Annotated in this window: 54 protein-coding genes and 1 tRNA gene (1 of these 55 cut by a window edge); 42 read left to right on the top strand and 13 right to left on the bottom strand. The window is 63.0% G+C overall.

Annotation, left to right across the window (positions count from 1 at the left end; all coding sequences use genetic code 11):
- From L610_RS05485 to L610_RS05475, 4 genes are all read left to right on the top strand, one after another.
- Positions 1 to 1,192, top strand: the 3' portion of a protein-coding gene (locus tag L610_RS05485; protein ID WP_144703215.1) for an amidase. Its footprint begins 164 nt before the window's first position; 1,192 of the gene's 1,356 nt are visible here — the last part of the coding sequence; its start codon lies beyond the left edge, outside the window; its stop codon occupies positions 1,190 to 1,192.
- Positions 1,189 to 1,362, top strand: a complete 174-nt coding sequence (locus L610_RS20150; RefSeq protein ID WP_186441352.1) for a hypothetical protein — start codon at positions 1,189 to 1,191, stop codon at positions 1,360 to 1,362. Before L610_RS05485 ends, L610_RS20150 begins: the two co-directional genes overlap by 4 nt.
- A gap of 117 nt (positions 1,363 to 1,479) precedes the next feature.
- Positions 1,480 to 1,899, top strand: a complete 420-nt coding sequence (locus L610_RS05480; RefSeq protein WP_144703212.1) for a carboxymuconolactone decarboxylase family protein — start codon at positions 1,480 to 1,482, stop codon at positions 1,897 to 1,899.
- A gap of 26 nt (positions 1,900 to 1,925) precedes the next feature.
- Complete coding sequence (locus L610_RS05475; protein ID WP_144703209.1) at positions 1,926 to 2,537, top strand: glutathione S-transferase family protein; 612 nt, start codon at positions 1,926 to 1,928, stop codon at positions 2,535 to 2,537.
- A gap of 27 nt (positions 2,538 to 2,564) precedes the next feature.
- On the opposite strand, the gene L610_RS05470 is transcribed toward L610_RS05475, so the two are convergent.
- The 3 genes from L610_RS05470 to doeA are packed head-to-tail and all read right to left on the bottom strand — an operon-like array spanning position 2,565 to position 5,671.
- Positions 2,565 to 3,308, bottom strand: coding sequence for a GntR family transcriptional regulator (locus L610_RS05470; protein WP_246658925.1), 744 nt, complete (start codon positions 3,306 to 3,308; stop codon positions 2,565 to 2,567).
- Positions 3,305 to 4,480 carry an acetylornithine deacetylase gene (gene argE / locus L610_RS05465; RefSeq protein WP_144703206.1) on the bottom strand — a complete coding sequence of 392 codons (1,176 nt, stop codon included), beginning with the start codon at positions 4,478 to 4,480 and terminating at the stop codon, positions 3,305 to 3,307. Before argE ends, L610_RS05470 begins: the two co-directional genes overlap by 4 nt.
- Positions 4,481 to 4,486: 6 nt before the next feature.
- The gene (gene doeA, locus L610_RS05460) at positions 4,487 to 5,671 is read right to left on the bottom strand and encodes an ectoine hydrolase DoeA (protein WP_144703203.1); all 1,185 of its coding nucleotides are present in this window, start codon (positions 5,669 to 5,671) and stop codon (positions 4,487 to 4,489) included.
- Between the two features lie 182 nt (positions 5,672 to 5,853).
- Between doeA and ehuB the strand changes: the two genes are divergently transcribed.
- From ehuB to L610_RS05385, 15 genes are all read left to right on the top strand, one after another.
- A complete protein-coding gene (gene ehuB, locus L610_RS05455) occupies positions 5,854 to 6,708 on the top strand; it encodes an ectoine/hydroxyectoine ABC transporter substrate-binding protein EhuB (RefSeq protein WP_144703200.1) in 855 nt (284 codons plus the stop codon).
- A gap of 106 nt (positions 6,709 to 6,814) precedes the next feature.
- Positions 6,815 to 7,480 (top strand): ectoine/hydroxyectoine ABC transporter permease subunit EhuC, encoded by a 666-nt coding sequence (gene ehuC, locus L610_RS05450; RefSeq protein WP_144703197.1) that lies wholly within the window; start codon positions 6,815 to 6,817, stop codon positions 7,478 to 7,480.
- Between the two features lies 1 nt (position 7,481).
- Complete coding sequence (ehuD, locus tag L610_RS05445; RefSeq protein WP_144703194.1) at positions 7,482 to 8,150, top strand: ectoine/hydroxyectoine ABC transporter permease subunit EhuD; 669 nt, start codon at positions 7,482 to 7,484, stop codon at positions 8,148 to 8,150.
- Positions 8,150 to 8,971 (top strand): ectoine/hydroxyectoine ABC transporter ATP-binding protein EhuA, encoded by an 822-nt coding sequence (gene ehuA / locus L610_RS05440; protein WP_144703191.1) that lies wholly within the window; start codon positions 8,150 to 8,152, stop codon positions 8,969 to 8,971. The genes ehuD and ehuA overlap by 1 nt, the downstream gene beginning before the upstream one ends.
- On the top strand, positions 8,968 to 9,975 hold the full coding sequence (eutB, locus tag L610_RS05435) for a hydroxyectoine utilization dehydratase EutB (RefSeq protein WP_144703188.1): 1,008 nt from the start codon (positions 8,968 to 8,970) through the stop codon (positions 9,973 to 9,975). The genes ehuA and eutB overlap by 4 nt, the downstream gene beginning before the upstream one ends.
- Positions 9,965 to 10,957 (top strand): cyclodeaminase, encoded by a 993-nt coding sequence (locus L610_RS05430; RefSeq protein ID WP_144703184.1) that lies wholly within the window; start codon positions 9,965 to 9,967, stop codon positions 10,955 to 10,957. The genes eutB and L610_RS05430 overlap by 11 nt, the downstream gene beginning before the upstream one ends.
- A 7-nt stretch (positions 10,958 to 10,964) precedes the next feature.
- Positions 10,965 to 11,453, top strand: a complete 489-nt coding sequence (locus L610_RS05425; protein ID WP_144703181.1) for an Lrp/AsnC family transcriptional regulator — start codon at positions 10,965 to 10,967, stop codon at positions 11,451 to 11,453.
- Between the two features lie 113 nt (positions 11,454 to 11,566).
- On the top strand, positions 11,567 to 13,051 hold the full coding sequence (locus L610_RS05420) for an NAD-dependent succinate-semialdehyde dehydrogenase (protein WP_144703178.1): 1,485 nt from the start codon (positions 11,567 to 11,569) through the stop codon (positions 13,049 to 13,051).
- Positions 13,052 to 13,074: 23 nt separating this feature from the next.
- Positions 13,075 to 14,445, top strand: coding sequence for an aspartate aminotransferase family protein (locus L610_RS05415; protein ID WP_144703175.1), 1,371 nt, complete (start codon positions 13,075 to 13,077; stop codon positions 14,443 to 14,445).
- Between the two features lie 294 nt (positions 14,446 to 14,739).
- Positions 14,740 to 15,939 carry a Na+/H+ antiporter NhaA gene (gene nhaA / locus L610_RS05410; protein ID WP_144703172.1) on the top strand — a complete coding sequence of 400 codons (1,200 nt, stop codon included), beginning with the start codon at positions 14,740 to 14,742 and terminating at the stop codon, positions 15,937 to 15,939.
- A 122-nt stretch (positions 15,940 to 16,061) separates the two neighbouring features.
- Positions 16,062 to 16,961, top strand: coding sequence for a MurR/RpiR family transcriptional regulator (locus tag L610_RS05405; RefSeq protein WP_144703169.1), 900 nt, complete (start codon positions 16,062 to 16,064; stop codon positions 16,959 to 16,961).
- Positions 16,958 to 18,283, top strand: a complete 1,326-nt coding sequence (locus L610_RS05400) for an aspartate aminotransferase family protein (RefSeq protein WP_144703166.1) — start codon at positions 16,958 to 16,960, stop codon at positions 18,281 to 18,283. The genes L610_RS05405 and L610_RS05400 overlap by 4 nt, the downstream gene beginning before the upstream one ends.
- A 124-nt stretch (positions 18,284 to 18,407) precedes the next feature.
- On the top strand, positions 18,408 to 19,388 hold the full coding sequence (locus L610_RS05395; RefSeq protein ID WP_024846721.1) for a TAXI family TRAP transporter solute-binding subunit: 981 nt from the start codon (positions 18,408 to 18,410) through the stop codon (positions 19,386 to 19,388).
- Positions 19,389 to 19,543: 155 nt separating this feature from the next.
- Positions 19,544 to 22,201: a TRAP transporter permease gene (locus tag L610_RS05390; RefSeq protein WP_371712960.1), complete on the top strand. Its 2,658-nt coding sequence runs from the start codon at positions 19,544 to 19,546 to the stop codon at positions 22,199 to 22,201.
- A gap of 11 nt (positions 22,202 to 22,212) precedes the next feature.
- Positions 22,213 to 22,638 carry a universal stress protein gene (locus tag L610_RS05385; protein ID WP_144703160.1) on the top strand — a complete coding sequence of 142 codons (426 nt, stop codon included), beginning with the start codon at positions 22,213 to 22,215 and terminating at the stop codon, positions 22,636 to 22,638.
- A gap of 120 nt (positions 22,639 to 22,758) precedes the next feature.
- Here L610_RS05385 and L610_RS05380 read toward each other — a convergent pair whose 3' ends face one another.
- Positions 22,759 to 23,568, bottom strand: a complete 810-nt coding sequence (locus L610_RS05380) for an IclR family transcriptional regulator (protein ID WP_144703157.1) — start codon at positions 23,566 to 23,568, stop codon at positions 22,759 to 22,761.
- Between the two features lie 36 nt (positions 23,569 to 23,604).
- Positions 23,605 to 25,125, bottom strand: a complete 1,521-nt coding sequence (locus tag L610_RS05375) for an aldehyde dehydrogenase (NADP(+)) (RefSeq protein ID WP_144703154.1) — start codon at positions 25,123 to 25,125, stop codon at positions 23,605 to 23,607.
- A 392-nt stretch (positions 25,126 to 25,517) separates the two neighbouring features.
- Between L610_RS05375 and L610_RS05370 the strand changes: the two genes are divergently transcribed.
- The 6 genes from L610_RS05370 to L610_RS05350 all read left to right on the top strand — a co-directional run bounded on the left by L610_RS05370 (position 25,518) and on the right by L610_RS05350 (position 30,540).
- Entirely contained in the window at positions 25,518 to 26,645 is a 1,128-nt protein-coding gene (locus tag L610_RS05370; protein WP_144703151.1) for an iron-containing alcohol dehydrogenase, read from the top strand.
- Between the two features lie 37 nt (positions 26,646 to 26,682).
- Positions 26,683 to 26,835: an SDR family NAD(P)-dependent oxidoreductase gene (locus L610_RS20715; protein ID WP_256366539.1), complete on the top strand. Its 153-nt coding sequence runs from the start codon at positions 26,683 to 26,685 to the stop codon at positions 26,833 to 26,835.
- On the top strand, positions 26,832 to 27,425 hold the full coding sequence (locus tag L610_RS05365; protein ID WP_256366538.1) for an SDR family oxidoreductase: 594 nt from the start codon (positions 26,832 to 26,834) through the stop codon (positions 27,423 to 27,425). Before L610_RS20715 ends, L610_RS05365 begins: the two co-directional genes overlap by 4 nt.
- An 86-nt stretch (positions 27,426 to 27,511) precedes the next feature.
- Positions 27,512 to 28,477, top strand: coding sequence for a tripartite tricarboxylate transporter substrate binding protein (locus tag L610_RS05360; RefSeq protein WP_144703148.1), 966 nt, complete (start codon positions 27,512 to 27,514; stop codon positions 28,475 to 28,477).
- A gap of 77 nt (positions 28,478 to 28,554) precedes the next feature.
- On the top strand, positions 28,555 to 29,025 hold the full coding sequence (locus L610_RS05355; protein ID WP_144703145.1) for a tripartite tricarboxylate transporter TctB family protein: 471 nt from the start codon (positions 28,555 to 28,557) through the stop codon (positions 29,023 to 29,025).
- A 9-nt stretch (positions 29,026 to 29,034) separates the two neighbouring features.
- Positions 29,035 to 30,540 carry a tripartite tricarboxylate transporter permease gene (locus L610_RS05350; protein ID WP_144703142.1) on the top strand — a complete coding sequence of 502 codons (1,506 nt, stop codon included), beginning with the start codon at positions 29,035 to 29,037 and terminating at the stop codon, positions 30,538 to 30,540.
- A gap of 55 nt (positions 30,541 to 30,595) precedes the next feature.
- On the opposite strand, the gene L610_RS05345 is transcribed toward L610_RS05350, so the two are convergent.
- Genes L610_RS05345 through L610_RS05335 form a run of 3 tightly spaced genes read right to left on the bottom strand, consistent with a single transcriptional unit; the run spans position 30,596 to position 34,149 of the window.
- Positions 30,596 to 31,432 carry an alpha/beta hydrolase gene (locus L610_RS05345; RefSeq protein ID WP_144703139.1) on the bottom strand — a complete coding sequence of 279 codons (837 nt, stop codon included), beginning with the start codon at positions 31,430 to 31,432 and terminating at the stop codon, positions 30,596 to 30,598.
- A gap of 39 nt (positions 31,433 to 31,471) precedes the next feature.
- On the bottom strand, positions 31,472 to 32,935 hold the full coding sequence (locus L610_RS05340; protein ID WP_144703136.1) for an NAD-dependent succinate-semialdehyde dehydrogenase: 1,464 nt from the start codon (positions 32,933 to 32,935) through the stop codon (positions 31,472 to 31,474).
- A 17-nt stretch (positions 32,936 to 32,952) separates the two neighbouring features.
- Positions 32,953 to 34,149: an iron-containing alcohol dehydrogenase gene (locus tag L610_RS05335; RefSeq protein ID WP_024846709.1), complete on the bottom strand. Its 1,197-nt coding sequence runs from the start codon at positions 34,147 to 34,149 to the stop codon at positions 32,953 to 32,955.
- Between the two features lie 157 nt (positions 34,150 to 34,306).
- Between L610_RS05335 and L610_RS05330 the strand changes: the two genes are divergently transcribed.
- The 6 genes from L610_RS05330 (at position 34,307) to L610_RS05305 (ending at position 39,892) form a co-directional block, all read left to right on the top strand.
- Positions 34,307 to 35,011, top strand: coding sequence for a GntR family transcriptional regulator (locus L610_RS05330; RefSeq protein WP_034329141.1), 705 nt, complete (start codon positions 34,307 to 34,309; stop codon positions 35,009 to 35,011).
- Positions 35,008 to 36,591: a sugar ABC transporter ATP-binding protein gene (locus L610_RS05325; protein WP_144703133.1), complete on the top strand. Its 1,584-nt coding sequence runs from the start codon at positions 35,008 to 35,010 to the stop codon at positions 36,589 to 36,591. Before L610_RS05330 ends, L610_RS05325 begins: the two co-directional genes overlap by 4 nt.
- Positions 36,557 to 37,552 (top strand): ABC transporter permease, encoded by a 996-nt coding sequence (locus L610_RS05320; RefSeq protein ID WP_024846706.1) that lies wholly within the window; start codon positions 36,557 to 36,559, stop codon positions 37,550 to 37,552. The genes L610_RS05325 and L610_RS05320 overlap by 35 nt, the downstream gene beginning before the upstream one ends.
- A gap of 31 nt (positions 37,553 to 37,583) precedes the next feature.
- Positions 37,584 to 38,552 carry a substrate-binding domain-containing protein gene (locus tag L610_RS05315; protein ID WP_024846705.1) on the top strand — a complete coding sequence of 323 codons (969 nt, stop codon included), beginning with the start codon at positions 37,584 to 37,586 and terminating at the stop codon, positions 38,550 to 38,552.
- A 64-nt stretch (positions 38,553 to 38,616) separates the two neighbouring features.
- Positions 38,617 to 39,204: a DJ-1/PfpI family protein gene (locus L610_RS05310; RefSeq protein WP_024846704.1), complete on the top strand. Its 588-nt coding sequence runs from the start codon at positions 38,617 to 38,619 to the stop codon at positions 39,202 to 39,204.
- 403 nt (positions 39,205 to 39,607) lie between these two features.
- Positions 39,608 to 39,892: a hypothetical protein gene (locus tag L610_RS05305; protein WP_144703130.1), complete on the top strand. Its 285-nt coding sequence runs from the start codon at positions 39,608 to 39,610 to the stop codon at positions 39,890 to 39,892.
- A gap of 175 nt (positions 39,893 to 40,067) precedes the next feature.
- Here L610_RS05305 and L610_RS05300 read toward each other — a convergent pair whose 3' ends face one another.
- A complete protein-coding gene (locus L610_RS05300; protein ID WP_144703127.1) occupies positions 40,068 to 40,961 on the bottom strand; it encodes a LysR family transcriptional regulator in 894 nt (297 codons plus the stop codon).
- Between the two features lie 142 nt (positions 40,962 to 41,103).
- On the opposite strand from L610_RS05300, the gene L610_RS05295 reads away from it, so the two are divergent.
- Complete coding sequence (locus L610_RS05295; RefSeq protein ID WP_144703124.1) at positions 41,104 to 41,808, top strand: isochorismatase family protein; 705 nt, start codon at positions 41,104 to 41,106, stop codon at positions 41,806 to 41,808.
- 12 nt (positions 41,809 to 41,820) lie between these two features.
- On the opposite strand, the gene L610_RS05290 is transcribed toward L610_RS05295, so the two are convergent.
- Positions 41,821 to 42,723, bottom strand: a complete 903-nt coding sequence (locus L610_RS05290; protein WP_144703121.1) for a LysR substrate-binding domain-containing protein — start codon at positions 42,721 to 42,723, stop codon at positions 41,821 to 41,823.
- Between the two features lie 138 nt (positions 42,724 to 42,861).
- Between L610_RS05290 and L610_RS05285 the strand changes: the two genes are divergently transcribed.
- The 6 genes from L610_RS05285 to L610_RS05260 all read left to right on the top strand — a co-directional run bounded on the left by L610_RS05285 (position 42,862) and on the right by L610_RS05260 (position 48,841).
- A complete protein-coding gene (locus L610_RS05285; RefSeq protein ID WP_246658924.1) occupies positions 42,862 to 43,896 on the top strand; it encodes a PotD/PotF family extracellular solute-binding protein in 1,035 nt (344 codons plus the stop codon).
- A gap of 38 nt (positions 43,897 to 43,934) precedes the next feature.
- Positions 43,935 to 44,837: an ABC transporter permease gene (locus tag L610_RS05280; protein WP_144703115.1), complete on the top strand. Its 903-nt coding sequence runs from the start codon at positions 43,935 to 43,937 to the stop codon at positions 44,835 to 44,837.
- Positions 44,837 to 45,652, top strand: coding sequence for an ABC transporter permease (locus L610_RS05275; protein ID WP_144703112.1), 816 nt, complete (start codon positions 44,837 to 44,839; stop codon positions 45,650 to 45,652). The genes L610_RS05280 and L610_RS05275 overlap by 1 nt, the downstream gene beginning before the upstream one ends.
- Positions 45,653 to 45,662: 10 nt before the next feature.
- Complete coding sequence (locus L610_RS05270) at positions 45,663 to 46,724, top strand: ABC transporter ATP-binding protein (RefSeq protein WP_144703109.1); 1,062 nt, start codon at positions 45,663 to 45,665, stop codon at positions 46,722 to 46,724.
- 17 nt (positions 46,725 to 46,741) lie between these two features.
- A complete protein-coding gene (locus tag L610_RS05265) occupies positions 46,742 to 47,743 on the top strand; it encodes a dipeptidase (RefSeq protein WP_144703106.1) in 1,002 nt (333 codons plus the stop codon).
- 117 nt (positions 47,744 to 47,860) lie between these two features.
- Entirely contained in the window at positions 47,861 to 48,841 is a 981-nt protein-coding gene (locus tag L610_RS05260) for a GlxA family transcriptional regulator (RefSeq protein ID WP_024846694.1), read from the top strand.
- A 16-nt stretch (positions 48,842 to 48,857) separates the two neighbouring features.
- On the opposite strand, the gene L610_RS05255 is transcribed toward L610_RS05260, so the two are convergent.
- Positions 48,858 to 49,328, bottom strand: coding sequence for an Lrp/AsnC family transcriptional regulator (locus tag L610_RS05255; protein ID WP_144703103.1), 471 nt, complete (start codon positions 49,326 to 49,328; stop codon positions 48,858 to 48,860).
- A 127-nt stretch (positions 49,329 to 49,455) separates the two neighbouring features.
- On the opposite strand from L610_RS05255, the gene L610_RS05250 reads away from it, so the two are divergent.
- Positions 49,456 to 51,843, top strand: coding sequence for a transketolase (locus tag L610_RS05250; RefSeq protein ID WP_144703100.1), 2,388 nt, complete (start codon positions 49,456 to 49,458; stop codon positions 51,841 to 51,843).
- Positions 51,844 to 51,939: 96 nt separating this feature from the next.
- Here L610_RS05250 and L610_RS05245 read toward each other — a convergent pair whose 3' ends face one another.
- Positions 51,940 to 53,151, bottom strand: a complete 1,212-nt coding sequence (locus L610_RS05245; RefSeq protein WP_144703098.1) for an MFS transporter — start codon at positions 53,149 to 53,151, stop codon at positions 51,940 to 51,942.
- Between the two features lie 45 nt (positions 53,152 to 53,196).
- A complete protein-coding gene (locus L610_RS05240; protein ID WP_144703095.1) occupies positions 53,197 to 54,711 on the bottom strand; it encodes an FAD-dependent oxidoreductase in 1,515 nt (504 codons plus the stop codon).
- A gap of 44 nt (positions 54,712 to 54,755) precedes the next feature.
- Here L610_RS05240 and L610_RS05235 point away from each other — a divergent pair, with 44 nt between their 5' ends.
- The 3 genes from L610_RS05235 to L610_RS05225 all read left to right on the top strand — a co-directional run.
- On the top strand, positions 54,756 to 55,247 hold the full coding sequence (locus L610_RS05235) for a MarR family winged helix-turn-helix transcriptional regulator (RefSeq protein WP_144703092.1): 492 nt from the start codon (positions 54,756 to 54,758) through the stop codon (positions 55,245 to 55,247).
- A 455-nt stretch (positions 55,248 to 55,702) separates the two neighbouring features.
- Positions 55,703 to 55,776 (top strand) — tRNA-Gln (locus L610_RS05230).
- 223 nt (positions 55,777 to 55,999) lie between these two features.
- On the top strand, positions 56,000 to 56,584 hold a 585-nt coding region (locus L610_RS05225; RefSeq protein WP_186441350.1), incomplete at its 3' end, for a BCCT family transporter.

Below are 56,584 nucleotides of genomic sequence, written 5' to 3'. Positions count from 1 at the left end.
CCGCGACAAGGCGATGGCCGAAGCCGAGGAAAGAGACCGCCGCCGCAAGCTGGGCATGCCTTTGGGGCCGCTCCACGGCGTGCCGGTCGGCATCAAGGACATCATCGACGTGAAGGGCATGCCCACCGGTAACGGCTCGCCGATCGACGCGGGAAGGATGCCGCTGGAGGACGCAGCGCTGATCCGGCGCCTGCATGCGGCAGGTGCCATCATCCTTGGCAAGACAGTCACGACCGAATTCGCCTACTTCCATCCCGGCAAGACACGTAATCCGCACGATCCCTCCCGCACACCGGGCGGCTCTTCGAGCGGCTCGGCCGCGGCGGTGGCGTGCCGAATGGTGCCGCTCGCCTTCGGCAGCCAGACCAATGGATCGGTGATCAGGCCGGCTTCCTTCTGCGGCACGGTCGGCTTCAAGCCGTCCTTCGGAGCGATCCCGCGCACGGGCATGCTCACTGCCTCTCAAAGCCTCGACCATGTCGGCCTGTTCGCTCGGAACCTTGAGGACATGGCGCTGGCCGAAGCCCTCATGGGGCCGGACGGCCGCGACACCGGGGCAGGGGCGAGCCCGGGACCGCTGACGGCAACAGCTCTCTCAGAGCCGCCCGTGGCGCCGGCGCTCGCCTTTATCCGGACGCCGGCGTGGAGCCACGCCGAGGAGGGGACAGTGGCCGCCTTTGCCGAACTGGTCGCGGCGCTGGGAGACCGGCTTGATGACGTGGAGCTGCCGGAGCCCTTCGCCCGTGCCTATGGCTGGCATCGCGCGATCATGACGGCCGAGATGGCCCGCAATCTCGGGCACTATGTCGACCGCGCGCCCGAGCAATGCTCCGACAAGATCCGCGATCTGGTGGCCGAGGGCCGCGGCGTTTCCGCCCCCGACTATCTGGGGGCGCGTGATATGGCGCCTGTCCTGCGCTCATCGCTCGAAGCACTTTTCGACCGCTTTGATGCGATCGTCACACCGGCCGCGCCCGGTGAAGCGCCGGAAGGGCTGGAGTCGACCGGCGATCCGGTGTTCTGCACCCCCTGGACCTATCTCGGACTCCCGGCGCTCAGCCTGCCGCTGCTCGCCGGGCCGAGCGGCCTGCCGCTCGGAGTACAGCTCGTCGGCGCTGCCGGCCAGGATGCACGGCTGCTGCGCACAGCCCGCTGGCTGGTGCGCCTGCTGAACGAGGAGGTTCCCGCATGACCGACAGGCTTCTCGCACTGATTTCGCTGATTGGCCTCGCGCTGTTCCTCTGCGTGGTGCCGATCTGGGTGCCGAGCCTCGACCTGATTGTGCTCGCCGTCTTGTGCTTCCTGCTAGCCGCCTTCGACTTCTGGCGCGAGCTGTTCCGGGCGGGCGGTGGCGGGAGGTAGTCGGCGCACCCTCTCAAGACACGATTGCCTTTCGGGCGCCGGCAATGCCTTATTCGTTGCTGGCGGACGCGGCCGGCACCCTGCTGCTGTCCGCAGGGAGAGAGTTTAGGAGATCTGATGTCTACCGTCCGATTGATCAGCGACGAGGAAGCCGAGACCATTCCCGCGGTCAGGGAGGTCTTTGACGACATCCGAAAGACGCGGAAGTCCGATTTCGTCAACAATTTCTGGCGCGGGCTCGCAAATGACCCGGTCAGACTGAAGGCGATATGGCAACAGCTCAAAGAGGTGATGGTCGCGGAAGGTTCGCTCGACCCGCTGACGAAGGAGATGCTGTACATCGCCGTCTCGACCGCCAACGGCTGTTCCTATTGCGTCCATTCGCACGCAGCCGCGGCCCGGGCCAAGGGCATGACCGACCAGCAATATGGCGAGCTGCTGGCGGTAATCGGCCTCGCCGCCCAGACCAATCATCTGGCAAACGCCATGCAAATTCCGGTCGATCCCGAGTTTGATCTGGGTAGACAAGACCGGTAACCGCGCTACGGATCCGGGGAGGGCCGATGCTGACGCTTTATGGAATGAGTTCCAGTGGCAATTGCTACAAGCCGCGGCTGCTTCTGGCCAAGCTTGGGCGGCCGTTCCGCCACGTCGAGGTCAATGCGATGGACGGGTCGACGCACTCGCCCGAATTTCTCGCGCTCAACCCGAACGGCAAGGTGCCGCTGCTGCAACTCGAGGATGGACGGATCCTGGCGGAATCGAATGCCATGCTGCTCTATCTTGCGGAGGGCACATCCTATCTGCCGGACGCAGGGTTTGAGCGAGCCTTGGTCTACCAGTGGATGTTCTTCGAGCAGTACAGCCACGAACCTTACATCGCCGTGCTGCGGGCGCTGAAAAAGTATCCGGAACGCGCGCACCAGGCGACGCCGGAGCGCGTGGCGCAGTTGCTGGAAGGCGGACATAAGGCACTTGCTGTGATGGAGACGCGGTTGGAAAAGACGCGCTTCATGGCCGGCGACGACTACACCGTCGCCGACATCGCGCTTTATGCCTACACCCAGGACGCTGCCTTCGCGGGCTACGAAATGACCCGCTTCCCGCACATCACGGCTTGGCTTGAGCGTGTCGCCACCCACGAGGGCCACGTTCCGATGGAGTGGCTGCCCTGAGGGTTCAGCGGCGCTTTCGCCTGGGGACTAAGTCGGTTCCCCGCCCGAGTTTTCCCGAGCCGCTTTCTTGATGCGGGCGTAGGAGAGGGCGATGTGGACGCGGCGGACGTGGCCGGCGGCAGCGAGGTCGCCGTGTTCCACGGCCTCGGTAATGTCCGCCACCTCGCGCTGGAAGGTCAGGAACTCGTTTTCGAGCAGCTCCTTCGAACTGCGCAGTTGCAGCGCCGTCTTCATCCAGATGCGCGCGGTCTGGTAGTAGAGCCGCTCGCTGATCTCTCGCAGCGGCTCATTGCGGGTCAGGCTCGTGAAGAGATGGAAGAATTCCATGTTGAGCCGGGAGAACTCCCGGATGTCGCCGGCGCGCACCAGCCGGTCGCAGCGCTCCCGGATGTCGCGGAACCGTGTCACCAGTGCATCGTCAACCCTGACCGGAGACAGCTTGCCAATCAGCTCGGCAAGCTCGACCCGCATCTCGTAAACCTGCGCGAGCGCATCGACGTCGATGTCGGTGACGATGGTGCCGACGCCATGGACCGAGCGCAGCAGACCTTCGGCCTCGAGCTTGACGAGAACCCGGCGTACCGGGGTGCGCGAGACACCGAATTCCTCGGCAAGATCCTCCTCGCGTAGCCGGCTGCCTGGCCGATAGTCGAGCAGGCAGATGCGCGTTCGCAGCGTCTCATAGATGCGTGCGAACCGCGCCCTCGCGCCTTCCTCAGGTATTCCGTGATCGTCGGCTGGTGCTTCCAAAACGATCGTATCCTGGTTCAACCGTCCGCCCCCTGGTCCGACAGCTTTAGCGAAAGCTTGTCGAGCATTTCGAGGCAGGCGGCAAGCTGGTCGATTGATATGAACTCGTCAGGTTTATGAGCTTGTTCGATCGAGCCCGGCCCGCAAATGATCGAGGAGATACCAGCGGACTGGAACAGGCCAGCCTCGGTGCCGAAGGGGACCACCTCGGCGTGCTCCGCCCCGGTCAGTTCCATGACGATCCGGCGCGCTTCCGAATCCTCAACGACCTGCAGCCCCTCGACCTCGCCGATGGTGCGGGTGACGATGTCGCAATGGGGACAGACGGTACGCATCGACGGCAGGAGGACGCTGCCGACATAGTCGGAAAGCTGGCCTTTGACGTAGGTGGCGTCGGCACTGCTGATGGGACGCATCTCCCATTCGATCGCACAACTGCCGGCAATGACGTTGCGTGCCTTGCCGCCCTCAATGCGGCCGACCTGCAGTGTCGTCCAGGGTGGGTCGAAACGGCTGGCGGACGGCGCGCGCGCCTTCATCTCCTCACCAAGGTCGAGCATCCGCGAGATGTAGCGGGCCGCATATTCAACCGCGTTGACGCCCCTGTCCGGCTGGGAGCCATGGCCCTCGAGGCCGGTGAACTCGGTCGTGTATTCGTAGCAGCCCTTGTGGCCCTCGATGACACCCATCGACGTCGGCTCGCCGATGATGGCGACGGCCGGACGAATGCCGGCGCGTTCGAGTTCCTGCACCAACGCGCGGGCGCCGAAGCAGCCGACCTCCTCGTCATAGGTGAAGGCGAAATGCAGCGGCCGCCTGAGCGGGGCGGCGGCAAAGCGCGGCGCCATCGCGATTGCGGCGGCGATGAATCCCTTCATGTCGCAGGTGCCTCGGCCATAAAGACGGTCACCGCGCTCGGCGAGCTTGAACGGATCGCTTGTCCATTCTTCGGGATCGACCGGTACGACATCGGTATGACCAGACAGAACGATCCCACCGTCCCCCTCCGGCCCCAATGTCGCGAAGAGGTTTGCCTTGGTGCCCGTCTCATCGCGCGACAACGAGATCGACGCTCCTGTGTCCGACAGAAGCTCCGCCGCATAGGTGATCAGCTCTAGGTTGCTCTCCGACGAGACTGTCGGGAAGGCAACGAGATCGGCCAGCACTTCCCGGGTGCGCTGGAGCATGTCCATGCCGCGTCAGTCCTTGACGTAAAGCTTGCGCGGGCGGTCGCAGAGGCACTCGGCGGGGCCGCTCTCGCGGATCAAGATGCTTTCAGTGATTTCGAGACCCCAGTTCTCCATCCACAGGCCGGGCATGAAGTGGAAGGTCATGCCCGATTCCAGGATCGTCTCCTCCTCCTTGCGGAACGAGATCGTGCGCTCGCCCCAGTCGGGCGGATAGGAAATTCCGATCGGATAGCCGCAGCGACTGTCCTTCTTGATGCCGGCGCGTTCGAGCGCGCCAAACAGCGCTTTCGCGACCTCGCCCGCGGGCCGGCCCGGCCGCGCCGCCTCAAGGCCTGCCTCCAGACCCTCGACCAGCGCCTTCTCCGCATCGAGCATCTCCTGCGGCGGCTTGCCGAGATAGAGCGTGCGGCAGAAGGGGACGTGGTAGCGCCGGTAGCAGCCTGCGATTTCGAAAAAGGTTGCTTCACCCTTTTGGAACGGGCGTCCGTCCCAGGTCAGATGCGGCGCGGCAGCATCCGTGCCAGATGGAAGCAGCGGCACGATCGCCGCGTAATCCCCCCACGCGCCATCAACGCCCCGTATTGCATCTCCATAAATTTCCGCGACGACCTCGTTCTTCGGCCGGCCAGGCTCGACGCGCTCCATGACGCCGTCGATCATGTTCTCCACGATGCGCGCCGCCTTGCGCATGAAGGCGATTTCCTCGTCCGACTTCACGCCGCGCTGCCAGTTCACAAGCGCCGTGGCATCGATGAACTCAGCCTGGGGAAGCTCTTCCTTGAGGACGAGATAGGCTTTCGCGGAGAAGTAGTAGTTCTCAAGCTCCAGCCCGATGCGCTTGTTCGCATATCCCTTTTCGCGCAGGATCGAGGCGAGGTCCTGCATCGGGTGGCGCACCGTCGACTGCACGAAATTATCGGCATAGCCGATGACCCGGTCATCGCTCATCCAGACGGTGCGGATCGCGCCGTTCGCATCCTGGCCACGACCCCACCAGATAGGGTCTGCGTCGTGGAAGACGATCACACCCTGGTGCACGTAGAACGACCAGCCGTCGTAGCCTGTAAGCCACGCCATGTTTGACGGGTCCTCGACAAACAGCACGTCTACTCCACGTTCTTCCATAGAGCGGCGCACTTTCGTCAGGCGGCGGGAATATTCATTTCTTGAGAATGGCAGGTGTGCGGCGGGCATGGCCCCTCCCGTAGCTCTGGGTGCGTCGGCTGACTAATGTGTACATCTATGAAAATGGAAAGCAATAACCCCACGGTTGCCGCAGCGTTTGAACCAGAAAACCGTTGACACATCCCGCACCCTGCGAGATGTTGTGCACAACAATAGAAAATGAAGCCGGTGGAACACAGGAGAGACAACCAATGAAAGGCACGCTTCTCAGGCATATCGGCGCTCTGGGCATGGCTGCCCTTGCCGTCGGATCATTCGCCGGCTCGGCCATCGCACAGTCGCTGCTCGAACGCGCCGAAAGCGGCGAGCCGATCCGCATCGGCTTCGCCAACGAAATTCCCTTCGCCTATCCCGGCGACGACGGCAGCCCAAAGGGCTTCGTCAACGTGATGACGATCGCCGTGCTCAAGAACATGGGCTACGAGAAGATCGAGCCGGTGCAAACCGAATGGGGCGGGCTGATCCCCGGCCTCAACGCCAACCGGTTCGACATCGTAACCGGCGGCATGAACATCCTTGCCAGCCGCTGCGAAAACATCGCCTTTTCCGAGCCAATAGCCACCGTTGGCGACGGCTTCATCCTCGCGCCGGGCAACCCGAAGAACATCTCAAACTATGAGAGCCTGAAGAGCGCCGATGCCATCATGGTGACGGGCGCCGGTTACTCGAACATCGAGGCAGCCAAGGCCGCGGGCGTGCCGGAAGCGAATATCATGCAGGTGCCGGGCCCGACGGAGATTCTGGCTGCCGTGCGCGCTGGCCGTGCCGATGCAGGTGCAGGTACCTACTTCACGATGAAGCAGCTTGCTGACAGCTCGAACGGGGCAGTGGAAGCGAGCGATCCCACAGCAATGCCGGAAGAGTCGTTCAACTGGGCGGGCATCGGCTTTCGCAAGGCCGACGAGGACTTCCTCGACAAGTTCAACGCCGCGCTGAAGGAATACATTGGTTCGGAAGCGATGATGTCGGCCGTAGCCGAGTACGGCTACGGCGAGGCCTCGCTGCCGGGCGACCAGACCACGGAATGGGTGTGCGCAAACCGCTGATCTCGTAGCTGCGCGGGCCGGGATCACCGGCCCGCTGCTCCTCCGGCGCCCTGCCGGACGGTTACAGCCTCCCGCCTTCAAGGCGCTGACGGGAAAGGCCGAGCGGATGTCCTACCTCGAATTTCTCAGCCAGTACGGCGACCGCATCCTCAGCGGAACGCTTGTCACGATCGTCCTCACCATCCTCTCTGCTTTGCTCGCCATGGCGATCGCCCTGGCGGCTGGGTTGATGCGGATGTCGAGAATTTTTTTCGTCCGTGCGGGTGCTACCATCTACATCGAGATATTCCGGGGAACCTCGCTTCTCGTACAGCTCTACTGGATCTTCTTCGTCCTGCCGCTCTTCGGCATCACGCTCGAGAAGTTCACCGCTGGCTTCGTCGCTGTTGGCATGAACCTCGGCGCGTATGGCGCGGAGCTCGTGCGCGGCGCGATCCTGTCGGTGCCGAGAGGCCAGTGGGAGGCCGCACAGGCGATCAACATGACGCCCACGAAGCGCATGCTGCGGATCATCCTGCCGCAGGCGCTGCTGATCATGCTGCCATCGTGGGGCAACCTGCTGATCGAGTTGCTGAAGGGCACGGCGCTCGTTGCGCTCATCGCGGTTGCCGACCTGATGTTCCAGGTCAAGCAGATCAACGGCACGACCTTCATGTCGGCCGAGTCCTTCGGCACGGCGCTGGTGATTTACTACATCCTCGCGCGCTTCATGATTACGCCATTCATGCGTTGGCTTGAACGGTTCATGCAGCGCAAGCTCGGGAGGGCGTGAAATGCTCGACTGGCGCTGGGATTTTACCCTCGACATCCTGCCCCGTCTGTTCGTGGCGACTGGGAACACGTTGCTGGCCGCAGGCCTCGGCTATGCGATCGCGGTGGTACTCGGCCTCGTTCTGGCGCTGGCGCAACGTACTCCATCGCGCGCCTTCACCATGGTCGTGCGCGAAATCGTCGAGTTCATCCGATCGACGCCGCTGGTGCTGCAGATCTTCTTCGTCTTCTACGTCGCGCCGCAGTTCGGCATCCGGCTGTCGCCCTGGACCGCCGGCATGATCGCGATCGGTCTGCACTATGCGGCGTATCTCTCGGAGGTCTACCGCGGCGGGTTGGACAGCGTGCCGAAGGGGCAGTGGGAAGCTGCGACATCGCTCAACCTTTCGACGGCGCGCACCTATTTTCGCGTCATCATCCCACAGGCGATGCCGCCGTCGCTGGCCGGCATGGGAAACTACCTTGTCGGCATCCTCAAGGACACGCCCATGCTCTCGGTCATCGGCGTTGCCGAGCTGATGCACACCGCCAATGCGATTGGCTCCGAAACCTACCGATTCCTTGAACCCTATACGATGGTCGGGGTCATCTTCCTGGCCCTGTCGCTGCCAACCGCCGCCGCCATACGTCTCTTCGAGGCGTGGCTGCGCCGGAAACTGGGAATGATCTGATGCGCGAGAACGACCTGACCGGCTACCCACTCAAGCTCGAAGGCCCTGACCGCCCGATGGTGCGGTTCGCGAATGTCACCAAGAGCTATGGCAGCCTGACGGTGCTGGATGCGCTCGATCTCGATGTTGCAGAGGGGGAGATGGTTACCATCATCGGCCCGTCGGGCTCCGGCAAGACGACCGTGCTGCGCATGCTGATGACGCTTGAGACCATCAATGGCGGCGTCATCTACGTCGACGGCGATCCACTCACGCACATGCCACAGGGCGATCGGCTGGTGCCGGCCAACCGGCGGCATGTCCGGCAGATCCGCTCGAAAATCGGCATGTGCTTCCAGCAGTTCAACCTGTTCCCGCACATGACGGCGCTGGAGAACTGCATGGAAGGACCGGTGCACGTCCTCGGCATGCCGAAGAAGGATGCGCAGGAACGCGCCGAAGAGCTGCTTGCCATGGTCGGAATGGCCGACAAGCGCGACCAGCACCCCTCGCGCCTGTCGGGCGGACAGCAGCAGCGCGTAGCGATTGCTCGCGCGCTGGCGATGCGGCCCAAGGTGATGCTGTTCGACGAGGTCACGTCCGCGCTTGATCCGGAAGTCATCGGCGAGGTGACCAATGTCATTCGCAAGCTCGTTTCCGAACACAACCTCACCATGCTGATGGTGACCCACCAGATGGGCTTTGCCCGTGATATCTCCGACCGCATCTGTTTCTTCTACGGCGGCCGGATCGAGGAACAGGGCACTCCGGACGAACTGTTCAACCATCCGCAGAAGGAACGGACCCAGCAGTTCCTGCGAGCCGTGAAGGAGGCGGTGTGACTGTCGCCATTTCCGACATCTGGGCGGCTCGCTCCAACATCACCAAAGGCGCAGCCCGCACGCCACTGGTGCCTTCGCCCTACATGAGCCGCCTTGTCGGCCACGACTTCCTGCTGAAGCTGGAAATGACCCAGCCGACGGGCGCCTTCAAGATACGCGGCGCGACCAACGCGCTCATCAACCTTCCGGAGGGGACCACTGGCGTCACCTGCTGTTCCACCGGCAACCACGGCCGCGCCATTGCCTACGCAGCAAAAGCTCTCGGCCTCCGGGCAGTGATCTGCATGTCGTCACTGGTTCCGCAGGCGAAGGTGGATGGCATCAGGGCACTTGGCGCCGACGTGCGGATCGTCGGTTCGAGCCAAGACGATGCGCAAGCCGAGAGCAGCAGGCTCGCGCGTGAGGAAGGCCTCATTGAGGTTCCGCCCTTCGATCATCCCCTGGTCATAGCAGGGCAGGGCACAATCGGGCTTGAACTTCTCGAGGACTGCCCGGACCTTTCCACCATCCTCGTACCGCTTTCGGGCGGCGGGCTTGCCGCCGGCGTTGCCCGCGCGGCCAAGGAAATCAAGCCTTGGATCAGGGTGATCGGCGTGACGATGGACCGGGGCGCGGCGATGTACCAGTCCCTCAAGGCGCGCGAGCCCGTGGAGGTGGAGGAGGTGCCCAGCCTCGCGGACTCGCTCGGCGGAGGGATCGGCACGGAGAACCAGCTCACCTTCGCCATGTGTCGTGAACTTCTCGATGACTGCGTGCTCGTCAGCGAAGAAGATATCTACGACGCCCTGCAGACGCTCTACTATGAGGATCGCATGGTCGCGGAAGGTGCCAGCGTCGTCGGCATCGCTGCCGCCAAGGCAGGTAAGATCGGCCCGGTGCGAGGCCCGATCGCCACCATCCTGACCGGCCGCAACCTCGACATGTCCATGTTCACCGAAGTCGTTTCGGGTCGCAGCGTGACGCTCGGCGACAAGACAATCGAAGGACGCGCCTATGCCGCATGAGGTGAAGATCCTGACCGAGTCCGATCTGCGCGGCCTGGTAAAGCTCGACCGTGAAGCCGTCGACGTGGTCGAACGCGCCTTCCTCGCGCTTGGGACCGGCAAGGTGATCATGCCGCCGATCATGTCGATGGCGATTCCGCAGGCGAATGGGGAGGTGGACGTCAAGACTGCCTACATTCCCGGCTTCGACAGCTTCGCCATCAAGGTCAGCCCTGGCTTCTTTGACAATCCCAAGATAGGCCTGCCGAGCCTCAACGGGCTGATGATCCTGTTCTCGGCGAAAACCGGGCTGGTCGAAGCTCTGCTTCTCGACAATGGCTATCTCACCGATGTCCGCACCGCCGCTGCAGGGGCTGTCGCGGCGAAGCACCTCGCGCCGGGTAACGTCCAGACTGCGGGCGTGATCGGCACCGGCGGGCAGGCACGGCTGCAGCTCGAAGCGGCGCATCTCGTGCAGCCCTTCAGGAACGTGGTCGTATGGGGTCGCGACGTCGAGAAGGCTGAAAAATGCGCCGCCGATCTCGCCGAACGCCTCGGCATTCGCGCTGAGGCCGTTGCCGACCCGCGGGACGTGGTCGCGCAAAGCCAGCTGGTTGTGACCACGACCCCGTCGGAAGAACCGCTGATCCGATCCGACTGGCTCCATCCGGGGCTCCACATCACTGCCATGGGGTCGGACCAGGCCGGCAAGAACGAGATTGACCCGGCCGCGCTGGTAGCGGCGGACCTCTATGTCTGCGACCGCCTTAGCCAATGCGAGAAGCTCGGCGAACTGCGCAGCGCGGTTGAAGCGGGTGTGTGGAAGAAGGTGCCGCCGCCTGAACTCGGCGACCTTCTCTGCGGCCGGCATCCCGGACGCACGTCCGACGACCAGATCACGATCTGTGACCTGACCGGCACCGGCGCGCAGGACACGGCCATCGCCACCTTCGCCATGGAGCGGGCGCGGCAGCGCGGAGCCGGTGCCGCCTTCATGACCTGAGGCAGCAATGCTGAAGCTCGATGATCGAGACCTCAAGATACTGTCCATCCTCAGCAGCGAGGGCCGGATTTCGAAGGCGGAACTGGCCAAGCGAGTGAATCTCTCCGCGGCGCCCGCCTGGGAGCGTTTGAAGCGGTTGGAAGACGCCGGTATCATCGCCGGCTACCGCGCCGAAATCCAGCTGCGGACAATTTCCGCGCATGTGACAGTGTTCATGGCTGCCGAACTCGAGAGCCATCGCGTTCAGGACTTCCAGATGTTCGAGCGCGCCATCGCACCTCTGGATGAGGTCGTTGCCTGCTGGGCCGTCGGCGGCGGGTTTGACTACATCCTGCAGATCGTCACCCGCGACATCAATTCCTACCAGCGCCTTGTCGACCATCTCCTTGAAGCTCGTGTCGGCCTTGCGCGCTACTTCACCTATGTGGTGACCAAGCCGGTCAAGATGGCGCCGCTGCCGCTCGACAAGCTCCTGTCAGGCGCGGAGAAGAAATAGTGGCTGCAGGCGTGAATTTCGAAAGAAGCTTCGGCACAACAGGCAGCAAACAGGGCCATCTTCGGCGCTGGGCAGGCGAGGATGCAGGCAGAGCACTCCGGAGAGGACCTGCCATGACATCATTGGCCATTTTTCAGAAAGCTGATCTGACGACACTGCGCGATCCGCGCCTGTTCCGCGAGTTTGCCTATGTCGGCGGTGCATGGACGCGCGGAAGCGGCAACCTGTCCATCGATGTCACCGATCCGGCCGACGGCTCCCGCGTCGGCTGCGTGCCGGCGATGACCGTCTCGGACACCACCGAGGCCATCGAGATCGCCCATCGTGCTTTTGTTCGCTGGTCGCAGGAAAGTCCGGTGACGCGGGCACGCCTGCTGCGGCGCTGGTACGAGCTCATCATTGCGGCGCGCGACGATCTCGCCCGCCTCATGGTGCAGGAACAGGGAAAGCCGATTTCAGAAGCGCTCGGCGAGATCGACTACGCGGGCTCCTTTGTCGAGTTCTACTCGGAGGAAGCCAAACGCCTCAACGTCGAGAATATCACCTCGCATCTTCCGGACGCCGAGATGCAGCTGATCCGCGAGCCGGTCGGCGTTGCCGGGCTGGTGACGCCATGGAATTTCCCGTCGGCTATGCTAACCCGCAAGGCCGCGGCTGCGCTTGCCGCCGGCTGCACGGTCGTTGCTCACCCGTCATCTGAGACGCCGTTGTCGGCACTGGCACTCGCGGAACTTGCCGAACGGGCGGGCCTTCCGGCCGGCGTCTTCAATGTCGTGACGGGAAACGCTGCCGAGATCGTGGGTGCAATGACAGCGGCACCCGAAATACGGATCCTCTCCTTCACCGGCTCGACCGAAATTGGCCGCCTTCTCTATGGGCAGTCGGCACCGACCATAAAGCACCTCGTCATGGAGCTGGGCGGACACGCGCCGTTCATCGCGTTCGCCGACTGCGATTTCCAGCGCACCGTCGATCATGCCATTGCCGCGAAGTTCGCGACCTCTGGCCAGGACTGCCTCGCCGCCAACCGCATCTACATCGAGCGACCGATCTACCAACGCTTCGTCGAAGCATTTGCCGAGCGTGTCCGTGCACTGCGCGTCGGTCCCGGCCTCACCGACCCGGACATCGGCCCGCTGATCAACGCCCGCGCGGTCGAGAAGCAGAAGCAGCACGTGGACGACGCGCTTGGACGTGGTGCGCACCTCGTCTGCGGGGGCAACGTTAATCCTGCCGGCCCGCTCTTCTTCGAGCCGACCGTATTGGCGGACGTGCCCGAGGATGCGCTCATCTTCCGGGAAGAAACCTTTGGCCCGATTGCCGCTTTCGCACCCTTCGATGACGAAGAGGCAGTGCTCGCCAGCGCCAACCGCACCGAAACCGGCCTTGTCGCCTATCTGCACACCGCTGATGCTGCGCGGATTGCCCGCATGACACGCCGCCTCGAATTTGGAATGGTTGCGGTCAATCGCACGAAGATCACCGGCGCTCCGGTGCCATTCGGCGGCGTCAAACAGGCCGGGCTGGGCCGCGAGGGTTCGCGCCACGGCATCGAGGCCTATACCGATCTCAAATATGTCTGCCGCGAGAGCGCGTGAGACCAAATTCAGGAGGACTGCCAATGCTGACCAACGACGTTCTCGACCAGTGGGATCGCGAAAACTTCTTCCATCCTTCGACCCACCTTGCCCAGCATGCGCGGGGCGAAAGTCCCTCGCGCATCGTCAGCGGCGGCAAAGGCGTCTACATCGAGGACCGCGACGGCAACCGGCTGCTTGATGCCTTTGCCGGTCTCTACTGCGTCAACGTCGGCTATGGCCGCGAGGAGATCGCCGAGGCTATCGCCGCGCAGGCGAAGGAGCTTGCCTACTATCACGCCTATGTCGGCCACGGCACGGAAGCCTCGATCACGCTCGCGAAGATGGTTCTCGAGCGAGCGCCGAAGAACATGTCGAAGGTCTATTTCGGCCTCGGCGGCTCGGACGCCAATGAGACCAACATCAAGCTGGTCTGGTACTACAACAATATCCTGGGCCGGCCGCAGAAGAAAAAGATCATCTCCCGCTGGCGCGGCTATCACGGCTCGGGCCTGGTCACCGGCTCGCTGACGGGTCTGAAGCTGTTCCACGACAAGTTCGACTTGCCACTCGACCGGATCCTCCACACGGAAGCGCCTTACTACTTCCGCCGCCCCGACCCGGCGATGAGCGAGGCGGATTTCGTCGCCCATTGCGTCAGTGAACTCGAGAAGCTGATCGCACGCGAAGGCGCCGACACCATTGCCGCCTTCATCGGCGAACCGGTGCTCGGCACCGGCGGCATCGTCCCGCCGCCCGCCGGCTACTGGGCGGCGATTCAGGAGGTCCTGAAGAAGCACGACATCTTCCTGATCGCTGATGAGGTTGTGACGGGCTTCGGCCGGCTGGGTTCGATGTTCGGCTCCGACCACTACGGTATCGAGCCGGACATCATCACCATCGCCAAGGGCCTTACGTCCGCCTATGCGCCGCTGTCCGGCTCCATCATCTCGAAACGCGTGTGGAGCGTGCTCGAACGCGGCACCGACGAGAACGGCGCGATCGGTCACGGCTGGACCTATTCGGCGCACCCGATTGGTGCCGCCGCCGGCATCGCCAATCTGAAGCTGGTCGATTCACTCGGCCTCGTGAAAAACGCAGCCGAGACCGGCGCCTATTTCAATTCCGAAATAAAGAAGGCGCTGGCGGATCACCCGCATGTCGGCGACGTGCGCGGCGAAGGCATGCTCTGCGCCGTCGAGTTCGTTGAGGATCGCGACCAGCGCCGCTTCTTCGACCCGTCGCGCAAGGTCGGACCGTCCATCGTAGCCGCTCTTCTCAAGCGTGGCGTGATCGGCCGGGCGATGCCGCAGGGCGACATCCTCGGCTTCGCCCCGCCACTCTGCCTCACCCGCGCCGAGGTCGATGAGGTCGTGGGCAAGACGGCAGAAGCGGTACGAGAGGTGCTGGGGTAGGGCAGTATGGGCGTGGCCAATTGGCTCTTCTCGTGCTGATTGGCTGCGCCTTTTCACTTGGAAGTTGGAAGCGCAGAATTTGGTCGCGATACTCCCCCACTACCAGTGGTGTTCGTCACGCGTTGGCGAATCCGGAGTGAACCCATTGTCTCGAATTGGTGTTTAGGCCCGGTTGCGGGTTGATATCTCGCGATTAATTTTGCATTCAGCATGTCGGGTGTTCGTGCGAAGAGGCACGGGCAGGTTGTAGCGCTGGTCGGGCCGCCAGTGCGCGCGAACCTGTAAAGGCACCCGATGGCCCGAAATCTGCACGCACGTCCTTCCGCATTCCGCCGCTTCATCGACAGCGAATCCTCCGGTGGCATCGTCCTGATGGCCGCCGCGGCACTAGCGCTGATCGTCGCAAACTCGCCTCTGGCCGAGACCTATTTCGCCGCACTTCACAGCTATCTCGGTCCGCTCAGCCTCAGCCACTGGATCAACGACGCGCTGATGGCGGTGTTCTTTCTGCTGGTAGGGCTCGAGATCAAGCGCGAGTTCGTCGACGGCCAGCTGTCGACCTGGTCACGCCGGATATTGCCGGGTGTGTGCGCAGCCGGCGGGATGGCGGTTCCCGCGCTGATCTTTGCCTCGATCAACTGGAGCAATGGCGCCGTCATCCGCGGCTGGGCGATCCCGACCGCCACAGACATCGCATTTGCGCTCGGCGTCCTTTCGCTGTTCGGCAACCGCGTCCCTGCGTCGATGAAGGTGTTCCTGACGGCGCTCGCAATCATCGATGATCTCGGCGCCGTCCTCATCATCGCGATCTTCTATACCGGCGATCTGCAGGTCTGGGCGCTCGGCGGGGCGGCGGCGATCCTCGCTGTTCTCTTTGGCCTCAACCGGGCGGGTGTGCGGACGCTTCTGCCGTACCTCGCGCTGGGAGCGGGGCTGTGGGTGCTGGTGCTGCTTTCCGGCGTGCACGCGACTGTTGCGGGCGTCGCGCTTGCCATGACCATACCGATCGTGCGGCCGAAGGGCGGCGAGAGCGAACACACCGTCGAATCTCCGCTGCATCGTCTGGAGCATGCGCTGTCGAAGGTCGTTCCCTTCGTCATCATTCCGGTGTTCGGCTTTGCCAATGCCGGTGTCTCGCTTGCCGGCTTTGATGCATCCGCGCTCATCGAGCCGCTGACGCTCGGCGTTGCCGGGGGGCTGGTCGCAGGCAAGGTGATCGGCGTCTACGGCACCGCTCTGCTGGTGATCAAGCTCGGTTGGGCGGATGCTCCGAGAAACGCTGCGCCGCTGCACGTGCTGGGCGTCGCGGTGCTCTGCGGCATCGGCTTCACCATGAGCCTCTTTATCGGTCTCCTCGCGTTTCCGGAGAACCAGTCGCTGCAGGACGGCGTCAAGATCGGCATCCTGCTGGGTTCAGGCATCGCCGCGATCCTCGGTTCCATCATCTTGGTGCTCAGCCCTCGACCGGGCGGCGAGGAAGCCCGCGCCTTCTAGGTCGCGGGCTGTTCCCTCCGCACGGGACGCGTCGCCCGGCTTCGCGATGATCCAATTGGTGCATCCTGTGTACCAATGATTCATCTGTTGCAGTGACTGCAGAGCAACGCTAACCTCGGCATATGGAGCAGGGCATCCTCAGAGAAAGACTGGTCGCCGATTTCGAAGCGCTGCCGAAGCAGCTGCGGCAGGCTGCCCGTTACGTGCTCGATCACCCACGCGATGTTGCCCTGCTCTCCATGCGCAAGCAGGCGCGCGAGGCAGGCGTTCAGCCAGCTACGATGACCCGGCTGGCGAAGCGGATCGGCTTCGAAGGCTATGACGCCATCCGCGACCTCTATGCAACCGCGCTGCGCGAAGCCGAACCGCAGACATTTACGGACAAGGCCGGCGCGCAGGTGCGCCGCCAGAAGATGGACGGCGATCGAGCGCTGGCGCAAGCCATGCTGCAGCGACTGTCCCTGCAAATGGCGGAACTCAGCAGCCCGGAAGGGCTGGAGCGTCTCGAGAGGGCGGCGCTTACGCTGAGCTCCGCGCGGCGAATCTATTGCGTCGGCATGCGCTCGAGCCACGCGATTGCGTGGCAGTTTCACTATATCCTCACGATGCTGGGCGATCGCTCGGTGCTGGTGGATGGGCCCGGAGGAACCGGAACCGACGCGATGGGGCGGATCGCGGCGGGCGACGTTCTGCTTGCGGTGAGCGTTGCACCGTACACCAAGGCGACGGTCGAGCTCGCCCGTCTCGCGGCAGCTCGCGGAGCCGTCATCGTCGCGGTCACCGACAGCGAAGTGTCGCCGCTTGCCCGCATCGCCTGCGACGTTGTGCTGGTGCCGACCGATACCGCATCCTTCATGCACACGATGGCGCCCGCTTTTGCCGTCTCCGAGATCCTTGGAACACTCATCGCGGGCCATCTCGGAGAGGGCGCGCTTGCGTCCCTCCGGCGTTTCGACGCCCAGGCCGAAGAGCTGGGCATCCACCTTCAATCATCCCGCAAACGAAAGCCAGCAAAGTCATGACCCGCCTTATGCATCGCTCCCTCCTCGCCAAGCCGCCAATGGCCGTCGCCGCGCGCGGAATCGAGATTTTCGATGCCGACGGCAAGGCTTACATCGATGCGTCTGGCGGTGCCGCTGTCTCGTGCCTCGGACATGGCCATCCTGCCGTCCTGGAGGCGCTGCATGCACAGCTCGACCGGATCGCCTACGCCCATACCGGCTTCTTCACGACCGAGGCAGCCGAGCGCCTTGGCGAGCGGCTGATCGAGGACGCCCCGGAAGGGATCGATCACGTCTACCTCGTCTCCGGCGGATCAGAGGCAGTCGAGGCCGCGCTGAAGATGGCGCGCCAGTATTTCGTTGAAACCGGCCAACCGCAGCGCCGCCACATCATCGCCCGCCGCCAGAGCTATCACGGCAATACGCTGGGCGCACTGGCCACCGGCGGCAACGAATGGCGCCGCCGCCAGTTTCGTCCGCTGCTGATCGAAACCCACCACATCGATCCCTGCTTTGCCTACCGCTTCCAGCGCGAGGGCGAGAGCGATCAGGAGTACGCAGCGCGTGCGGCCGCAGCGCTTGAGGAAAAGCTGCTTGAGCTCGGCCCGGATACGGTGATCGCGTTCGTCGCCGAAATCGTTGTGGGCGCAACCGCCGGCGCCGTGCCGCCGGTGGCCGACTACTTCCGCCGCATTCGCGAGATCTGCGACCGCTACGGCGTGCTGCTGATCCTCGACGAGGTGATGTGCGGCATGGGGCGCACCGGTACGATGCATGCGTGCGAGCAGGAGGGGATTTCACCTGACCTGATGACGATCGCAAAGGGCCTTGGAGGCGGGTTCCAGCCGATTGGCGCGGTCCTCGTGTCCGGCAAGATCCACGACGCCATGCGCGATGGGTCCGGCTTCTTCCAGCACGGACACACTTACATGGGCCATCCGATGGCGGCGGCAGCGGGCCTCGCCGTGCAGGAGACTATCCGGCGCGAGGGGCTTCTCGAAAACGTGCGGGCAATGGGCAACGTGCTCGAGCAGCGGCTCAAGGCCCGCTTCGGCAACCACCACCGGGTTGGCGACATTCGCGGCCGCGGGCTATTCTATGCGATAGAACTGGTGGAGGACCGCGCAACCAGACGGCCGTTCGACGCGCAGCGCAAGGTGCATGCTGCCGTCAAACGGGAGGCGATGGCGCGCGGGCTTATGGTCTATCCAATGGGCGGGACGATCGACGGCGTCAATGGCGATCACGTGCTGCTGGCGCCGCCATTCATCGTCAAGGAAGCGGACATTGATCGTATAGTCGAGCGTCTTGGCGACGCGGTCGATGCCGCGGTCGGCGCCTGATGAAGGATCTTGGCGTGGCAGGGGCGGGAACCAGAATGCTCCTGCGGCGTCAATCAGAACCGGTTGACGAGGAGCCGCCTCGTCAACTGCCAGAGGGAAATGTGCTCAATAGGGAGGTGCACAGATGAAACGGCGTACACTACTCGGCTTCGGTCTTGTCTCGGCCATGTTCGCGTCACTGGCTGCAGGGACCGCTTCCGCCCAAGAGCAGCGGTTCATCTCGGTAGGTACCGGTGGCGTGACCGGCGTCTACTATCCCGTGGGCGGTGCCATCTGCCGCCTGATGAACCAGACGCGCCGCGAACACGGCATTCGCTGCTCGGTCGAGTCGACCGGTGGCTCGGTGTTCAACGCCAACGCCATCAAGGGCGGCGACCTCGAGTTCGGCATCGTCCAGTCGGACGTGCAGTACAATGCGTCGAAGGGCGAGGGAGCATTCGCGGACTCCGGACCGCACGACAAGCTGCGCTCGGTGTTCTCGCTTCATGCGGAACCGCTCACCGTCGTCGCGCGTGCTGATGCGGGCATCACCGACTTTGACAGCCTGAAGGGCAAGCGCGTCAACATCGGCAATCCGGGCTCTGGCCAGCGCGCGCTGATGGACCTGCTGATCGCCGAAAAGGGCTGGACGAATGCCGACTTCGCCCTCGCGGCCGAGCTCGCGCCTGCCGAGCAGAGCTCGCAGCTCTGCGACAACAACATCGACGCCTTCGCCTACACCGTCGGTCACCCGGCGGGTGCGATCCAAGAAGCCACCACGACCTGCGACTCGCGCATCATCCCCGTCGAAGGTGAGGTGGTCGACAAGCTCGTCGCTGAGCGTCCGTACTACTTCAAGGCGGTGATCCCCGGCGGGATGTACAACGGCAATCCGGACGACGTGAACACGTTCGGCGTGGGCGCGACGGTTGTTACCTCGGCGGACGTGCCGGATGAGGTCGTTCGTGCCTTCGTCGACGCCGTGTTCAAGGACTTCGACGCCTTCAAGAGCCTGCATCCGGCACTGGCGAACCTCAACCCTGAGGACATGGCGAACCAGGGTAACTCCGCCCCGATGCATCCGGCGGCGGAAGCCTACTTCAAGGAGAAGGGCTGGCTTAAGTAGCAGCCCCACCCGCGTCAGGGCGGTATAGGACTTTTCCGTCACCGCTATGCCGCGTACGCTGTAGCTTGCGCGGCTGACAAGATGAGGTGCCTCCGTCCGGGGGCGCCTCCTTCTCATGGCCAGGATCGTCAACCGGGAGGGGAACCGCCATGGCGATGGACGATAAATCGGGCGCCAATGCTCCGCTGAGCGAAGCCGAGCTACAGGATCTCGTTGCTGCGACCGATACGGGCGCAAGAAAGCCCGCAGGCTCTGCGGCCTGGGTCATCTCCGGCATCGCGCTGCTTTGGTCGCTGTTCCAGCTCTATATCGCGTCTCCGCTGCCGTTCACGCTGAGCAGCCTGACTGGCCTGCCACTGGTGCTGAACGACACGCAGACGCGCTCGGCGCACCTGGCGTTCGGCGTCTTCCTCGCCTTCATGGCCTATCCTGCATTCGCCCGCAGTCCGCGCGACCGTGTTCCCGTCATCGACTGGATCCTGGCAATCGCGGCGGCACTTGCCGCGCTCTACATCTTCATTTTTTACCGGGAACTGGCGCGCCGGCCCGGCCTGCCGATCACACAGGACCTGATCGTTGCCGGTATCGGGATCGTCCTTCTGCTTGAAGCGACGCGCCGCGCGCTCGGGCCGCCACTTGCGGTGGTCGCGCTCGTCTTCCTCGGTTACGTCTTCTTCGGCTCCTCGACACTGCTGCCAGACATCATCCGCTGGGGCGGCGCCTCGTTCGGGCGCGCGATGGACCAGATGTGGCTATCGACCGGCGGCGTCTTCGGCGTGCCGCTCGGTGTCTCGAGCGCATTCGTCTTCCTGTTCGTGCTGTTCGGCTCGATGCTCGACAGGGCAGGGGCCGGCAACTTCTTTATCAAGCTCGCCTTTGCGCTGCTTGGCCACATGCGCGGCGGGCCCGCCAAAGCGGCTGTGCTGTCCTCGATGATGACAGGCCTGATTTCGGGCTCGTCGATCGCGAACGTCGTCACCACCGGCACCTTCACCATTCCGCTGATGAAGCGCGTCGGCTTCACGCCGGAGAAGGCGGGTTCGGTCGAGGTGGCGAGTTCGGTCAATGGGCAGATCATGCCGCCGGTGATGGGCGCTGCCGCGTTCCTGATGGTCGAGTATATTGGCATCCCATACATCGAGGTGATCAAGCACGCCTTCCTGCCGGCAGTCGTCTCCTACATCGCACTGCTCTACCTGGTACACCTGGAAGCCGTGCGTGGCGACATGCCGGTCCTGCCGAAGCGGGTTCATTCGACGGGCGTCCAGGCACTGCTGCGCGCCGGCATTGTCATTGCCTCGATCGTCATTCTCGCCGGAGCCGTCTACTACCTCATCTCCTTCATCCGGATGCTGCTGCCCGGCATCTCCGGTCCGGTGCTGATCCTGCTTCTGCTGGCCGCCTATGTCGCGCTCATCTGGTACGCCGCGAAGACGCAGGACCTTGAACTGGACGATCCGACCGCCCCGGTCGTGGAGCTGCCGCTGGTTAAGGACGTCATCAAGACGGGCCTGCACTACCTGCTGCCGCTGTTCGTGCTCGTCTGGTTCCTGATGATCGAGCGGCGCTCGCCGGGCCTGTCGGCGTTCTACGCAGTGCTCCTGCTGGTGGTGGTGGTGGTGACGCAAAAGCCGCTGAAGGCGCTGTTCAGGGGCGTCCAGACCTCCGGGCAGATGGAAGCCTTCCGCGAAGGTTTCGACGATCTCATCGTCGGCCTGATCACGGGCGCGCGCAACATGATCGGCATCGCCTGCGCCACGGCCGCCGCCGGCATTATCGTCGGCACCGTGACGCTGACCGGCATCGGCCAGGTGATGGCGGAGTTCGTCGAGTTCCTCTCGGGTGGAAATATCTTCCTGATCCTGGTCTTTACGGCGCTAATCAGCCTGATCCTCGGCATGGGCCTGCCGACCACGGCCAACTACATCGTCGTCTCGTCGCTGATGGCGCCGGTGATTGTCGAAGTCGGTGCCGCCAATGGCGTGCTGATACCGCTGATCGCGGCGCATATGTTCGTCTTCTACTTCGGCATCATGGCGGACGTGACGCCGCCGGTGGGACTTGCATCCTTCGCGGCGGCGGCGGTTTCGGGTGGCGACCCGATCAGAACAGGCGTCGTCGCCTTCTTCTACTCGCTGCGCACGGTGCTGCTGCCCTTCATCTTCGTCTTCAACACCGACCTGCTGCTGATCGACGTGGGCTGGGTACAGGGCATCTGGGTATTCATGCTGGCTACGCTGGCGATGCTCATCTTCGCGGCCGCGACGCAAGGGTTCTTCATGGCCCGCAACCGGCTATGGGAGACGGTCGCGCTGCTGCTCGTCACCTTCCTGCTCCTGCGGCCGGGCTTCTTCCTCGATCTCGTCCAGCCGCCCTATGACCAGGTCGAGCCCCAGCGCATCGTGGAGGTGGTCGAGGCGCAGCCGGATGGAACGGCGGTACGTGTCCATATCGTCGGCCCGTCCTTCGACAATCCTGACCAGATGCGCGAGCGCGTCATGTCGTTCGACCTCGGGCCGGCTGGGGCACCCGGCCAGGAACGCTTTGAGGCCGCGACGGGTCTGCCGATGCGGCTCGAGGGCGATCAGGCGGTGCTTGACGAGCCGCTAGACCTCAACAGTCTCGCCGGACGTACGCTGTCGGACCTCGACTTCTATGGGGACGTGCCTGTCACCGTTCCGGTCGTTGAAGTTCCGGCAGAACGCATGCCGCGCGAGGTGTTCTACATCCCGACCCTGCTGCTGTTCCTGCTGGTGGTGTGGTCGCAGCGCCGGCGCGGCGGAACGCTTGCCGGCAATCCGAAGGCTGCCTGAGGAGCGATGCGATGTACAAGAACATTCTGGTTTCGATCGATCTTGGAGAGGCCGAGGCGGAGCAGAAGGCAATCCGGACGGCTGTCGAGCTCGCAAGATTCACGGGCGCCAACCTGCATATCCTGACCGTGGTGCCGGACTATGGCATGTCGATCGTCGGCGGCTTCTTCCCGAAGGGGCATGAAAAGCAAGCGATCGAGCAGGCCAACGCGGCGCTGCACGAGTTCACCAAGGTGCATGTGCCCAAGGAGGTCAAGCACCGCCACATCGTCGGCCACGGCTCGATCTACCGGGAGATCCTGCACTATGCGGGAGTCTGCAAGGCCGACCTGATCGTCATGCTGGCGTCGAAGCCGGGGCCCGAAAACTACCTTCTCGGCCCCAACGCGGCACGCGTCGCCCGCCATGCGAGCGTGTCCGTACACGTGGTGCGGTAGCTCGGATGCGGCATCGTCGCGGTCTGGTCATCGGGCGGGTGGCGGGCGGGTTTCAGCGGCGCGCTGGTCGATGGGCCTCTAACCCGTTCAGCCATGCGATCACAAGCTCAGGCGCCCGACTTAGGAAACGACATTCGCCAGTGCCTCGGAGATCGAGGCGGCGGTGTCGCGGATCAGGCGCGCGAAGTCGTCGTGGCGATCCTCCGAGTAGCGGTAGAGGGGAATGCTGATGCTCACGCACGCGACCGGCTGACCTGATCGGTCGCGGATCATGCTGCCGAAACAGCGAATGTCGGGTTCGTTCTCCTCGTGGTCATAGGAATAGCCGCGCTGGCGGGTCTTGCAGATCTCCCGGTAGAACGCCTCCGGATCTGTAAACGTATGCTGGGTAAAACGCGGCATCTCCAAGGCGGAGATGATCCGTCTCGCCTGCTCGTCCGGCAGGGCGGCGAGATATGCCTTGCCGACCGAGGTTGAGTGGAATTCGACCCGCGCGCCGATGCGGGTCATCATGCGCACGGCGTTCGGGCTCTCCAGCTTGTCAATATAAGCCATGCCGTCGCCGCTCGGGACCGCAAGGTGCACGGTCTCGTTCGTCGCGTTGCGCAGGGCTTCGATGAACGGCCGCGCGATTGTGCGAAGATCCGACTTTTCCCAGGACTTCGAGGCAAGGCGGATCAGCCGCATACCGAGGGCGAAGGAGCCAGTCTCTTCATCTTGCGTGACAAGCCCTTCGGCGATCAGCCCTGCGACGATGCGATAGGTGGTTGCCCGGGGAAACTGCACGAGCCTTGTCAGCTTGCCGATGTCGAGTTCGCCGGGGTTGTCGGCAATCGCCTGCAGCACCGTCATGAACTTCGTGAATGCCGCCGTCCCCTGAACCTGGGCGGCGGCAGACTTTTCCCCTTGCGCAGCCAAGCGCTTCGTCATTGCGGCGAACCTTTTACGAGAGCAGAAGTCTCCCCCTTAGGCTCGGGACACGATGAGGTCAACGAGCTCCGCCGGAAGGTTCTGGTAGCAGACCGGGCGCAGGAAGCGCCTGATCGACAGCGTGCCCACCGAGGTCGCGCCGAAATTCGTCGAAGCGGGGTAGGGACCGCCGTGGACCATGGCATCGCAGACTTCCACGCCGGTGGGGAACCCATTGGCGATCACGCGTCCCGCCTTCCGCTCGAGAACGGGAAGGAGGCGTCCCGCAAGGGCGACGTCACCCGCGTCCATGTGGAGCGTCGCGGTAAGCTGGCCTTCGAATGCGCTGGCGAGTTCCAGCATCTCGTCGGCGTCACGTACGGTCACGATGATGCCAAACGGCCCAAAAACCTCGTGGGCGAGGTCCGGATTTGCCCGCCACGTCTCGGCCGAAACCTTCAGCAGCACGGGGGCAGCGGAACGGCCGCTGCACTCTGCGCGGACAAGAATTTCCGCTCCGGGAGTCTCGGTCGCTGCCGCGGCACCCTTGGCAAATGCTGACGCGATGTCGTCGGTCAGCATCGTCTGCGACTGGGTCGCCTGCAGCTTGGCGACGGCGGCCTGGAGAAGCGCATCCAGCCCATCGCCGTCAATGGCGAATGCGACGCCCGGATTGGTACAGAACTGGCCGGCGCCGAGGACGAGCGACTCCGCCCAGCCGGTGCCGATTTCCGCGCCACGCGCAGCGACCGCCGTCGGGAGCATGAACATCGGATTGATCGAGCCGAGCTCTCCGAAGAAGGGGATTGGTTCGGGCCGGGCGGCGCAGAGATCGAACAGGGCGCGGCCGCCGCGAAGCGAGCCTGTAAAGCCGACAGCCTTGATCAACGGGTGCTGCACCAGCGCGCTACCCACCTCGCGATTGCCGCCCTGAACCAGGGAGAATACACCGGGATGAAGGCCCAGCCGCTGCCTAGCGGCATCGATCGCTTCGGCAACGATTTCGCCGGTTCCCGGATGCGCGGAGTGACCCTTGACGACGACCGGGCAGCCGGCAGCCAGCGCGGCCGCCGTATCGCCGCCAGCGGTCGAGAATGCGAGCGGAAAGTTGGACGCGCCGAAAACGGCCACCGGGCCGATCGGGCGCTGCATCATGCGCAGTTCTGGCCGCGGTGCGGGACGGCGGTCGGGAAGGGCGGGGTCAACGCGGCGGTCGAGGTACTGTCCCGCGAGGATATGCTGAGCGAACAGCCGGAGCTGACCGACTGTGCGACCGCGTTCGCCGACGAGGCGGCCTTCGGGAAGCCCGGTTTCCTGCGTGCCGATCTCGGTGATGGCGTCTGCGCGTGCCTCGATCTCGTCTGCGATCGCGTTGAGGAACTCTGCGCGAGCGCTGGCCGGAAGATAGCCGTAGCTCGCAAACGCCTCTTCGGCCGCGCGGCAGGCGTCATCGACATCGGCCACGGTGCCCACGCTGAACGGATGCGGGCTGCCGGTTGCCGGCGATGACTGGAAGGTGCGCGTTCCCTGTCGCCAGGAGCCCGCAATGAGGTGCTTTCCGTGCGGCGTGTAGGACATTCGAAACCTCCGTAAGCTGGCGCCGGTGTGACCCGAAGCACGGGGAGCGCCACGTCCATCATATGGTCAACTATTCCACATACTGATTGGCATTTCGCCGCCGGATGAGTCAACCTGAAGTAACTTCTGGCTGGCACGCATCTGAGGTTGACAAGACATCCAACCTCGGCAACGATCCTTGGGCAATTCGTCCATATTATGGACGTTCGTGACAGCAGAAGTTGAGTGACTCGAGGGAGGAGTTCGTGACGGGGGTGGAGCTACGGGAGTCTTGGGCTTAAGCGCCGGCTTCCTCATCGTGACTGTCAAAGAACCTCGACCCCGCGACAAGCGCCGCGGAGACCACGATTTCTGCATTCTGTAGCCCGGGAATTCGGCGTGACGGAGAGCAAATGCACCTCATCAACTACCTGACCAGCATCAACTTCGGCCCCGGCGCGCTCGCGTCTCTTGCGGCCTCCATGCAGGAACTCGGGATCACCCGTCCGCTGGTGGTCAGCGACAACGGCATCAAGGCGACCGGCATCCTTGACCATCCGTCCCTCGGTCCCGTTGCTACGGCGCCGCGCTTTCTGGACGTTCCTACCAATCCAACAGAGTCCGCAGTCAAAGCGGCCTTGTCCGTCTACCGCGACAACGGGTGCGACGGGATCGTCGCGATCGGCGGCGGATCGCCGATTGATCTTGCCAAGGGCGTTGCTCTGCTCGCCACCCATGAGGGTGACCTGGAGCAATATGCTGCCATCCTCGGCGGCATTCCGAAGATTACCAGCGCCGTTGCGCCGGTCATCGCCGTGCCGACGACGGCAGGAACCGGCTCGGAAGTCGGACGCGCGGCGCTGATCACGCTCGACGATGGACGCAAGCTCGGTTTCATCAGCGGGTATCTCATTCCCCGCCGCGCCATTTGCGACCCGGAACTAACTCTCGGGCTTCCGCCGTTCTTGACGGCCGCGACGGGCCTCGACGCGCTGTCGCATTGCATTGAGACTTATCTTTCGCCCCGCTTCAATCCTCCAGCCGATGCAATCGCGGTCGATGGATTCAGGCGCATCTGGCAAGCCTTGCCGAAGGCGTTCGCCGACGGGTCCGACATTGACGCACGCACGGAAATGATGATGGGCGCGCTACAGGGCGGCCTTACCTTCCAGAAGGGCCTCGGCGCGGTCCATGCGCTCAGCCATGCGCTCGGGGGCCTCAAGGAACTGAAGCTCCACCACGGGACCCTCAACGCGATCCTGATGCCGCCGGTCGTGCGGGTAAACCGGGACGATCCGGTTGCCGCGGACAAGATCGCGCGGCTCGAACGAGAGGTGGGGCTGGAAGCTGGCGGTCTTGCTGACGCGCTCGATGCCCTCAACGTGAACCTCGGGATACCGGCGAAGCTGTCCACGCTCGGGGTGACGCGTGAGGTGTTCGACTGGACCTGCGAGCGGGCGCTGGCGGATCACAGCCATCAGACCAATCCGAAGCAGCTGACTCACGGCGACTACGCATCGATCCTGGAAAGCGTGATGTGAGGAGGTGGCAAAAGGTGTTGACCTTGGAGCGACGTCGATGAAGCGGGGCGTGGCACTCGTAACCGGAGCCGGTCATGGGATTGGCGCTGCGACCGCAAGAATGCTCGCTGCCGAGGGCTACGACATCTGCGTCAACTACCGGGCAGATCATGATGCGGCGGCGTCGCTGACTGCGAGGCGGCAGGTGTGAGGGCCGTCGCTGTTGCCGCGGATGTCGGCGACCATGGCGAGGTGTCGAGACTGTTCGAGTATTGCGACGCTGCGCTGGGGCCTGTCACGTGCCTCGTTAACAACGCCGGCATCATCGGCCAAGCTTCGCGCCTTGAGGAGCTGACGCCGGAGCGGCTGATGGCGACCTTCGCTGTCAACACCTTCGGAGCATTCTACTGCACGCAGCAGGCGGCGGCGCGGATGTCGACCAGGAAGGGCGGCAGCGGTGGAGCGATCATCAACATCTCGTCCATCGCGGCGGCGCTCGGCAGCCCGAACGAGTACATCCACTACGCCGCCTCGAAGGGGGCGCTCGAGACGCTGACCGCCGGAAGCGGCAAGGAACTTGCCCCCGAAGGCATCAGGGTCAACGCTATACGTGTGGGCACGACGAACACGAGGATTCACCGGACCGAAGGAAACCCGGAGCGGCCTGGCAAGATCGCAGCTCTGACGCCGATGGGCCGCATTGCCGAGCCCGAGGATATTGCGCGCGCCGTGGTCTGGCTGGCTTCCCCGGGAGCCGCCTTCATCACGGGCACGACGATCACGGTTTCTGGAGGCTTCTGAGGAAGAGGAAGCGCGCGGCTCCGGACTGGGAGGGCGCCGGGGGGAACGCGGGAGCTGTTGAACACAGTCAATTGGGAGGAGAGCATATGAAGCTGATAAAGAGCATTCTTGTTTCGGTTGCCCTGGCGGGGACGGCTGTGCCGGCGCTAGCCGATTATCCGGAACGGCCGATCACTCTCTATGTGGCATGGGGTGCAGGCGGCGGCACGGACGCGGTTGCGCGCCTCATTGCGGTGGGCCTCGAGAAGGAACTAGGTCAGCCGGTCAATGTAGTCAACCGCACGGGTGGTTCGGGCGTGGTCGGTCACGCCGCCATGGCCGAGGCAGATCCCGACGGCTACACACTTGGCCTTGCGACCACCGAGGTCAACCTGATGCACTGGCTGGGGCTCACCGAGCTCGACTACAATGTCTACACGCCGCTTGCCCTGATGAACACGGATCCGGCGGGCGTCCAGGTGTCGGCGGATTCCGAATACAAGACGGTGGGCGACCTGCTCAATGCGATCAATGATTCCCCGGCCGGGACGTTCAAGGCGACCGGCAGCGGGCAGGGATCGAGCTGGCATGTCGCCATCGCCGGCATGCTGAACGCTGCGGGAACGGATGCCTCCAAGGTCACCTGGGTCCCCAGCGACGGTGCCGCGAGCGGTCTGCAGGAGTTGCTGGCCGGCGGCGTCGACATCGTGCCGTCATCGCTCGTCGAGGCGCGCGCGCTGATCGAGGCGGGGCGCGTCAAGTCGCTGGCGTACATGAGCAGTGAGCGCTCCAAGCTGTTTCCTGACGTTCCGACACTGAAAGAAGAGACCGGTTCTGACTGGGAGTTCGGCGCGTGGCGCGGGATAGTGGCTCCGAAGGGGCTGCCGGATGATGTGCGCGATCGCCTCGTCAGTGCTTTGGAGGCCGTCTACAACAGCGAAGACTTCCAGGGCTTCATGAGCAAGCAGGGCTTCGGAGCTCGCTTCCTTCCCGGCGAAGAGTTCGGGAAATTCATGGCGACCAACGACGTCAATTTCGGCGAGACGATGAAGGCCATTGGCCTCGCGAAGTGATTTGCCGCCTCAATGCAGGCCCGCTGCTGCAGCGGGCCTGCGCTCACCTTGCATGAACTCTTACCGAGGTGCTGCGGATGCGTTTTAGCGACAGCATGCTGGGAGCCATCTTCCTCGTGGCTGGCATTGCGCTAGGCTGGTATTCGTACGAGCTCCCGTCGATCCCGGGGCAGAACTATGGAGCCTCGACCTTTCCTTTCATGATCGCCCTTGGGATGATCGGGTGCTCCGCACGGCTCATCTACGTGGGATGGCGAAGCGGCAAGGAGCCGCCTGTCTTTCTTTCCGAGAACTTGCGAAACCCGCGCGCGCTTGCTGCAGCTCTCGCGACGATCCTCTTGATTGTCTTCTACATTCTGTTTTCGAAGCGTCTCGGCTTCATTCCAACAGCGTTCCTGATCACGTTGTGCATGTTCCTGATCCTCAGAGTCTCGCTCCTGAAGGCGGTCGTGCTCGCGATATTCGCCAGCCTTGCCTGCGACTTCATTTTCCGGACCCTGCTTCTGGTCCCTCTGCCATCGGGCATCATGCCCCGGTTGCCCTGGTAGGAGGCGGAAATGGATGCAATCGCTCAAGCTTTCGGACTCGTGACGACCTGGGATGTGATTTTTTCCATTTTGCTCGCCTCCATCTTCGGACTCTTCGTTGGTGCCATTCCCGGCCTGACCGCCACGATGGCTACTGCGATGCTTGTGCCGCTCACTTTCTTTATGGAACCGGTGGCAGCGGTCGGCGCAATGGTGGCGTGCTCTGCCATGGCAATCTTTGCCGGCGACATCCCCGGTGCGCTGCTGCGAATTCCGGGAACGCCCGCATCGGCCGCTTACGTGGAAGACACATACCGTCTGACCCAAAAGGGGAAGGCGGAGCTTGGGCTCGGGGCTTGCGTGCTTTTTTCCGCGCTTGGGGGGCTATTCGGTACCCTCGTGCTCATTTTTGCCGCGCCGAGCCTTGCCGAGTTCGCGATCAAGTTCTCGTCGCCAGAATATTTCTGGATCGCGCTGCTCGGCCTCACTTGTGCGGTGTTTATGGGCGCATCGAACCCAGCGCGGGGGCTGCTCAGCCTCTTCATTGGCCTAACTGTAGCTTCAGTAGGCCTCAACAATCCGGCCGGGATTCCGCGACTGACGTTTGGCTCCACCGAGATGCTGGCCGGCATCGACTTCATTCCGGTGATGATCGGCATCTTCGCGATCTCGGAAGTGCTGCGCACAGTCATGGCCGGTACGGGGGCAACAGAAGGCGCCCCGAGGGCCGTCGGCAACATCTTCCGCGATTGGGGATGGATGCTGAAGAACTACTGGGCGCAGTCGCTGCGCGGGAATGTCACCGGCACGGCGATTGGCATCCTGCCGGGAGCTGGCGCTGACGTTGCTGCCTATGTCAGCTACGCAGTCAGCAGGCGCTTCTCGAAATCGCCGGAAAAGTACGGAGAAGGGCACGTCGAAGGCGTAATTGAAGCTGCGGCGGCAAACAATGCGTCGCTTTCCAGTGCGTGGGTACCCGCACTGGTCTTTGGTATCCCCGGCGACACGATAACGGCGATCGTGATCGGTGTGCTTTATGTGAAGGGCATGAATCCGGGCCCGACCCTGTTCATGTTCAACCCGCAGACCATATACGCGGTCTTCCTGATCTTCATCCTGGCGAACCTGATCATGGTTCCGCTCGGCTGGGGGCTCATCAAGCTGTCGAAAAACATCCTGCGGGTGCCCAAGCAGGTGCTGATGCCGCTGATCCTGATCTTCTGCATCGTCGGCGCATTCGCCTCGAACAACGCGGTTTATGGCGTGACGATCATGCTGGTCTTCGGCATCGTCGGATACCTGATGGAGGAGAACGGAATTCCGATCGCCCCATGCGTGCTCGGCATCGTGATTGGACCAATCCTGGAAAAGAACCTCATCTCGACCCTGATCAAGTCGCAGGGCAACCTGCTGGACTTCGTCAATCGCCCGGTGGCGTTTGGGATCTTCGTGCTGTTCTGCCTGATCTGGGTCGCGATAATCTGGTCCTGGATCAGGCCAAGGGAGAGGGAAGAGGCGGCTCGGGTTCCGGAATGAACCCAAGCCGAGACGATGGACAGACTAGCGGCGGGGCGGGGGGCTTCACCCGCCGCTAGCTCCTGCGGATGCACTCGATCAGGGCTTTGCCCAGTCGGCTCGCAGGATCAGCCAGGTCGAGAACAACGTTCATGTGGTTCCTCGACGACACGTTGAGCAGTTCCGTGCTCTGGCCGGAGGCGCGCAGTTTTTCCTCAAGTGCCGCAGCCTGCTCGAGGAACGGCGGGGTCTCATCACCACCAAAGGCGATGATGCGATGCGGGCCTGGCAGTTGGGTCGAGGAAAGCGGCGACCACAACGCCGCCTCTTCATGCGTCATCGCGGCTTCGTTCCTGAGGAAACTGTCGGGAATGTCCTTGAGGTCATAGATGCCGCTCAGGAGCAGCATCGCCTTAATCTGCGGCAGCTTTGGCTGTGTTTCGCCGGTGCCAATGGCAGCGAGGTATGACGACAGGTGCGCTCCTGCCGAATGGCCGCTCACGCTAATGCGGTTGGGATCAGCGCCGAAGGAAGCTGCGTTCTCCTGCAGCCAGATCAGCGCGCGGCGGACTTGCGCGACGAGGGTGGCGAGACGCTGGCCCGGCATCAGATCGTACTCAACCATCGCCGTGACCGCGCCCGCCGAGAGCGGCGTTTCCGCGACGAGCCGGTACAGTTCCTTCTCGCCCGATCGCCAGTAGCCGCCGTGCACGAACACATGCAGCGGCGCGCCCTCGGCGACGTTGTCGGGAAACAGAAGGTCCAGCGTTTCGCGCGGCCGCTCGCCATAAGGCACGTCCGTCCGCATCCTCACCCGCTCGGAGAGCGCGCGGCTACGTCTCGCGAATTCCTCAGAAATCGAGTCAAAGTCCTCGACGAAGTCGCGGATAAGATATGGATCCTGGCCCTTCATGTGTCCCTCGCGTTGGTCCTTGGTCCGGCAATCTAGCCGCTAGAACTCCACGGCGTAATACTTTGCCTCCATGAATTCGAGGATGCCGGTGACGCCACCCTCGCGGCCCAGGCCGCTCTGCTTGACACCGCCGAAGGGGGCAGCAGGATCCGACATCAGGCCGCGATTGATCCCAAGCATGCCGGTCTCGATGCGCTTGCCGACCCGCATCGCGTGCTTGAGGTCCCGGGAGTAGATGTAGGCGGCCAGGCCGTACTCCGTGTCGTTGGCAAGGCGGACCGCTTCGTCCTCGGTTTCGAACCTGTAGACTGGTGCCACCGGACCAAAGATCTCCTCGCTTGCCATCGAAGCGTCCACCGGGACGTTGTCGAGCACAGTAGGCGGGTAGTAGAAGCCGCTGCCCGGGAGCGGCGCACCTCCTGTGTGCACACGCGCCCCGCGGCTGACAGCTTCCGAGACGAGGCGATCGATCTTCTCGACGGCCTTCTTCGTGATCATCGGGCCGCACTGGGTGCCGGGATCAGTTCCGGGTCCGACCTTGAGCGCCGCCATGCGTTCCGTCAGCCCGGCGACGAAGGCGTCATGGATGCCGGATTGCACATAAAAGCGATTGGCGGCGGTGCAGGCCTCGCCTGCATTGCGCATCTTTGCGACCATCGCGCCATCGAGCACTGCGTCGAGGTCGGCGTCATCGAAGACAATGAACGGCGCATTGCCGCCCAGTTCCATCGAGCAGCTGACGACCGACTTCGCGGCTTCCGCAAGCAGGATGCGGCCGACGCCAGTCGAGCCAGTGAAGGAGAGCTTGCGCACACGGTGATCCGCGAGCATCGCGCTTGTCACCGCGCCGGGATTGGTCGTGGTGATGACATTGACGACACCGGCAGGCACGCCTGCCTCTTCTCCGAGCCGGGCCATCGCATAGGCTGTCAGCGGTGTCTCGGAAGCCGGCTTCAGGATGACGGTGCAGCCGGCCGCGAGTGCGGGGCCGATCTTGCGTGTCGCCATCGCCGCAGGGAAATTCCAAGGCGTGATCAGCAGGGAAATACCAATCGGTTCGTGGTCGACGAGGATGTTGTGCGAGCCGGATGGCGTATGACGATGCTCGCCGGGGATGCGCGCGGCCTCCTCGCTGTACCAGCGGAAGAATTCTGCCGCATAGGCTACTTCACCACGTGCATCAGGCAGGGCCTTGCCGTTCTCGAGCGAGATCAAATGCGCCAGTTCCTCGGCGTGGCGGGTCATCAGTTCGAACCAGCGGCGCAGGATTTCCGCGCGCTGCCGGGCTGATGTCGCACGCCATCCCGCGGCCGCTTTCTCGGCTGCCTCGACGGCGCGCATAGCGTCCGAGACATTAGCGTCCGGTACCTCGGCAAGCGTCCTGCCCGTCGATGGATCGAAAACTGGAATGCCGCCACCGGCCTCCCATTGCCCGCCGATATAGAGACCGCGGGCGTGAAGCAAGGGATCGGCAAAGTTGGGAATGCTGCGTTCAATGTTCATCTGGCTTCCTTCCGGTGTCAGTCGATCAGGCTGGCGTCGCCGGTGTAGGCGGCTTCAAGCAGCCTGCGCATGTCGGGCAGGGGGAGGGGGCGGGGATTGTTCTGGATGAGGCGGGCGATGCCGCAGCTTTGTTCGGCGGTCCAGTCGAGACGATCCTCGGCGAGCCCGAGGTCACGGAGCGTCGGTGGAATGCCGATCCGGCCAAACAGGCCGGCGATCGCGGGGATCAGCTCATCGGTCGAAAGTCCGATCGCCTGTGCGATTTCGGTGAGTTCCGTCTCGATCGACGGCCGGTTCCAGCGCATCACGTAGGGCATCAGGCAAGCGACCCCCGAGCCGTGCGCGGTGTGGGTGAGGGCCCCGACGGGATACTGAATGGCATGGGCGGCTGCCGTTCCGGCAACGCCGAAGGCAAGGCCCGCAAGCGTTGCGCCCATCATCACCTTCTCGCGGGCGGCCGCGTTCGAGCCATCTTTGCAGGCTGATTCGAGGCCTTCCCACAGCAGGACGATTGCCCGCAAAGCAAGGTGATCAGAAAAGTCGTTCTTGCCGACAAAGACCCGGTCACGCGCAATGCCAGGTACGGCGTCGCGGCGGATTGCCGTGTAAGCCTCGATCGCGTGGGTCATCGCATCGGCGCCGGCGATGGCGGTCAGTCCGGGGGGGCAGGAGAGGGTAAGGTCCGGGTCGCAGATCGACACCGTAGGGATAATGTGGGGGCTGGAGACGCCGACCTTCAGCATGCGTTCGGCGTCGGACAGGACGGCCACCGGCGTTACCTCCGAGCCGGTCCCGGCTGTGGTCGGCAGGGCGATGATGGGCAGGACTGGGCCCGGCACATTGTGCTCGCCGTAGTAATCCTGCGGCTTACCCCCATGGGTCAGGAGAATGGCAACGCACTTCGCCATGTCGAGACACGATCCGCCACCGACCCCAATGACGATTTCGGGGGCAAAGTCGCGCGCGGCATCCGCGCTTTCGCTTGCGGAGTGGACCGGAACGTCGGGCAGGGTGGAGCTGTCAACACGTACCTCGACGCCAGACTTCCGCAGATCATCGACCATCGCCAGAAACTGTGCGTCGACGGCAAGGCGTGCGTCGGTCACGACCAGCGCGCGCTTTCCCATGGAGCTGGCGATGCGACCCAGAGCGTGCCGCTGGCCGCTGCCGAATACCAGTTCGCGTGGCGCCCTTATCGTGCCAAACAGATTCATTCCCTCTCTCCTCCCTGCACCGCCAAGCGCCATCCTGCGGAGCGCAAAGCGGACTTCTTGTTCTTACGGACCGCCAAGGCACGCCCGAAAATCGTATATGAAATCGTATACGATATTCTATTTGACATAGGATACCCCTGATGCAACATATTTCTGCATGGTGACTTCGGAGGCAGAAGTGGCAGTAGCGGAAAGGGACGCGCGACAGGGCATCAGCAGGCCCGGCAGTGTCGTTGATGGCGTCTATGACATTATCTACCACCGCCTCATGTCGCTGGAGATCGCGCCTGGAGCGCGTATCCCGATCGATGTGCTCGCACGTGATCTCGGCGTGTCGCAGACGCCCGTCCGCGAGGCCCTGAGCCGACTTGAGCGTGAGGGGCTCGTTCGCAAGGAGCACCTCATTGGTTACAGCGCCGCGCCGCAGTGGACGCGTAAGCAGTTCGAGGATCTCTACGCGTTCCGTCTTCTTCTCGAGCCCGAAGGGGCTCGGCTTGCGGCTATCAACATGACACCGGAGGCACTGCGCGAACTCGAAACGGGCGCGGCCGACATGGGCAGCGGCGAGCCGCCGGTTGATCGCAATACACGCTACTCCCGCTTTGCGCGGGCCGATGCCAAGTTCCACGACGACATCATGCGGATATCGGGCAACGAGATTATCCGCTCGACCCTGTTCAACCAGCATGTGCACCTGCACATCTTCCGGTTGATGTTTCATACGCGGGTGACTCAGGAAGCGCTCGAGGAGCACGACGCGCTGCTCGAAGCGTTCCGCAACCGCGACCCGCAAACGGCCTATCAGGCCATGTACGTCCACATCGAGCGGTCGCGCGACCGCCTGCTCTCGGCTTTCGAATGAGCGCGCTGGTCGACATAGAACGCAACCCGCCGCCGCAGCAGGTTGCCATGCGGGCCGAGGGGCTGGGCAAGGCCTATGGGCCGATTACCGTCTTGTCGGACGTCACCCTCGACATCATGGCCGGGGAGGTTCACGCGATCATCGGCGAGAACGGCGCCGGCAAGTCGACGCTGATGAAGCTCCTGTCGGGGCACGTGCAGCCAACGACCGGGCGTATGTTCATCGAAGGCAATCCGGTTCAGTTCACTGACGCCGTAGAGGCCGAGGCTGCCGGGATCGTCCTCGTGCACCAGGAGATCCTGCTCGCACCCGACCTTACTGTTGCGCAGAATCTTTATCTTGGTCGCGAATTGACGCGCGGCTGGATGGTGGATGACCGCGCCATGAACCGGCGTACCGCCGAGTTGCTGGCGCGCGTCGGCTCCGTAGCCCGTCCGAACGACCGGGTCGGCGACCTGCCGCTCGCGCAGCGCCAGCTCGTCCAGATCGCCCGCGCGCTCCTCAACGAGCACAAGGTTGTTATTCTTGACGAACCGACTGCAGTCCTCGCCAATGACGAGGTAGATGCGCTGCTCGATATCGTCCGCAGCCTGCGTGCGCATGGCGTCGCCGTCCTCTACATTTCCCATCGCCTCGAAGAGGTGGAAGCGCTGGCCGACCGAATTACTGTGCTCCGCGATGGGCGCATGATCGGCACCTGGCCGGCCGAAAACCTCAGCCAGCGCCAGATGGCGGAGCTGATGGTCGGCCGCGAGCTCGACATGCTCTATCCGCACAAGCGCGAAGCGACCACGGCCGCGCCCATTCTGGAAGTCTCCGACCTTGAAGTCGAGCATGGCGCCTGGAAAGCATCGTTCTCGGTTCGCCCCGGAGAGGTTCTCGGCATCGGCGGCATGATCGGCTCAGGCCGCACCGAACTTATTGAAGGCCTGATAGGGCTTCGGCCGTCGACCGCCGCAAGGGTGCGGGTCAACGGCAAGGACATTGCTGAGCGATCGGTTCGCTCGCTGATGGACGCGGGGCTCGTCTATCTGACCGAAGATCGCAAGGGCAAAGGGCTGCTGCTTGACGAGGAACTTGGCCCGAACCTGACGCTTCAGGCGCTCGACAGCGTCAACCCGAGCACGGTGCTCAATCGACGCGCTGAGATGTCCGCGCTCAAGCAGGCGGTGTCCGAATACGACATACGCGTGCGCTCGCTGACGCTGACCGCGGGCCAGCTGTCCGGCGGCAACCAGCAGAAGCTGTTGCTTGCCAAGGTGATGATGACCAATCCGTCGGTTGTGATCATTGACGAGCCGACACGTGGCATCGACATCGGCAACAAGAGCCAGATCTACGACTTCATCGACAAGATGGTGCGGGAGGGGAAGGCCTGCATCGTCATTTCGTCGGAAATGCAGGAGCTGGTCGGTCTCGCAGACCGCGTGCTCGTCATGCGCAACGGGAGGGTCGTCGCGGAACTGACCGGCGACGAGATCAATGAAAAGACCGTCATCTATGCCGCCACGTCCGGCATACGCGGGACGGCGGGGGAGGAAGCCTATGACAACAGCGACCGCATCAGTCGCGACCGCTGACGAAGGAAACCGCATTCGCTGGGCGGACTTTGCTCCGTTCATCGCTCTTGCGGTGATCGTTCTCCTCGGCGCGCTGATCAATTCGAACTTCACCTCAAGCGCGAACCTGATCAACGTGATCACGCGCTCTGCCTTCATTGCGATCATCGCGGTGGGCGCCACATTCGTGATCTCGTCGGGCGGCCTCGACCTGTCGGTCGGCTCGATGATGGCGTTTGTCACGGGCATCATGATCATGGTGATGAATGGCCTTGCCCCCGCCTATGGCGGCTGGGCGATCGTGATGGGGGCGGGCGTTGCGATATGTGTCGGCGCGCTGTGCGGGCTGTTCAACGGTCTCATCATAACCGTCGGCCGGATCGAGCCTTTCATCGTCACCTTGGGCACGATGGGCATTTTCCGCGCCTTCATCACCTTCATGACGGATGGTGGTTCGCTGCCGATCGACCGCAGCCTGCGCGAAGCCTACCGCCCGGTCTACTTCGGCAACTTCCTTGGTATTCCGTACCCTGTGCTGATCACGCTGGTCGTCGTGCTGCTGGGTGCCTTCATCCTTTACCGGACGAAGTATGGCCGCCGATTGGTCTCGTCGGGTTCGAACTCCGAAGTCGCGCGCTTCTCGGGCGTCAATGTCGGCCGGGTGCGCACGATCGCGTACGTCATTCAGGGCCTCTGCGTTGCCGTGGCCGCAATCTGCTACGTGCCGCGCCTTGGCGCTGCAACGCCCACGACCGGCCAGTTGTGGGAACTTCAGGTCATCACTGCCGTGGTGATCGGTGGCACCCTGCTTAGAGGAGGCAAGGGTCGCATATGGGGCTCCGTGGCGGGGGCCCTCATACTCGAGGTCATCGCGAACGTCATGGTCCTGTCGGACATGGTCTCCGAGTACCTCGTTGCCGCGGTGCAGGGCGCAATTATCATAATTGCGATGCTCGCGCACCGCTTCACAAGCAATCGCTGATGACAGCGGAACTACAATGTGGAGGAGAAACATGAGCATGCTTACACAGAAGGCGCGGATGCTCGCGTCGGCCGTTGCCCTCAGTCTGGCACTGCCACTCGGCGCGGCGGTTGCACAGGAGCGCGACGTGACCATCGCCGTTTCCATTCCGGCGGCTACCCACGGCTGGACCGGCGGCGTCGTCTACCATGCCGAGCAGGCCGAGAAGGAAATCGAAGCGGCCTTCCCGAACATCGACGTGGTCGTTTCGACCGCATCATCCGCGACTGCTCAGGTCTCTTCGCTTGAGGACCTGTCTGCGACCCGCAAGCTCGACGCGCTTGTGATCCTGCCATTCACCTCCGAGGAGCTCACCGGCCCCGTCGAGCAGGTAAAGGCCAAGGGCACCTTCATCACCGTCGTTGATCGCGGCCTGACCGATCCTTCGGTTCAGGATCTCTACGTTGCAGGCGACAACATTGCGGTCGGCGCGAATACTGCCCGCTGGCTCGCCGACAAGCTCGGCAACGAGGGCGAGATCGTCGTCCTGCGCGGCATTCCGACCGTCATCGACGACGAGCGCATCCAGGGCTTCTCGGACGTGATCGCCGAAACCAAGATCAAGATCCTCGACATCCAGTATGCGAACTGGAACCAGGACGAGGCCTTCACCCTGATGCAGGACTACCTCGCCAAGTACCCGAAGATCGATGCTGTCTGGGCGAATGACGACGACATGCTGCTCGGCGTGATCGAAGCCGTCGACCAGGCTGGCCGCAAGGATATCAAGTACGCGCTTGGTGGCAACGGCATGAAGCAGGTCATCGAGATGGTGAAGGAGAAGAACGAGCGCACGCCGATCTCGACGCCGTATCCGCCATCCATGATCAAGTCGGCGATCTACATGACCGCCGGGCAGTTCGCCGGCCAGGCTCCGATGCGCGGCTCGTTCAAGCTCGATGCACCGCTGATCACGCCGGAGAACGCAGACCAGTTCTACTTCCCGGATTCCCCGTTCTGATCCAGCGAGCGGCGCCCGCACCAGGCGGGCGCCCTTTTTCCAGACCACGTTTGAGGAGACCGATATGAGCGGCAAGAAGATCCTGATGCTCACCGGCGAATTTACTGAAGAATACGAGATCTACGTCTTCCAGCAGGGCATGGAAGCGGTGGGCCATACCGTTCACGTCGTCTGCCCCGACAAGAAGGCGGGCGATCGCATCAAGACCTCGCTGCACGACTTTGAGGGCGACCAGACCTACACCGAGAAGCTCGGCCACTATGCCGACATCAACAAGACCTTCTCGGAAATCCGGGTCGAGGAGTATGACGCGGTCTACTGCGCCGGCGGCCGCGGGCCGGAATACATCCGTACCGACAAGCGCATCCAGGACATCGTTCGCCACTTCCACGAGACGGGAAAGCCGATCTTCACGATCTGCCACGGTGTCCAGATCCTGATGGCGGTTCCAGGCGTGCTGAAGGGCCGCAAGGTGGCCGGTCTCGGCGCCTGCGAGCCGGAAGTCACCGCCGTCGGTGGCATCTACATCGACGTCAAGCCGACTGAGGCTTATGTCGACGGCAACATGGTGTCCGCCAAGGGCTGGACCGGCCTCGCGGCCTTCATGCGCGAATGCCTCAACGTCCTGGGCACCAAGATCACCCATTCCTGACCTGAAGACGGGCAGGCAATCTCCTGTTTGGGAATTAACGGCTCCGGCCTTTGCGGCTGGAGCCGTTCCTGTTTGAGGTGAAGCAATATAACCAAGTTTGCGCCTTGCAATGGACGGACAGGGACGTGTGTTGCACGATCCCGGCGGGGGGGGCTGCGCCCGCGCCCGCGTATTCAAGAACACAAGCCTTCAACCTTGTGAGGGACTACACGCGATCTCTCACGTGGTTTACAACAATAAACAATAATAAACTGATATTCTTGAATTCGGCTACCTATCTAGACGGTGTCGCGCAGTTCTGAGCTGCGCTAGATATATGATATTCAATAGCGATGTGCGACTGCCGCGTCGGTTAAGCGCGGCAGTTCGAGCGCGCCCGCATCCCGATACAGGAGAGAAAAGGATGAAGCGCATTCTTCTGTCGGCCCTGACTGCCGCGCTGATGTTTTCCGCATCTGAGGCGTCCGCGTTCACCAGTACGGGCTATGTTCTCGCGGTAAACGGCAATGAGTTCTGGATCTGGGGCGGGGATGTCTATCAGCTGCCACAGGATCAGGACTTGTCCTGGATCCGGATCGGTCAGAGGGTGAACGTGACGTGGAGCATGCAGACCCCCGGCACGATCGATCTGAACAATGACGACTACGTCAATCTGCTGCACGCGTCGAGGGTGACGCCCGCGCAGTAGGGGTCCGCTCCAAATACTCCCGCTGCGGTTGAGCACAGCCGTGGCGGGGGAAACTCGCCAGCGAGGTCGTTTCTCCCTTACGGGTGTCTCTTCGGGCGGTCAGACTCCGTCCCATGCCTCACTTAACGATCGCGCAACTGAGTCCTGCGGAATAGACGCCAGGGACGGACAGGAGTTAGCCCTGCTCCCCCGTCACAACTTGTATGAAATCGGCAAGCTCCGGTGCCGAGTTGCTTGTGCGCCAGACGAGTGCGATGGGGGAACGGAATTTCGGGTGGTCGATGGGGCGGGTGACGACGTCGCTGCCGAGAAAGCCGGTCAGGCTCTCTGGGAAGATCGTGTAACCGAGCCCCGCAGCGACCATGCCGCCGATGGCGAGCGTGTGTGTCGCCTCAAATTTCGGCTGCAGCGCCAGTCCCTCGGCGCTGAACAGGCCCTCGAGCCGCCAGCGATATTCATCCCATTCCTGCATTTCGCCCAAGACAAGCGACTCATCCGCCAGATCCTGCGGCAGGATCGTCGCCTTCTCTGCCAGTGCGTGACCTCGTGGCAGGACCGCATAAAGGGGCTCGTCGGACAGGGTGACGCTTTGGAAATCGCTGTGGTCGAAGCGATCGATCATGAAGCCGACGTCGAGCTCGTTCTTGGCCAGAGCCAGACGCTGCGCCTGGGTACGCATGTAGGTGGTGGATAGCCGCACATAGGGATAGCGGGCGTGATATTTCGCGAGCGCCTGCGGCATTAGACGTGGGGCGGCGAAGGTCATGTAGCCGATGCGCAGATCCTCGCGATGCCCGGCAGCGACGCGGCGCGCGACGCGCACGGCCTCGCGGTAGGAGCCAGCCATGGTGGCATTGTCGCGGTAGAAGGACTGACCGGCGGGCGTCAGCGCTACCTCTCGGGTGTTTCTTTCAAGAAGCTTGAAGCCGAGAAAATGCTCGAGCTTCTGGATGCGGCGGCTCAGTGCCGACTGGTCGAGGTTCAGCCGCTCGGCGCTGCGGCGGAAGTTCAGCTCCTCGGCGACGACGAGGAAGGAACTGACAAGTTCGATGCCCGGAATGTTCTGCATGGCGCGGCCCGTTTCTCCTGATGCATCGTATGCATCAATCGTTGCCGAATGACCATTTCATTTTTGCTTCGTCCCCCAGCACTGTGGGGACAGAAGGTGCTGAGAAGACAGCATCGCATGTCCCCCAAGACGGAGCGTCAAAATGCAAGATTTCGATGTGAAAGAACTGGATCGCCTGCTGCAGCAGGCTTTCGATGCGGCCACCGCGCTTTACCAGCAGCGCGGCTTCCAGCGCCGCGTCGGCTTCGGCAAGCGCCCGGCTCTGGTTTCGGTCGACCTCGCCAACGCATGGACCCGCCCGGGTAATCCCTTCACCTGTGACCAGGAGAAGATGGACAACGAGATCATTCCGGCAATGCAGAAGCTCCTGGCTGCGTTTCGCGCCAACGGCCTGCCGGTGATCCACGTCACCACCGCCTACGAGATCACCGATCGCAAGGCGCCGTTCACCGACATGGGCCTGTGGCACGACAAAATCCCGGTCGACGTCGTCGACCTGAAGGACAAGGATCTGTGCGCGATCGACAGCCGCATCGCGCCGGTCGAGGGCGAGTACACGCTGCTGAAGAAGCGCGCGTCGGCCTTCCACGGCACCGAACTCGCCGGCATCCTGCGTGCGGCTAATGTCGACACCATCCTTGTCACCGGCGTGACGGCCTGCGCCTGCGTGCGCCAGACGATCTGCGACGGTATCGCCGACGGCTTCCGCACCATCGCGGTCAAGGAAGCGATTGGTGACCGCGTGCCGGGCGCCGTTGCCTGGAACCTCTTCGACATCGACGCCAAGTTCGGCGACGTGGTCGGCGTTGACGACTGCGTCACCTACCTGAACAGCCTCAAGGCCTAAGTCTCGTTGAACCTATTCCTGCGCCGCTACTCGTTCCGGGCGGCGCAGGAAATTCAGGAAGGTCACCAGGACCTTCGACTTGTTGCTGCGATCCCAAACGGTGGTGACCGGCAAGCGGCTGCTGATATTGCTGATCGGCCGCACTTCGACGCCGGCGCGCGGCATGTTGGCCACGCAGCTTGAATAGATCGTCACCCCGACGCCCGCAACGATCAGCCCCATGATGCCCTCGGTGTTCGAGGCTTCCATCACGATGTTCGGGAAGAAGCCGTGGCTGCGGCATTGCGCGAACATGATGCTGCGGAAGGCCGCCCAGTTCTCGGTGGCGCCCATCACGAAATCCTCGCCCGAAAGCTGTTCCAGCTTCAGCGTTTCGTAGGCGCAAAGCGGATGGGACGATGGCAGCAATGCGACAAAGTCGTCCTCGTCAAAGGTGAACTGCCGCATCATCGGATGCTGGAATTGGCCGATCATGAAGCCGATGTCGATCTTTCGCTGCAGTAGCGAAGTCTGCTGTGCCGTCGTCGGCATGAAGACGAGATCGAGCCGGATGTCTGGATGCAGTCCGGCGAAGTCACGGAGCACGTGTGGCAGCTTTCCGTTGATGGCAAAGTCGGTGTAGGCGATCTTCAATTCGCCCCTTACGCCCCGCGCGGCATGACGCGCACTGTCGACCGCCTTGCGCAGTTGAGTTTCGAGGCCGCCGGTTTCGGTCAGGAACACTTTTCCGGCTTCCGTAAGCTCTACGCGCCGTGTCGTGCGAATCAGGAGTGGCGTTCCGATCTCCTGTTCAAGCTGTTGAATAATTTTGGAAAGGGCCGGCTGCGCGATGTTAAGCGCGTCGGCTGCTCGTCCAAAGTGCAGTTCTTTCCCCAGTGCTGAAAAAGCGCTCAGGTGGCGCAGCTCGATGCTCATATTTTGACCAGCAATTAATAGCTATACAGAATGAATAATGCCGAAATTGATATTTTACAATTAGCAACGGAGGACCCATCGTGAGGCAAAGAGCCAACAAGGTCAGGGGAACCAGATATGACAGAAGAACGCCTTTTAATGTCCCGTCGCCGCATGATGAGCCTGCTTCTCGCAGGTGCAGCAATGCCGGCGCTGATGCCGCGCGGCGCACATGCCGCCGGCGGTACGGTCGTCGTCTCGAACTGGGGTGGTGACTGGAACGAGCGCACCATCAAGTACGTCGAGAAGCCGCTGCTGGAAGACAAGGGTTATTCCGTTGTCCGCGACTTGGGCATGGAGCCGGAGCGCAAGGCAAAGCTGCTGAGCGAAAAGCGCATTCGCCGTGCTTCGGCCGACGTGATCCACGTCAACAGCGCCGACGCGTTCGAGCTGAAGCAGCAGGGCGTGGTTGCTGATCTCGAGCATTCCAAGATCCCGAACTACGCCGGTGTCGTGGAAGAGCTCAAGAGCCCGTATTTCGTGCCGTGGCTCTACAGCGGTGTCGTCATCATTTACAGCGCCGACAAGGTGAAGGAGCCGCCGAAGTCCTACGCTGAACTGTGGGACCCGAAGTGGGTGGGCCGCATCGGCCTGACCAATCAGCTCTATTTCAACTACATGATGATGGCTGGCCTCGTGGCCAAGGGCAACATGACCAGCGCTGAAGAGGGCAAGCCGCTCCTCGAGAAGCTGGCCGCAGAGAGCAAGCCGCGCCTCTACGCTGCTCACCAGCAGCTGCAGGCGGGCCTGGCGAACGGCGAAGTCGACATTGCCATCAACTACAAGGCGCGTGGCCTACAGTGGGCCAAGGATGGCCTGCCGCTCGGCATCCAGTACCCCGAGGAAGGCGCGATCGCCGTCACCTTCGGCGTCAGCCTGACCGAATTCGCGGCAAACCCGGAGCCGGGTTACGCCTATCTCGATGCGCTGCTTGATCCGGTCGCCATGGCGGGCCTCGCCGAGGCGAGCCTCTACGCGCCCGCGAACACCAACGCAGCCCTGACGGACGAGCTGCGCCAGCTGGTCGACTTCAGCGCAGAGGAGCGCGCGAAGATGCAGTTCCTCGACTTCGCCTATGTCGCGGAAAACACCGCTGGCTGGCTCGAGTGGTGGAACAAGACCTTCGCTGCCTGATCCGAGCAAGTGAGCCATAGTCTGAAAAGAGTACGCGCATGACCGACACGGTCGCCGAACCGGCTCGCGGTGCCGCCCCGAAAGGGGCGGCCATCCGGCTGGGAATTCCGATGCTGTCAGCACCGGCTATGATCCTCGTGGCGCTCGGGCTTCTCCTGCCGCTGGCGCTGATGCTTCGCAACTCGCTGAACATCTACGATCCCGCGGAGCTGATGATCAGCGCATTCACGCTGGAGAACTACGTCAAGTTCTTCACCGACAGCTTCTATCAGGGTGTGCTCTGGCGCACGGTATGGATCTCCGCGCTGTCGACGGCGATCTGCCTGATCTTCGGCGCCCCGGTGGCGTATTTTCTGGCCCGCTACGTGGGCGATTTCGCCAAGCGGATGCTGCTCATCTTCATCCTCGTTCCGCTGCTGATCGGTAATGCAGTGAGAACATCAGCGTGGATGCTGATCCTCAATGATCACGGCGTTCTCGCTGCCATTCTCGGTTTCTTCGGCTACGAGGGCGAACTCGGGCTGATGTACTCCGCCCCGGGCGTGGTGATCGGCCTCGTCTCCGTCTTGCTGCCGTTCATGATCATCACCCTCAACAGCGTCTTCGAGGCGATCGACCGCAATCTGGAAGATGCAGGCCTCAGCCTCGGCGCAAATCATGTCACCATCATGCGGCGCATCGTGTTGCCGCTGGCGCTGCCGGGCATCCTGTCCGGTTCGGTCCTCTGCTTCATCCTGTCGATGAACGCCTATGCGACGCCGGTGCTGATCGGCGGCCCGACCTTCCACATGATGGCGCCGACCGTCTACCAGCAGATCGCCAAGGTGATGAACTGGCCCTTCGGCGCCGCGCTCTCCTTCATCCTGATGGCGGTCACCCTCTGCCTGACGATCTGGGTTTCGGCGCTGGTGCAGCGTAAGTACCGGAAATGGAGTGAATGATGTCGGGCGCTTCGGCAAACAACACCCGCTGGGCCTATACGCTCTTCAGCAGCCTGGTCATCGGCTTCATCCTGCTGCCGCTGGTCTTCATCGTCTGGATGAGCTTCTTCTCAAACAAGATACTGTCCTTCCCGCCGCAGGGCTACACCCTCGACTGGTACACACGCGCATGGGAGATGTCGGACTTCCGCAACGGCTTCTTCCTCAGCTTCCGCACCAGCATGATCGCGACGCTCGTAGCGCTCGTGCTGGGACTGCCGGCGAGCTTCGCGCTGGTTCGTGGCCGCTTCGCCGGCCGGGATCTGGTCAACACGCTGCTGATGTCGCCGATGGTCGTGCCGGCCATCGTGGGCGGCAGCGCAATATTCGTGTTCTTCCTTGAGATCGAATTCCTGACCGGCATTCAGGTCGCCGGTTCCAGCCTCGGCCTGATCATGGCGCACAGCCTGATCGCGCTGCCGTGGATGATCCGGCTGGTGACCACCTCGATGATTTCCGTCAATCCCTCGATCGAGGAGGCGGCAAGCAGCCTCGGCGCAGGCCCGTTGACGATCTTCTTCCGCATCACCTTGCCGGTGATCAAGCCGGGCGTGATCGCAGGCTCGCTCTTCGCCTTCGTCAATTCGTTCATCGATCTCGAGAAGTCGATCTTTCTCGTCGGGCCAAACAGCACGACGCTGCAGATCGCGCTCATCAACTATCTGGAGTGGAACTTCGATTCCACCATCGGTGCAGTGGCCACGGTGCAGATCTCGCTCATCACCCTCCTGCTGCTGATCACCGATCGTTACGTCAAACTCAGCCGGGCTTTCTGAGAGGAATATCATGTCGGAAGTTGTGCTTCAGGAAGTTGCGAAACACTACGGCCCGGCGGTGGTGGTGCAGAACATGTCGCTGCGCATCGCCGACGGCGAGCTGAACTCGCTGCTCGGTCCGTCGGGCTGCGGCAAGACGACGACGCTGCGCATGATCGGCGGTTTCGTCGATGCCACCAGCGGCAACATCACTGTCGGCGGACGCGACGTGACCGGCCTGCCGCCAAACCGGCGCAATATGGGCTTCGTGTTCCAGAACTACGCCCTGTTTCCTCACATGACGATCGCGCAGAACGTCGCCTTCGGGCTTGAGATGCGCAAGGTCAACCGCGCCGATGCCGAGAAGAAGGTACAGGAAGCGCTCGCTCGCGTGCGCCTTGCGCAATATGGCGACCGCCTGCCCAAGCAGCTTTCGGGCGGCCAGCAGCAGCGCGTGGCGCTTGCCCGCGCGCTGGTCATCGAACCGGATGTCCTGCTCCTCGACGAGCCGCTGTCCAACCTGGACGCGTCGCTGCGCCAGGAAATGAAGATCGAGATCCGTCAGCTGCAGCAGTCGCTTGGGCTGACCACGATCTTCGTCACCCATGACCAGGACGAAGCGATGAGCACCTCGGACCGGATGGTGCTGATGTACAACGGCAAGGTGGAGCAGATCGGCTCGCCCGACGAGCTCTACAACCAGCCGCGATCCGCCTTTGCCGCGCGCTTCCTCGGCGTTCCCAACCTTCTGCCGGGACGCATCGTTCAGGGCAGTTTTGAGATGGAAGGCGGCACCGCGCTGCGCCTTGCGGGGCAAAAACAACTCGTCGGCAGCTGCTTCCTCGCGCTGCGGCCGGAGGTGATCGGCATAGCGGCGGAGGCGGTCGAGGGCGAGAACAACCTCTCCGGCACTGTCGAGATTATGACCTATCACGGTGCTGCGGTCGAATATCAGCTGCGCACGGATGCCGGCCTGACCCTCACCGCCCGTGCGGTTGCGCCGGGTCTGGGCGGGCCGGAAGTCCTGCCCAAGGGTGCAAAAGCCTGGCTGCACTGGCCTGCGTCGGCCGGAGTGATTGTAAGCGAACACTGACATCTCGGAAGAAAAACATGACTGTAACCACAACTCGCCCCGAGGCCGCGGCCTTGCACGAGCGCTTGACCGTCGTTGACGGCCTGATCGTTTCCAATTTCGGCCGCGAGATCTTCGAGGACATGCGCAAGGGCGGCATCACCGCCGCCAACTGCACCTGCTGCATCTGGGAAGGCTTCACCGAGACGATGCGCAACATCATGCGCTGGAAGGCCTGGTTCCGCGAGAACTCCGACCTGATCCTGCAGGTGAAGACCACCGCCGACATCCGCCGCGCCAAGGCCGAAGGCAAGACCGGCATCATCCTCGGCTGGCAGAACGTCTCCGGCATCGAGGACCAGATCGGCTATCTCGAATTGTTCAAGGAACTGGGCGTGGGCATCATCCAGATGGCCTACAATACCCAGAACCTCGTCAGCACCGGCTGCTACGAGAGCCGGGACAGTGGCCTCTCCGACTTCGGCCGCGAGGTTGTGGCCGAGATGAACCGCCTCGGTATCCTCTGCGACCTGTCGCATGTTGGCCCCGTCAGCAGCCGCGACGTCATCCTCGCCTCGAAGCAGCCGGTCGCATATTCGCACTGCCTGCCCGCCGGCCTGAAACAGCATCCGCGCAACAAGAGCGACGAAGAGCTGCGCTTCATTGTCGATCACGGCGGCTTCGTCGGCGTGACCATGTTCACGCCGTTCCTTGCCCGCGGCGTCGATGCGACCGTCGACGACTATGTCGAGGCGATGGAATACGTGATCAATCTCTGCGGCGAGGACCGTGTCGGCTATGGCACCGATTTCACGCAGGGCTATGACCAGGAGTTCTTCGACTGGATCACCCACGACAAGGGCTATGCCCGTCGCCTGACCAATTTCGGCACGATCAAGAATCCAGCAGGCCTCGACACGATCGGTCACACCGGCGCACTGACGGAGGCGATGCTGCGCCGCGGCTGGTCGACCAGCCGCATCGAGAAGATCATGGGCGAGAACTGGGTCACGCTGCTGCGTGAAGTCTGGGGCGCGTAATCACGATAAGGCAGCCCCGCTCGTCCGGGGTTGCCAATTCGCTAAGGTGCCTTGCGTCCGCCCCCCGGACAGTTACTTGCTGGACGAAAGCACCTTTCGCCCGAATCGGAACCCCGAATGCCCGTCACGCCCCCGAACAAGCTCAAGGTCGGCTTCGTCCTCGCGCGCCTGTTCACGCTGTCGGCATTTGCGCTGTTCGTCGACACCCTGCGGCTTGGCAGCGATCAGCTCGACCGTTCCGGTCGCGTTGCGGCCGACTGGGAGGTGTTGGGCAGCACCCGCAACCTCATCCCGTCGAGCTGCGGCGTCCAGGTGAGCCCAACCTGCCGGCTGATCGATCCGCAGCATTTCGACTACATCGTGGTGGTCGGCGGCCTCCTCGACGTCGAGGAGCCGGTGGATGGCGAGACCATCGACTACCTCAAGAAGGCGGCCGCTGCAGGGGTGCCGCTGATCGGCTTGTGTACCGGCTCGTTTATCCTGGCAGAAGCCGGGCTGATGAAGCAGCACGAGGCCTGTGTCAGCTGGCTGCACGTACGCGCCTATCAGGAGCGTTTTCCGGGGCATCCGGTGCGGAGCGACCGGATCTTCAACCTTGACGAGAAGCGCGGCTCTTGCGCCGGCGGCAGCAGTGCGGCCGACATGGCCGCTTCACTGGTGCGGCGTTACATCGGCGAGGAAGCGCAGCGCAACGCGCTGGAAGTGCTGCAGATTGATCAGCCGCGCCCGTCGCTCCACGTGCAGCCGCGACGGCCCTTCGCCGAGGATTTTGGCGACGCGCGGGTGCGCGCCACCCTCATCAACATGGAACAGAATCTCGAAAGCCAGCTGTCGATCGCCGAGCTTGCTGCCAAAGTCGGCCTGTCGACGCGCCAGCTGCAGCGGCTGTTCATGCAGAAGGCCGGCATGTCGCCGGCCTACGCCTACAAGCGCGTGCGGCTTGAGCACGCCAGGCTTCTGATCACGCAGACGAAGACGCCAATCGTGCAGGTCGCGCTCGAGGTCGGCTGCGAAAACCCGACGCACTTCTCCAAGCTTTTCAAGCGCGTCTACGGCCAGACTCCTTCACAGGCACGCGCTGCGGCGAGGATCGGGTGAGGGAAGGGCTTCCGCGCTAGCTTATCGGCAGCGTCTCCGATCGCTTCACCTGGCCGAGCGCGAAGCTGGTCTCGATCGAGGCGATGTTGTCGAGCCGGGTGAGCTTGTCCTTGATGAAACGCTCGTACGCTTCCAGGTCGGCGGCGACGACACGCATCAGGTAGTCGCGCTGCCCCGTCATCAGGTAGCAGTCCAGCACCTCCGGCCAACGCGACACCGTCTCCTCGAAGCGGTCGAGATCTTCCTCGCGCTGGCGCTCCAGCTTGATCGAGGCAAAGGCGCTGATCGGCAGCCCCACTCGCTTCTGGTCGATGATTGCCGCATAACCTTTGATGATGCCGGCCTTCTCCATCAGCCGCACGCGGCGCGCGCAGGGCGAGGGCGAGAGACCTACCTTCTCGGCAAGTTCGCCCATTGAAATCTTTCCGTCTTCCTGCAGCGCGCGCAGGATCTTGAGGTCGATGGCGTCGAGTTCAGGATTTGGCACGTTTCACCAAGAATAGGCATCAGGTTGGTTGAACAGGCTAAACTGACGCTGCGTCTCGCGCAAGTTTGGTCTGTTTCACCTCCCGTTCTGGCGTAGCATTTCTGCCAATGAAAAGGGGAGCAACCAAATGACCGACCTGAGGATGCTGGGAGAGCTGGAACGCAAGGTGCTGTGGCTGGCGACCTGGATGATCCACAACGCCAACCACCTGCGCGACAATGGCGACGGGCTCAAGGTCGGCGGTCACCAAGCCTCGTCCGCATCGCTGGCAACTATCATGACGGCGCTCTATTTCCACGCGCTGCGTCCCGAGGACCGCGTTGCCGTCAAGCCGCATGCGAGCCCGATCTTCCACGCGATCCAATACCTCCTCGGCAACCAGAGCCGCGAGAAGATGGAAAACTTCCGCGGTTACAAGGGCGTCCAGTCTTATCCCTCGCGCACCAAGGACGTCGACGACGTCGACTTCTCGACCGGTTCGGTCGGCCTCGGTGTGGCGCAGACACTGTTTTCCTCGCTGGTGCAGGACTACGTGCAGGCCAAGGGCTGGAAGCCCGACATGCCCGAGGGCAAGATGGTCGCGCTCGTCGGCGATGCCGAGATGGACGAGGGCAACATCTTCGAGGCGCTGCTGGAGGGCTGGAAGCACGGCCTTCGCAACACCTGGTGGGTGGTTGACTACAACCGCCAGAGCCTCGATGCGGTGGTGCGCGAGGGCCTGTGGGCGCGCTTCGAGGCGATCTTCCGCAATTTCGGTTGGGACGTCGTCGTTCTCAAGCACGGCAAGCTGCAGCAGGCGGCCTTTGCCGAGCCCGGAGGCGAGAAGCTGCGCGAGTGGATCGACGCCTGCCCGAACCAGCTCTATTCGGCGCTGACCTTCCAGGGCGGGGCTGCCTGGCGCAAGCGTCTGCTGGACGACATTGGCGACCAGGGCGACGTCTCGCGCCTGATCGAGCGCCGCAGCGACGAAGAACTTGCAGCACTCATGGGCAATCTCGGGGGCCACGACCTGCCGTCGCTGCTCGAAGCCTTCGAGGGGGCGCGCCAGCATGACCGTCCGGTGTGCTTTATCGCCTACACGATCAAGGGCTTTGGCCTGCCGCTCGCCGGCCACAAGGACAACCACGCCGGCCTGATGACGCCGGCGCAGGTCGAGGCGCTGCGCCAGCAGATGAACGTGCGCGTGGGCCGCGAGTGGGACAAGTTCGAGGGGCTCTCTGTTGCCGAGGATGCGGTGACAAAGTTCCTCAAGTCGGTGCCGTTCGCGGCAAAGGGCCGCCGTCGCTATTCCGCCGACGAGATCCCGGTGCCAGAAAAGCTCGAGTTCGGCGCTCAGCCCGCCATGTCGACGCAGCAGGGCTTTGGTCTTGTCATGCACGAGATCTCCAAGGGCGACACAAAACTTGCCGATCGCATCGTCACCACCTCGCCGGACGTGACCGTCTCGACCAATCTTGGCGCATGGGTCAATCGCCGCGGCCTGTTCTCCAAGGAGACGATGGCCGACCTCTTCAAGGCGGAGCGGATCCCGTCGACCTACAACTGGTCGTTCTCGCCGAAGGACCAGCACATGGAGCTCGGCATTGCCGAGATGAACCTGTTCATCATGCTCTCGGCGCTGGGGCTCTCACATTCGATCTTCGGCGAGCGGTTGCTGCCCGTTGGCACGCTCTATGATCCGTTCATCGAGCGCGGTCTGGATGCGCTCAACTACGCCTGTTACCAGGATGCGCGCTTCATGCTGGTGGCAACGCCATCCGGCGTGACGCTTGCGCCGGAAGGCGGCGCGCACCAGTCGATCGCAACGCCGCTGATCGGCATGGCACAGGACGGGCTGGCGAGCTTCGAGCCAGCCTTCGTCGACGAGGTTGCCGTCATGATGCGCTGGGCGTTCGAGTACATGCAGCGCTCGGGCGAAGCAGAACCCGACAAGCTGACCTGGCTGCGCGACGCGACCGGCGGCTCCGTCTACCTGCGTCTTTCCACCCGCTCGATCGACCAGGTGAAGCGCGAGATGACGCCGCAGCTTGAGCGCGACATCATCAATGGCGGCTACTGGATGCGAAAGCCGGGACCGAATGCGCAGGTCGTGGTTGCTTATACCGGTGCGGTCGCACCCGAAGCTATCGAGGCCGTCGGCATGATGGCCGAGGACCGGCGCGATGTGGGCCTGCTTGCCATCACCTCGGCGGACCGGCTCAACGCCGGCTGGACGGCGGCGCAGCGCGCTCGCGAGGGCGGACTTGTCCACGCCTCGAGCCATGTCGAGCGGCTGCTCGCGGACATACCCTCGCATTGCGGCATCGTCACCGTCATCGACGGCCATCCGGCGACGCTTGGCTGGCTTGGTTCCGTCCACGGCCACCGCACCCGCTCGCTTGGCGTCGAGCATTTTGGCCAGACCGGCTCGATCGCCGAACTCTACCGTCACTATGGCATCGACGCCCGCGGCATCATCCAGGCAGCCGAAGCGCTCACGCCGGGCAAGCCGATCCGGAATTTGCGCGCGGTTTAGGGGGGGCGCAAGATAAAGACGCGACGCACCCGCGGCCGGAATTGGGACGCGGGTGCGCTAACAATGCCAATCATGTTCTTCGGAAACTTGCGGTCGCTATCCCGAAAGCCGGGCTGCTGCGATGACCATCCCAATAAGCGCCATTACAACCGCTACTCCGATCCAGACGCCGTACAGAGCAAAGCCGAGGATGAACCCGCCTAGCACCGGCGCAGTAATATCGGCCAACGCGACCATCGATTGCGCCGCACCCAGGACAATACCCTGCCGCGCGCCCGGGACGCGGTTGGACAGCGCCGCCATATAGGTCGGCTTGGCGAGCGCATCGCCAGTGCTGATGCAGAATACCGCGAGCAGCAGCAGCGGAATGGTGGTGGCAATGCCGGCCGTCACGAACCCGGTCACGATCATCGCGAAGATGAGAAGGATCAGGTTGAGCTCGCTCAGGTATCGGCTCAGCCAGCCCAGCAGGAAGAGCTGGGCAAACAGATTGATCCCGCCATCAGCCATGATCAGATAGCTCAGCTCCCTGGCCGTAAAGGCATGTCCGTTCCAGATGAAGGTATCGCCAAGGAAGACCGGAATCTGCGACATGTACATGCCGTAGGCGAAGAAGTGGCACAGCATCACCACGACGAGAATTCGGATCGCGGCTGAACTCAGGATGGCTCCGAATGACGTCTTTTCAGACGTTTCCCGCTCGTGGGTAAGCTCCAGCGGACGGCCGTCTTCCAGTCGCAGAACCGTTATCAGGGTTGCCACTAGCACCAGCGCGAATGCGGCAAGGACAGGTGCTGTCAGCGAAGTCTCGGAAAGCAGGCCGGAAAGACCGGCACCGATGATGCCGCCGACGCCGGCGCCGCCCATCAGGATCCCCATCGCCTGCCGCCGGCTGGCGGTGTCGGTATGGTCGGCAACATATGCCCCGGTGACGGCAATATTGCCTGCCGTGAGGCCGAACATGGCCCGGGCGATCAGGATGACGACGACGTTGGGAGCAAGCGCGAGCAACAGCAGGCTCGCCGCCGCGACTACCTGACAGAGCAGCAGTATGCGCCTGCGGCCAAAACGGTCCGACAACTGGCCAAGCAAGGGGGCAGAGGCAAACTGGCCCCCGGCCTCTGCGGCGATGACCACGCCCAGGACGAGCGGGGAGCCTCCCATTTCCCGGATGTGGAACGGCAGTACCGGCAGCACCGCGGCTGTGCCAGCCGCATAAGCGCAGACGATCAAGAAAACGGGGAAGATGCGCCGCCAGTCGAGCGTCTTCGACCCGGTCGTGCGTTCGGACAGAGGCTGGATCGTCATGTTACGCACCTCGCTCGTTGACAAAGACGGTGCAGTTTCCAGCGCTCATTGCCCTGCCTCCCCAGGTATGGTCAGGCCCACGCGCTCGAGGAAGGCTTCAAGCTGGCTTATTCCGTCAGCATCGAGAGAGGTGATCGCGGCTATATAGCCGTCAGGGCGAACCAGCACGCATTCGCCGTCGGCAAGAGCATAGGCATCGCGGACGTGGTTCCCCGTGTCGATGATGTCGCCCCGATCCCCTAGCCGATATTGGTGAAGGCCTGCACGTGGCCGGAAAGCATGTTCTCCATTGATGAGGAGCGTCCAGTGCGTTCCCTTGAGGAGCTGGAACAGCCGCGTCGGCTGGCCTGCAGCGCCGGAAACCGGTGCGTCGGGAGCGCGATCGCCGGCCCGAAGGGCGCCGACGCGCGCAGATCCTTCGAGGTTGAGCGGTGAATCGAGGTAGCCAATGTCGAGCTGTCGCACTTCTCGCCCGCGCCTGATATCGCCGCGCCGGCCAGCATCGAGGAGCCGCGTCGAGAGGCCGAGCATATCTTCGGCCACCGGGCGGCGCTCGCTTTCGTAGCTGTCGAGCAGATCGTCGGGGCCACCGCGCAGAACCGCCGCGAGCTTCCAGCCAAGGTTGTAGGCGTCCTGCACGCTGGTGTTCAGGCCCTGGCCGCCCGTCGGCGGGTGAATATGGGCGGCATCGCCGGCGAGGAATATCCGGCCGACGCGGTAGCGTGCCGCCAGACGGGCATTCATTTCATAGGCCGACGCCCAGCTCACGGAGTGGACGAGAATGTCCATACGCCCGGTCCGCTCCGTAACCATTTGCTGCAGCCCAGCGGCCGACAGGTCGACTTCACCCTCGGGCGGCACAGGCGCCTGGATCTGAAAAAGATCGGTCCCGCCCAGCGGGCAGATCGAGAGCATCCATTGCATGTCGCCCTCGTTGAACTGGTGCCACCAGTTGCGGTCCAGCCCCGTCAGCGCCACGTCAGCGACCATGGCGCGAACGCCCAGCGTCTTGCCAGGAAAGTCGAGGCCGAGCGCGCGCCGCACGAAGCTGCGGCCGCCATCCGTCGCGACGAGATAGCGAACGCGCAACGTCTCCTCGCGGCCGCCCGTCGCGACCCGAGCGGTGACGCCACTATCGTCCTGCTCGAAGCCGACCAGTTCCCGGCCGAACTCGACATGGCGGCCGAGTTCGGCCAGCCGGGCGCGCATGATCCGCTCTGTCCCTGATTGCGGGATCATCAACGGAATATGGTAAGGTTCGGCAGGCGTCGGCTCGGGGCGCTCGCCAAAATCCTTCTCGATGAAGCTTCCGTCACGGCTGTAGACGCGCATCATCGGGTAGAGCCCGCCAGCGGCCACGACCTTGTCGAGAATGCCGAGGTCCTCGAAAACTTCCTGTGTTCGCGGCTGGATACCCTTGCCGCGCGAGCCGGGAAACGGCTCAACCGCCTTGTCGATCACGCGGAAAGAGATACCGCGCCTTGCCAGATCCAGGGCCAGCGTCAGGCCAGCCGCTCCCGCACCGCAGACGAGCACGTCTGCCGCAAATTCGTTTGCCATATCGATCTCCTTGTGTGCATTATGCACATAACAGGAGACTGGGAATGTCGTCAACAAAGAAAGTGCAAAATACACATATTGGCCCGCAGATCCGTGCTTTGCATGGGGCATTGCTGGACATCGTCAGCCTGATGAACAAGCCGCAGCGCGACGAGGAGCTCGTGCGCGAGGCAGGCATTGCGCTCGACCGGGCGCTGTTTCCGCTTTTGGTCAGCATCGAGCGGCTGGGACCGGTCGGCATAGTCGAACTGGCTGAGCGGGTGGGTCGTGACTACACCACCGTCAGCCGCCAGGTCGCGAAGCTGGAAAGTCTTGGCCTCGCGGAGCGCCGGCAAAGCGCTGCCGATCGCCGCGTCAACGAAGCGGTGGTGACAGCCAAGGGCAAGGCAATGACCGACCGGATCGACGCCGCCCGCGAGCGAATCGCCGCGGCGGTGTTTTCAAGCTGGGACCCGTATGAAGTCGATGAACTCGTGCGCCTGATGCGCAAATTCGCCGACGCGATGAAGGAGGAGCGGCAAGGGGGGGAGGGTTAGCCTGCCTGGCGCGGACCGTGGCCAGCCAGCACAGGGTGACATCTGAGACTGCGAGTGTTGCTGCTGCAGGTCGCCTGGATTCTCCAAAGCTTTCGCTGATCCAAGCCTGCAGTAGGTTGTCCGCTGCAGGCCGGTTCCACTGATTTTAGCTCCTTAACAGCTGTTCTTCGTCTTCATCAAAAATCCCGGCGAGGGGGGCAACTTCGGATCAACCAGGTTGATTCTGCATGCAGCGTGTTGAGACGGGGCGCTACCGCTTGCGCCGCCGTGGAGGCGGCCTTCGAGGTCATCATCCGCCACCCGCGCCACCCCGCGGGTAGGCGAGAAAATGATGAAAAATCACAGGTAGGTGGAGATTTCTGGGTTGACTATTTTCTGGCGGCGTCTATATCCGGCGCATCGCTGACGCCAACGGCGCAGCCGATCTCCGGGCCGGCAAACAAGCTGCCTGATGCTGGGGAATAGGTTAACGGTAGACCAGCGGACTCTGACTCCGTTAGTCCTGGTTCGAATCCAGGTTCCCCAGCCAACCGCTCCTCAAAATCGTTGAAACGCTGGAATTCCAAGGCTTTGCGCAGGCTTTCGCATCGTGCCGATGACGCTGATCACGAGAGGTGGCCGCCGCCACGGCTTCTCGGATCCCATCGCGTGCGCTCCCCCACGAAGGACTTGCCAAGGGCGGCCCTAGAGGTTGTCATGGTCACGAGGACTCAAGGTGGGTGCCGCCCACCTCATCGTTGAGGGAGAGGCATATGACCGACGCACAGACGACTGGCATTCCGGAACCTGAGGGCCCAACGAATATCATCGAGACTGACTACGAAGTTGGTCAGGACAATGTCCAGCCGAGCATCGGGGCACTCACTTTCGATGTTCATAATCCCGTTTTCGCTATCTCCGGATTGGTGATCGTTGCGTTTGTGATCATCACGCTGGCGCTGCAGAACGAGGCCGATGCCTTCTTCACCGGCCTTCGCGACTGGCTCACCTCCAAGCTGGACTGGTTCTTCCTCATCTCGGGCAACATCTTCGTCCTGATGTCGCTTGCTGTTATCGTGCTGCCGTGGGGTTCCATCCGTATCGGCGGGAGCGAGGCAAGGCCCGACTTCGGCTATCCCGCCTGGTTCTCGATGCTCTTTGCCGCCGGGATGGGCATTGGGTTGATGTTTTATGGCGTTGCGGAGCCGATCGGAAATTTTGACGCGGCACTTGCGGGCGTGACCGAAGAAGGCGGCGTGCGCACCGACTGGGCCCCGCTTGCTGGTGCAGAAGGTGATGCCGAAGGCGCGCGGAGGCTGGCGATGGCCGCGACGATCTTCCATTGGGGCTTGCACCCC

The organism is Aminobacter sp. J44 (assembly GCF_007829415.1).
Taxonomy (GTDB): domain Bacteria; phylum Pseudomonadota; class Alphaproteobacteria; order Rhizobiales; family Rhizobiaceae; genus Aerobium.
The sequence above is the reverse complement of the archived record's forward strand: the minus strand, read 5'-3'. Positions and strand labels throughout refer to the sequence as shown.

Bases quoted from the DNA above. Each gene is read 5' to 3' on its own strand.
- L610_RS20150 (WP_186441352.1), top strand. From the start codon at position 1,189: ATGACCGACAGGCTTCTCGCACTGATTTCGCTGATTGGCCTCGCGCTG.
- L610_RS05480 (WP_144703212.1), top strand. From the start codon at position 1,480: ATGTCTACCGTCCGATTGATCAGCGACGAGGAAGCCGAGACCATTCCC.
- L610_RS05475 (WP_144703209.1), top strand. From the start codon at position 1,926: ATGCTGACGCTTTATGGAATGAGTTCCAGTGGCAATTGCTACAAGCCG.
- argE (WP_144703206.1), bottom strand. From the start codon at position 4,480: ATGGACATGCTCCAGCGCACCCGGGAAGTGCTGGCCGATCTCGTTGCC.
- doeA (WP_144703203.1), bottom strand. From the start codon at position 5,671: ATGCCCGCCGCACACCTGCCATTCTCAAGAAATGAATATTCCCGCCGC.
- ehuB (WP_144703200.1), top strand. From the start codon at position 5,854: ATGAAAGGCACGCTTCTCAGGCATATCGGCGCTCTGGGCATGGCTGCC.
- ehuC (WP_144703197.1), top strand. From the start codon at position 6,815: ATGTCCTACCTCGAATTTCTCAGCCAGTACGGCGACCGCATCCTCAGC.
- ehuD (WP_144703194.1), top strand. From the start codon at position 7,482: ATGCTCGACTGGCGCTGGGATTTTACCCTCGACATCCTGCCCCGTCTG.
- ehuA (WP_144703191.1), top strand. From the start codon at position 8,150: ATGCGCGAGAACGACCTGACCGGCTACCCACTCAAGCTCGAAGGCCCT.
- L610_RS05430 (WP_144703184.1), top strand. From the start codon at position 9,965: ATGCCGCATGAGGTGAAGATCCTGACCGAGTCCGATCTGCGCGGCCTG.
- L610_RS05425 (WP_144703181.1), top strand. From the start codon at position 10,965: ATGCTGAAGCTCGATGATCGAGACCTCAAGATACTGTCCATCCTCAGC.
- L610_RS05420 (WP_144703178.1), top strand. From the start codon at position 11,567: ATGACATCATTGGCCATTTTTCAGAAAGCTGATCTGACGACACTGCGC.
- L610_RS05415 (WP_144703175.1), top strand. From the start codon at position 13,075: ATGCTGACCAACGACGTTCTCGACCAGTGGGATCGCGAAAACTTCTTC.
- nhaA (WP_144703172.1), top strand. From the start codon at position 14,740: ATGGCCCGAAATCTGCACGCACGTCCTTCCGCATTCCGCCGCTTCATC.
- L610_RS05405 (WP_144703169.1), top strand. From the start codon at position 16,062: ATGGAGCAGGGCATCCTCAGAGAAAGACTGGTCGCCGATTTCGAAGCG.
- L610_RS05400 (WP_144703166.1), top strand. From the start codon at position 16,958: ATGACCCGCCTTATGCATCGCTCCCTCCTCGCCAAGCCGCCAATGGCC.
- L610_RS05395 (WP_024846721.1), top strand. From the start codon at position 18,408: ATGAAACGGCGTACACTACTCGGCTTCGGTCTTGTCTCGGCCATGTTC.
- L610_RS05390 (WP_371712960.1), top strand. From the start codon at position 19,544: ATGGACGATAAATCGGGCGCCAATGCTCCGCTGAGCGAAGCCGAGCTA.
- L610_RS05385 (WP_144703160.1), top strand. From the start codon at position 22,213: ATGTACAAGAACATTCTGGTTTCGATCGATCTTGGAGAGGCCGAGGCG.
- L610_RS05380 (WP_144703157.1), bottom strand. From the start codon at position 23,568: ATGACGAAGCGCTTGGCTGCGCAAGGGGAAAAGTCTGCCGCCGCCCAG.
- L610_RS05375 (WP_144703154.1), bottom strand. From the start codon at position 25,125: ATGTCCTACACGCCGCACGGAAAGCACCTCATTGCGGGCTCCTGGCGA.
- L610_RS05370 (WP_144703151.1), top strand. From the start codon at position 25,518: ATGCACCTCATCAACTACCTGACCAGCATCAACTTCGGCCCCGGCGCG.
- L610_RS20715 (WP_256366539.1), top strand. From the start codon at position 26,683: ATGAAGCGGGGCGTGGCACTCGTAACCGGAGCCGGTCATGGGATTGGC.
- L610_RS05360 (WP_144703148.1), top strand. From the start codon at position 27,512: ATGAAGCTGATAAAGAGCATTCTTGTTTCGGTTGCCCTGGCGGGGACG.
- L610_RS05355 (WP_144703145.1), top strand. From the start codon at position 28,555: ATGCGTTTTAGCGACAGCATGCTGGGAGCCATCTTCCTCGTGGCTGGC.
- L610_RS05350 (WP_144703142.1), top strand. From the start codon at position 29,035: ATGGATGCAATCGCTCAAGCTTTCGGACTCGTGACGACCTGGGATGTG.
- L610_RS05345 (WP_144703139.1), bottom strand. From the start codon at position 31,432: ATGAAGGGCCAGGATCCATATCTTATCCGCGACTTCGTCGAGGACTTT.
- L610_RS05340 (WP_144703136.1), bottom strand. From the start codon at position 32,935: ATGAACATTGAACGCAGCATTCCCAACTTTGCCGATCCCTTGCTTCAC.
- L610_RS05335 (WP_024846709.1), bottom strand. From the start codon at position 34,149: ATGAATCTGTTTGGCACGATAAGGGCGCCACGCGAACTGGTATTCGGC.
- L610_RS05330 (WP_034329141.1), top strand. From the start codon at position 34,307: ATGGTGACTTCGGAGGCAGAAGTGGCAGTAGCGGAAAGGGACGCGCGA.
- L610_RS05325 (WP_144703133.1), top strand. From the start codon at position 35,008: ATGAGCGCGCTGGTCGACATAGAACGCAACCCGCCGCCGCAGCAGGTT.
- L610_RS05320 (WP_024846706.1), top strand. From the start codon at position 36,557: ATGACAACAGCGACCGCATCAGTCGCGACCGCTGACGAAGGAAACCGC.
- L610_RS05315 (WP_024846705.1), top strand. From the start codon at position 37,584: ATGAGCATGCTTACACAGAAGGCGCGGATGCTCGCGTCGGCCGTTGCC.
- L610_RS05310 (WP_024846704.1), top strand. From the start codon at position 38,617: ATGAGCGGCAAGAAGATCCTGATGCTCACCGGCGAATTTACTGAAGAA.
- L610_RS05305 (WP_144703130.1), top strand. From the start codon at position 39,608: ATGAAGCGCATTCTTCTGTCGGCCCTGACTGCCGCGCTGATGTTTTCC.
- L610_RS05300 (WP_144703127.1), bottom strand. From the start codon at position 40,961: ATGCAGAACATTCCGGGCATCGAACTTGTCAGTTCCTTCCTCGTCGTC.
- L610_RS05295 (WP_144703124.1), top strand. From the start codon at position 41,104: ATGCAAGATTTCGATGTGAAAGAACTGGATCGCCTGCTGCAGCAGGCT.
- L610_RS05290 (WP_144703121.1), bottom strand. From the start codon at position 42,723: ATGAGCATCGAGCTGCGCCACCTGAGCGCTTTTTCAGCACTGGGGAAA.
- L610_RS05285 (WP_246658924.1), top strand. From the start codon at position 42,862: ATGTCCCGTCGCCGCATGATGAGCCTGCTTCTCGCAGGTGCAGCAATG.
- L610_RS05280 (WP_144703115.1), top strand. From the start codon at position 43,935: ATGACCGACACGGTCGCCGAACCGGCTCGCGGTGCCGCCCCGAAAGGG.
- L610_RS05275 (WP_144703112.1), top strand. From the start codon at position 44,837: ATGTCGGGCGCTTCGGCAAACAACACCCGCTGGGCCTATACGCTCTTC.
- L610_RS05270 (WP_144703109.1), top strand. From the start codon at position 45,663: ATGTCGGAAGTTGTGCTTCAGGAAGTTGCGAAACACTACGGCCCGGCG.
- L610_RS05265 (WP_144703106.1), top strand. From the start codon at position 46,742: ATGACTGTAACCACAACTCGCCCCGAGGCCGCGGCCTTGCACGAGCGC.
- L610_RS05260 (WP_024846694.1), top strand. From the start codon at position 47,861: ATGCCCGTCACGCCCCCGAACAAGCTCAAGGTCGGCTTCGTCCTCGCG.
- L610_RS05250 (WP_144703100.1), top strand. From the start codon at position 49,456: ATGACCGACCTGAGGATGCTGGGAGAGCTGGAACGCAAGGTGCTGTGG.
- L610_RS05245 (WP_144703098.1), bottom strand. From the start codon at position 53,151: ATGACGATCCAGCCTCTGTCCGAACGCACGACCGGGTCGAAGACGCTC.
- L610_RS05240 (WP_144703095.1), bottom strand. From the start codon at position 54,711: ATGGCAAACGAATTTGCGGCAGACGTGCTCGTCTGCGGTGCGGGAGCG.
- L610_RS05235 (WP_144703092.1), top strand. From the start codon at position 54,756: ATGTCGTCAACAAAGAAAGTGCAAAATACACATATTGGCCCGCAGATC.